We start from the raw sequence: 57,413 nt of genomic DNA, 5'->3' as shown, positions 1-57,413 counted from the left end.
TAGCCAAGTAGGCTCAATGCAGCTTGTGGCAACTGGTTAGACTGAGCCAAGATAGACGTACCTGCTTGTTGCAAGATTTGGTTCTTGGTCAGAATCGCCGTTTCCGAAGCAAAGTCGGTGTCCTGAATACGGCTGCGTGATGCAGATACGTTTTCAGACACGTTCGATAGGTTCGAGATGGTGTGAGCAAAACGGTTTTGTACCGCACCCAGGTCGGCACGTTGTGAGTCGATTTGCGCCAAGGCCGCATCGATGGTGTTGATGGCGGCTTGGGCGTTAGAGCTGTCGTTGCCATCAATTTTAAGGCTTTCTACTGAGGTCAATGTACCTGTGCCACCGGTAGCAGCAAGATTTAAAATATCATCAACATCCGTACCAGAAATACCAATTTTTTCCGGAGATGAAAGTGTTAGCGTAGATGACACACTAATATTGTTATTGGTAGCACCGCCAGCAACCGCCACGCCACCCGTGACATTATTTGCAATCGTCGCTGTACCAGCTGTACCTGTCATCTGGATACCATCAACATTCTCTGCTTTCAAGGTTAAAGCACCATTTTCGACTACCGCATCATAGCCATCGGCTTGTAAGTCTTCAGCCAAGCGATCAATGTCACCGCCATAAGTCGCTAAATTATAGGTATCAACCGCCGCACCGCCTTTGCGTAATGTTATTGCACTATCGTCAGCCGATGTCAGGCCCGCAATGGTGACGTCTAGTTTCGCCGTAGCGGTAACCCCAGTGGCAGCGTCGTTAATTGCATCAGCAATGTCTGCCGCCCCCTTTCCAGTGACTTTACTATCATCAATCGTTACACCGTTTATGTTTAAACCAGCAGTAGCAACATTAGCCAAAGTTGTAGCCAAATCCGTTGTTGCAGTTGCAGCTGCGCCTGTAACTGCACCGGCGGCACTGCCCTTAACTTCATAAGCGCCAATGGCATCGGCTGACATATTACCCAAGGTTACATTAATGGTTTCATTGGCGTTGGCACCTACCTGGAACTGCTTGGTACCGAAAGAGCCGTCAAGTAAGCTGGTTTGACCGAACTTAGTGGTTTCGGCGATACGCGTTAATTCTTGTTGTAGCGAGCCTACTTCTTTTTGCAGCGCGGCACGGTCGTCGGCACTGTTTGAACCGTTCGCAGATTGAAGTGCCAGGTCACGCATACGCTGAAGGATGTTAGCAGATTCCTGCATCGCACCTTCTGCGGTTTGTGCCATTGAGATACCGTCGTTGGCATTACGCTGAGCCACACCCAGACCGTTGATTTGCGAGGTTAGACGGTTAGCGATTTGTAGACCCGCGGCGTCGTCTTTGGCGCTGTTGATACGCAGACCAGAAGACAAACGTTGCATTGACGTTTGTAGATCTGAGCTAGACTTGCCTAGGTTACGCTGGGCGTTTAACGAGGTGGTATTGGTATTTACTGATAAAGCCATGTTCAAACTCCTGATTACTGTCGTAATTCTTTAAGTCGTATTCACCAAGAGCCATCAACACTATTCTTGTTCCAGCTCCGTTCTGATTAGGTTAACGGCCGGCCAAAAAATAACTTTAACAATTTTTTTGAAAAATAATTAAATTCATATTTTTCATATAGATAAAAGCAAAAAACCGCGGATAGCCGCGGTTTTAATACCAAGGAATGGGAAAAAATTAGCCGCCCAAGAGACTGATTGCCGCCTGCGGCAACTGGTTCGCCTGCGACAGAATCGAGGTACCGGCCTGTTGCAGTATCTGGTTTTTAGTCAGATTCGCTGTTTCTACGGCAAAGTCGGTATCCTGGATACGGCTGCGCGAGGCGGACACGTTTTCCGATACATTGGCCAGGTTAGAGATGGTGTGACCAAAACGGTTTTGCACCGCACCCAGGCTGGCACGCTGCGAGTCGATTTGCGCCAGGGCCGCGTCTATGGTCTTGATGGCATCTTGGGCACCTGCAGAGGTCGAGCCGCTGATATCTATGCTCTCTACCGAGGTCAGTGCCGAAGTACCGCCAGCACCAATCACGCCAGAACCAAATAACTGATCGGCCGTGTTACCTGAAATACCGATTTTATCCGCCGAGCCCAGCTCCAAAGTTGAAGCCACGGCCGCAGAGCCGTTAGATGGAGCCGTCACACCGCCTAAATTAAAGGCCACACCAGCTTTGGTATCGGTCGAACTAATACCGTTTACACCGGTCGCCTTAAGGGTAATTTCGCCATTACCGCCGTTACCGTCGGCATCGAAAATAGCATCATAGCCATCGGCCAGCATGTCTTCCGCCAGACGCTCCATATCGCCGCCATAGGTGGCCAGATCATAGGTATCCGGACCAAGAGTCAACACCGCAGTTGCACCGGAAATACCACTGATGGTGGTTTCCAACACGGCTTCGGCATTGACGCCAATGCCTGCCTGGTTAATTGTTTCGGCGATATCCGCCGCACCTTCACCGCTGGTAACTACGATATCGGTGCCGTTAATATTCAAGGTGTCATTTGTGGTGGTGCCCAACAGGGTAGCAAGGTCACTTGTCGCAGTCTCTGTGCCTAAGACGGTACCGGCGCCGGTAATTTCATGGATGCCGATGGCATCGGCCGAGGTATTACCCAGGCTCACATTAATGGTTTCATTGGCGTTGGCACCCACCTGAAACTGTTTAGTCCCAAACGAGCCGTCCAACAGACTGGTGGTACCGAACTTGGTGGTTTCGGCGATACGGGTTAATTCTTGTTGGAGTGCCGCTACTTCTTTTTGCAGGGCCTTGCGGTCATCGGCGCTGTTTGAACCGTTCGCCGACTGCAAAGACAGGTCTCGCATACGCTGCAAAATATTGGCCGATTCCTGCATCGCTCCTTCGGCGGTTTGGGCCATGGAAATACCATCGTTGGCGTTACGCTGGGCCACGGTCAAACCGTTGATCTGCGATGTCAGGCGGTTGGCGATTTGCAGACCGGCGGCATCGTCTTTGGCGCTGTTAATACGTAGGCCTGACGACAGGCGTTGCATCGAGGTTTCCAGCGCTTGACCGGATTTTGATAGGTTACGCTGGCCGTTGAGCGACGCAACGTTCGTATTTACACTTAAAGCCATTTTACCATCTCCTAAGAGGTTTACCGTGGTTCTTACAAGTAAGGCGAACCACTTGGGATATTATTTCTTTAAACTCTATACACACACCGTGCCAAAATTATTTTTGCCTTATTAATCATAAACATAATATTTATTTTAAAAATTAGATAGTCAGCAACCAGCGCCCATTGTCAGCTTCTTGCCGCTTGTTTTGCCGGGTGGCAATAGTCTGACCGACGATAATAAAAAAGGACCCAGGGGGTCCTTTTGAAATCATCACCTGCGGCATAAGCCGACAGGGCGTTAACCGATATAATCAAACAGCGACAGCTTAGCCAGGCGGCCAAAGGTGGCCTGAGAGGCTTGCAAGGCGGTTTCATGTTGCGTCAATTCGCTGATGGCCGCGGCCATATCAACTTCCACCAGGTTAGAGCGCGCCGCCTGATTGTTGATCTCGCGGGCGCTGTTGCTGTCTTGTACTCGCTCCAGGGCGGTCATGCGTGCGCCCAAGGTAGCCTGGGTATAGACCACTTTTTCCGACGCGTTGCGCAAGCCCACATTGGCATCGGCGAGATTATGGTGGTATTGCTCATTGGTCAGCGAGCCATCTTCGAGGGTATTGATCAAATCACCCAGGGTATTTAAGACATTTTGCTTTTGCGGTGCCTCAAGGGTCACGCTGGCCGTGGTTTCCCCCTCATTAAGGGTCATATTAATGCCATTGAAGTCGATGGGTTCACCGCTGTAGTCGCCGCTTTGTAATACGGTGCCTGTGCTGTCGACTATTTCATATTGCTCGCTGGTCGTGCCCGGTGCCGGTGGCAGCACATTGATGGTAAAGCTGTTGTTGGCCGCAGTAACGTCATCATAGTTGGCCTGATGAAAGGCATCAAAGGCCCCCTGATCGGCAATAACCGCGATGCCTGTGCCTAAATCCGTATCGGCGATATTCAATCGTGCCGCAACCTTCTCAAAGGTGGTAAAGCCATTGTCGCTGGAATTGATTTTAACGTTATTGGCTATGGTGATCTGGTGCTGGCCCTGATCGCCCTGATACACATATTCGCCAGCCACGCTGTCGAATTTGTAGGCCTGACTGGCGTCCTGATAGCCAGAAAACAGGAATTTGCCGTCTTCCGTTTGCGTGTTCATCAGCTCGTATAAGGTTTTTTGCAGCTCTTTAAGCTCGCTGGCCAGGGCTTTTTTATCCTGCTCATTGAGGGCGCCGTTACCGGCACGCACCGCCAGCTCCTCGGCGTACTGAATCGTGGTATTGATATTTTGCAGCACGCTTTCCTGGGTGTTTAAGCGGCTGCTGAGCATATTGATGTTTTTCTCATGCTGCTCATTGATCTGTATTTTGTCGCCCAACAGCATGGCCTGAGCATAATCGCTGGGCGCCTGAGACGCGCTGCTGTATTTCTCGCCGGTGGCCACCTGGTTCTGCGCCTGCAACACATCCGATTGCTTACTCAATAACTGGTTCAGGCTGTTTTGATAAAACATATTATTTGATAAACGCATAGCAGTTACCTCGCAGAGCTAAGCAGGGTGTCAAAAACGGTTTGGGCGGTTTGCAAAATACGGGCCGACGCCGAGTAGCTTTGTTGAAAACGCAATAAATTGGCGGCTTCTTCGTCGAGGTTGACCCCGGACAGCGACTCGTACCAGGCATTAGACTGGGCTTCCAAGGCACTGAAGGCGCCAAAGCTGGTTTGTGCCTGCGCCGTCACCATGCCGATATCACTCACTGTCCCGGCATAGGCCTGGTTGAAGGTTTTGCCATTGCTGCCATCGTTTTGGGCATTCACGCTTTGACGCACCAGATTCTGGTTTTGCAAATCCGCCAGGGCCTGGCCGTTGCGGTTATCATCAAAGCCCTGCTCATTAAATTCGACGCTAAAGCTATCGCCCACCTCGGGCGTGCCTTTAATATCAAAATCAAAGCCATAGGCATCAAAAGGCGCACCGGCCTGGGCGAGAATACCGTCTTTTGGGTCGCTCAAGGTAAAGGTCACCGAATTGGCACTGTCGGACAGGGTGTATTGATCCGGATCTGCCACCTTGGTCAGGGTCAGCTCGCCGTTGGCCAGACTTGGTGGCGGTCCGGGTAGGAAGCCGGTGCCAATACTGGTTACCGAGCCGGCGCTAATGCTGGCCTCGGAGTTATTATTAATATTCGTTTCGGTGCGTATGGGCGAGGCCAGGGCCAGGTCTTCTCCCTGGTCGGTGGCCAGGGTCAGCTGGCTGGCGGCGGCACTATTGAGCTTGATATCCACCTTATCGCCAATCGCGCCCAGGGTACTGACATTAATTTGCAGGCCGAAAGAGTCATTGCCACCAAAGTCCACATCGCCATTGGCGGCTATGGTGGCCGCCGATGCGGTGCCTATGGCATTGCCGGAAGCGTCTATGGGTTGCACCAGAACATCGTTGGCACCGGGACCGGTAAACTCAAGGCGAAAATCACTGGCGGGAATATTGGTGCCCTGCCCGGGCGCTAAGGTAGCACTGAGTTCGGCGTTGCTGTTGCCATGGGCCAGACCGGCCACGCTTGGCAGAGTGAAGAGATCGCCCCCAAGCTCACCATTGCCCGCCATACCCAGGGCATTTTGCTGGTTAAAGGCATCGGCAAAGGACAAGGCCATTTGCCCAAGCTGGGTTTGCGCCGGAATCAGGATCTCATCACGATAGGCCAGCACCCCGCCAATTTCACCCTTCAGGGTATTAGGGTCGATATCGATGGCGATGGCTTTGCCATCTTGCACATCGAGCTTGAGCTCCATCTTGCTGGGATCTGGGTCCCCTTGCAAAGAAAACATATTAAAGGTGCCGTTTTCCATCACCAGGGACTCACCCGTGCTCATAAACACCAGCTTCTCGCCATGAGGGCCATCGGTGGTTTCGATATTCACCAGGGCCGAGAGCTCCTTGATCGCCAGATCACGCTCGTTATACAGGTTGCTGGCACTGGCCTGGGTATCACTGCCATGCACGGCGGTGATCTTGCTGTTAAGCTCGCTGATTTTTTCAATCAAGCCATTGGCTTCTTCGCTTAAACCGTACAGCTGCTCATTGACCGCCTGCTGTTGCTCGTTGAGCGCCCCCGACAGAGTATGGAGCTGATCGACAAAGCCCTGGGCATTGCTGAAGAACAAGGACCGGGTAGTGCTGTTCGCCGGCTGGTTCAACGCCTCTTGCAAGTTATTAAAAACATTATTAATTTGCGTTGATAAGCTGGTCGATTCCTCGGAAAACATGGTGTCCACGCGGCCGGCATCGGCGGTAAAACGCTCGAAAAAAGCCCGGTTTGAGGTATCGCGATTAAGCTGCTGCTGGGCAAACTCATTAAGCAGGCGATAGGTTTCACCGCGGCCAATTTGATTGTCTATGGTGCCGCCGTGCTCGGTGCGCTCACGCACATAACCGGCGGTATTCACATTCGCTATATTCTTACTGGCGGTATTGAGCAGCTCGGTGCTGGCACGGATGCCAGAGCTGGCAATATTAAGTAAGTTAAAAGACATACCTTAGTCTCCAATGCCTGGTAGCGAGCCTACCAGGGCCTTTAATTCGGGTTGAGCAAGAACGCGCTTCACTTTAGTGGCATAGTTGGGGTCGGTGGCATAACCGGCCGCACTGATGGCATCGATAAAGGCGGCAGGCTTATCGGCCACCGCCAGCGCCTGTTGATATCTGGGATTGCTTTGTAAAAACGAAACAAAATCGTCAAAGCTTTGTTGCAAGGAGTCATACATGCGAAACGGCTCATTGCGTTTTACAGCCACACCTTGCTCATACTCCACCGTGGTTTTAGCGGTGCTGGCTCCTTGCCAGTCACGGTGGGCCTTGATGTTAAAGAGGTTATTAGAGCTCTCGCCGTTGGCGGATTGAATGATGTGCTTACCCCAGCCGGTTTCCAAAGCCGCCTGCGCTACCATCACCCCGGGATGTACGCCAATTTTTGCCGCCGCCTGACGGGCAAATTGCCACACGCCCTCGATAAAGTCCTGCGCCCCTTGGAAGCTCGGCGTCTCGGTCTTGGTGTCGGCTATGGTCTCGGCTATGGTCTCGGCTATGGTCTCAGCCCTGGTATCAGCCTTTACCTCGGCTGCCACCTGACGATTGACGGATGCAGCCTGCACCTGAGTGTCTGCGCCTTTAACCGAGCGAGCACCTGCCACCTGCGGCATACGCAACACCTCGGCCGGAACATATTTGCCCTGCTCTGGCGAGAGCTGCTGCACTATGATATCCGCCAAGCCTAAGGAACCGTTTTTCGACAGCTCGCTGGATAACTGCTGGTCGTGCATGTCCTGAAAATATTTGACACTGCTGGCGTTAAAAGGGCTGTTTTCATCCTCAAAAGCGGCATTTGCCTGACGCATGCTTTTAAGCAGCATTTGCGTAAAGATTGACTCAAACTGCTGTGCCGCCTGCTTCAGTGCCGCGCGCTCACCCTCACTGCCCTTGGGCTGCTTGAGGGCATCCTGACGCAACCTGTCTAGGCTGGTTAGGTCAAATACACTTTGTTGTTGTAGTTGGTTGGCATCCATTGTGCTGACGAGATTAAAACCATGTGAGCAATTAATGCTGCTAACAATGCAATTTGTATACCAACAGCCAATAAAAAAGCCCGCAATCACGGCGGGCCTTTTTATCAGTAGATCAATTACCTGGGCTTAAATCACCACCAACTGACCATTAATGGCGCCGGCTTCTTTGAGCGCTTCTAGAATTGCCATCAGATCGCCCGGGGCGGCGCCCACCTCGTTTATGGCTCGCACCAGGTCATCCAGGCTCACGCCAGGGTCGAATACGAAGGCGCGCGAGTCGTCTTGCTGAACATCGATAATGCTTTGATTGGTCACCACTGTCTGGCCGCCGGCCAGGGCATTAGGCTGCGACACCTGGGCATTCTCGGCGATGGTCACGGTAAGACCACCATGGGTAATGGCCGCCGGCTGCAATTTGACGTTTTTGCCTATCACTATGGTGCCGGTGCGCGAATTAACTATAATTTTCGCGGCATTGTCGGCGGGCTCAAACTCGAGATTTTCCAAGGTCGATAAATAGGCGACCCGTTGCGCCATGTCCCGCGGCGCCAACACCCGCACCGAGGCGGCATCCATAGCGGTGGCGGTATCGCCGCCGAGCAGATTATTAATGGTATCGGACAGGCGTTTTGCGGTGGTGAAATCCGGGCGATTAAGGTTAAAGGTAATATAGTCGCCTTGGGTAAAGGGGCTGGGAATAGCTCGCTCGACCGTAGCCCCATTGGCAATGCGCCCCACCGTTGGGGTATTGATCACCACCTGACTGCCATCAAGACCCTCGGCGCCGAGACCACCGACGACCAGGCTGCCCTGAGCCAGGGCATACACATTTCCGTCGATACCCTTTAAGAAGGTTTGCAACAGGGTGCCGCCACGCAGGCTTTTGGCGCTACCGATGGAAGACACGGTAACATCCATGGTTTGCCCCGGCTTCATAAAGGCCGGCATATCCGCATGCACGGCAACGGCGGCAACGTTTTTAATCTTGGGCTGCAAATTGGCCGGCAAAGTAATGCCGAAACTATTGAGCATGGCCTTAAAGCTTTGCTGGGTATAGCGGTTTTTCTCACCGGTGCCGGGAAGACCCACCACCAGACCATAACCCACCAATTGGTTGCTTCGTACGCCCTCGACCATGGCCACATCCTTGATGCGCTCGGCCTGAGCCGGCAGGCTTGCCACAGTTACGAGTGTGGCGATGATGACGCTAAACCATTGCATATTGATACTCCTTAAAACGGAAACAACGAGCCCATAAAGAAGCGCGATAGCCAACCGGCACTTTGCGCTTCCTGCATGTCGCCCTTACCCGAATACTGAATGCGGGCATTGGCAATGCGGTGCTTTCCACCGTATTTTGGGCGCTGACATCGGTCGGGCGCACTATGCCCTCTAGGCGAATAAACTCCTGACCGGTGTTTAAGGTGAGCCATTTTTCACCGCGGATCACCAGATTACCGTTAGGCAACACCCGCATCACGTTAACCGAGATATTGCCGGCTAAGCTGTTCGATTGATTCGACTTGGCATCGCCGGTAAAGGCTGCGTTGGATTTTACTCCCAGCTCTATGCTGTCGCCGCCGATATTCACCGGGTTGCCACCAAGACCAATAACCGGGTCCAGACCCACTTCGGTTTCCTTATCGGTTTCGGTTTTTGCCGTTTTTGACGCCTGGGTCGACTCGCGCAGCACCACGGTAATGATGTCACCGGTACGCAACGCCTTTTGATCCGCATACAGATCATTGGCCAACACGGGGTTAAACAAGCCCCCGTTATTGTTGATGTTTTGCGGCGCCTGCTGCGGATACATGGGGGCATAATAGGGATCATCCGCTACCACTGTGGCATTTTGTGTCGTTTCGCAACCGCTTAATGCCAGGGTAGCCGACACACCGGCCGCCAACCATAAAGACCTAGTCATCATAATGCTGCCTTAGAGTTGCTGGTTAATGTAGCTCAACATCTGGTCCACGGATGAAATCACCTTGGAGTTCATCTCATACACGCGCTGGGTTTCAATCAGGTTCACCAACTCCTCGGTGACATTCACGTTGGAGGTTTCCAGTGCCCCTTGAACTATGATGCCAAGGCCATCAACACCCGGGTTACCCTGTACCGGCGCACCACTGACGGCGGTTTCGGTATAGAGGTTTTGACCCATGGGTTCCAAACCGGATGGGTTGATAAAGTCGCTGATCACCAGCTGGCCGATCACTACGTTATCCGCCTGACCGGCGATGCGCACCGAGACCTCCCCGTCTTGCGAGATGGTCAGTGACTGGGCATCGTCGGGTACGTTCATTTCCGGTTGCACCGGGAAGCCGGCACCACTGGTGACGATACGGCCGTCTTCATCCGTGGTGAATTGGCCGTTACGGCTGTAGGCAATATTGCCATCGGGCAGTAATACCTCGAAAAAACCCTGGCCCTGGATCATCCAGTCCATGGAGTTTTCGGTACTCAGCATATTACCCTGAGAAAAGTTCTTTTGGTTTGCTACCACCTTGGCACCAGCGCCAAGCATCAGGCCCGAAGGCATTTCCGTGTCCTGGGACGAACGCCCGCCCGGTTGATTAATATTTTGATAGAGCAGGTCTTCAAAAATGGCGCGGCTCTTTTTGTAGCCCACCGTACTCGCGTTGGCGAGGTTGTTGGAAATCACCGAAATATCGGTTTGTTGGGCATCAAGCCCGGTTTTACTGATCCACAATGCTGGGTTCATATTATTAACTCCTCGCTAAGGCTAAACGATGCGCAGCAATGATTCGGCGCGCTGATCATTTTCTTCGGCGGTTTTCATTAGCTTGACTTGTAATTCGAATTGGCGTTGATGGCTGATCATGTCCACCATTTCATGGACCGGATTGACGTTGGATGTTTCCAACGCTCCGGGGATAATGGAAACCTCGGCGGAAACGTCAATGTTTTGACCTTCGCGGCCACGAAACAGGCCATCATTGCCTTTTTCGACCTGGCGACCGCTGGCCTGCACTATTTTCAGCCTGTCCACTTCCTCTAGAAAGTTGGCCGGCGCGCCCTGGGGGCGAACCTGTATGGTGCCATCCTTACTAAAGCTGACTTTTTCTATGGGCAGGGGCAGAATAATTGGGCCGCCCTCGCCCACCACCTGGCGACCTTCACGATCCACCAGCAGGCCTTCTTGGGTGACACTCAGCGAGCCGGCCTTGGTGTAGGCCTCGCTACCGGCATCATCGAGCACAGTCAACCAGCCCTGCTCGCTCATGGCGATATCGAGATCGCGTCCGGTAGCGGAAATACCGCCGGCACTGGTGTTGGTTCCGGCACGCTCCTGCAAGGCGAAGACCCGGGTCGGCAACCCTTCACCAAAGGCCTGCATCGACCGCGCCTGAGCAATATCGGCTTTAAACCCCGTGGTATTGGCATTGGCCAGGTTATTACTCTTAACCGCCATCCCCAACAGGCTTTGTTTGGCGCCGGAAGTTGCTATATACAGCATTTTATCCATTGGCTTGCTCCCACAATTCTTAACTAGGGTAGGAAAAGCAAGATTAATACCAACAATGACGACAAAATAAGGACACAAAAAAGACCACGTAAACGTGGCCTTAATAATCTCAACTACCCTTAGCGGATCTGCAGGATATTCTGCTGCAATGTTGAGTTCACTTCCAGCGCCCGCGAGTTGGCCTGGAAGTTACGCTGTGCGGTGATCAGGTCCACCAGCTCGTTGGTCAGGTTGGTGTTTGACTGCTCCAGCGCCGAAGAGTTAATGGTGCCCAGGGTACCCGTACCCGGCTCACCGGCGATCGGCTCACCGGATTCAATACTTTCTTTCCAGCCGGTATTACCCACTTGCTGCAAACCTTGTGAGTTCGGGAAGCGCACCATGGCGACCTGGCCCAGGAAGGTGGAATCGCCATTACTGTACGACGCCACAACCTTACCGTCGGTGCCAATATCGATGCCCGCAAGACGACCTACGGTCGAGCCGTCTTGCTCCAGGGCTTTCACTTCAAAGCGGCTGGCATACTGAGTCGGTACCTTGTTGGCTGTATTACCCTCATCGCGCCAGTTCAGCTCCACACCCGAGTCCGGGAAGGTGGCGCCATTGTCTAACAGAGTCGACAAGCCGGTGCCCGGTCCTGCCGGCAGCGTAACCTCATCGAAGGTGCTCGGGGTCACATTCGGGTTGCCATTGGTGGTCGCCGGTAAGCCACTGGAATCAAAGCCAAACTCAACCAAAGGCGTGAACGGCGAAGCTGGTTGCTCGGCGCCCGTGCCCGGATCGATGACCTTGCCATCCATAGTCGCATACACTTCCCACTCGTTAGGCGCCGTGGCCGGGTCTTTTTTAACGAAGAAATACTGCAGAATATGCGGCTCACCCAGCGAGTCATACACAGTGGTCGAGGTCGACGAGTTATAGGTGGCACGGTCGGTCGGCTCAAATACTAGGCCCGGGGCATCGGCGGTGGCATCCAGGTTAAAGGATGAATACACGTTTTGTGTGGCGCGCGGCGAACCGGATGCATCGGGGATCTGGATCGGGTTAGCGGTGCTTAGGCTCACCGATGAGGTATCACCTGAGCTGGGGTCGACCGGGAAGCTTTGCAAGAAGTTACCCTTGGCATCGACCATAAAGTTATCGTCGTTAAGCTTAAAGGCACCGGCACGGGTGTAGGTCATGTCTTGCGACGCCAGGCTGTCGGTCATGGCAAAGTAGCCGTCGCCGGTGATCGCCAAATCCAGGGCATTGTTGGTAAATTTAAGTGAGCCCTGGTGGAACTGCTGCGCCACCATGGTGGTTTGCACACCGTCGCCGCTTTTGGTTTTGCCGGCACTGAATACCGAAGCCGCATACACATCGGCAAATTCGGCACGTGACTCTTTAAAGCCCGTGGTATTGACGTTGGCAATGTTGTTCGCGGTAACGTCCAAGTCTTTCTGGGCTGCAGCAAGCCCGGTTAATGCGATATTGAAACTCATGTTTCACCTCTTCGATTAGTGCCTAACGGCGCAGCTGTTACACAGAAATTTCCGCTACCTCAGATAGTCGCACCGCGCCCTCTTTGGTATTGACGATAATTCCATTTGCGCCATTAATATTGACGCTCTCAATATTCTTAAAGGTTGCCAGGGGCAAGGCGTTAAATTCGCCATTGATGCTGCCCTCGGCGACAATTTGATACTCGCCCGGCGGGAATGGCTGACCATCTGCGTCCAGGCCGTCCCACTCAAAACGAATAGCACCGGCACTTTGCGCACCTAAATCCACGGTATCGATAATTTGTCCGCTGCTATCTTTTATGGTCAGGGTCAGGTTATCCACCGTATCCGGTGCCAATACCGTACCCTTACTTACTTCACCGCTGTTAAGCTCTATGGTGTCCGACTCCAACAGCGCCTTCTTGCCAACCAGAGTTGAAGCCTGTAAGGCGGAGTTAGAAGTCATGGAGGCCGCCAAGGAAGCAAAGTTCTCGTTAAGCTTGGAGATCCCCTCGGCCATGGTGAAGTTGGTCATCTGTGCAATCATCTGGTCGTTATCCGCCGGTTTACTCGGGTCCTGATAAGACAATTGCTGAGTCAGCAAGCTGAAAAAATCTTCTTGCGTTAACTCATCATTTTTTTCCTCTGTCTTGGGCTGGTTATCGTTCCAATATAACGACCCTAATCCCGAGGTTGATTGCACATTATTGCTCATGCTCTATCCTCACTTTACCCGCGACCAAGCTGCAATGTTTTGGTGAGCATTTGCTTGGCTGAATCGGCGATTTGCACATTGGTCTGATAGGAGCGCGAGGCAGAAATCATATTGGCCATCTCTTCCACCACATTAACATTGGGTTTGTAGATATAGCCTTTGGCATCCGCCATGGGGTGATTGGGGTTGTACTCGACCTGCAATGGCTTATCGCTTTGCACCACACCCAATACCTTCACGCCTACAGACTCACCATGCTCTTTACCCAGGGCTTGCTGCAATTGGGCAGCAAACACGGGCTGGCGAGCACGGTAGGTTTGTTCCACAGAGGAGCTCACCGAGTTGGCATTTGCAAGGTTACTGGCGGTGGTGTTGAGACGCACATTCTGTGCACTCATCGCCGAGCCGGCAACATCAAAAACATTAAATAAACTCATGGTTATGCTCCTTGACCGCCTAGCGCTTTCTTAAGACCTAAAATCTTGCCGGTCATAAAACTTAGGCTGGCCTGATACTCTATGGCATTCTGTGTATACAAGTTCCGTTCCACCTGTACATCAACAGAGTTACCATCACCTGTATCTGTTTGATTTGGAACGCGAAATTTAGCAAACCCAGCGTTCATTTGCGTGCCTGCATGCAGGTGATCCGGGTGCGTGGTGGTGAGTCGATTGCCGCTTAGCTGCCCACTTTTTGCCGCTTTTAGGGCGGTGGCAAAATCGATGTCTTTGGCCTTGTATCCCGGGGTATCTGCATTGGCAATATTCGACGCCAGGAGCTCGGCGCGTTGCGAACGTATAAGCATCGCCTGGGGATGAACCCCAAACGCTTTATCAAAGCTAATAGCCATAGCCTCTCCAAATTTTTGACTGTGGAAAGGGCTACAGCAATTCTTATACCATAGATTTTAACTATATGTTTTTATGTGTTTTTTGGTAGATGATACCGGGATTGCAACGCAGCATAGTGAAATCGTTACTGAGCCCAGTCATGGACTCGCTGGCGCCGAGCAGAAGGTAGCCGCCGGGGTTCAGGGCCTGGGCAAACTGGGCAATAATTTTGGCCTTCACTTCGGGGGCGAAGTAAATCAGCACATTGCGGCAAAAGATAATGTCGAACTTGCCCAGTAAGGCATAGGAGTCGAGCAGATTAAGATGGCGAAAGCTGACCATGCGCTTGATATGGTCGTTGACCCGGGCCATGCCGTTATCGCCATCGATAAAGAACTTACGACGACGCTCGGCGCTAAGGCCTCGGGCTAAAGCCAGGGCGTCATACTCACCCTTTTTACACATCTCCAGCATGCTGTTGGAAATATCGGTGCCGACGATTTGCACATTGGGATTCAGCGCACCGGGGCGGCTTTGCTGATATTCGGCCAAGGTCATGGCGATGGAGTAAGGTTCCTGGCCGGAAGAGCTGGCCGCCGACCAGATCTTTAATGGTCGCGCCAGGCCTTTAAACTCGGGTAACAGCCGGTTCTTCAGTAATTCGAACGGATATTGATCGCGAAACCACAAGGTTTCGTTGGTGGTCATGGCATCCACCACGGCGGCACGAAGTTGCCGCTCATGGGGACTCAAGGTTTTGTGCACCAGCTGCGACAGGGTATCGACACCAAAGCGTGCCATCAAGGGAGCCAATCGGCTTTTAACCAGATACTGTTTGCTGTCGCCGAGCACTATGCCGCATTGCTGCTCTAAAAAGGCACGAAACTGATTATATTCGTTAAGCTGTAAGTGCTTATTTTCCAATCTATGACTCACTTAGTGGTGATTAACCAGGATGGGCAACACGGACCTTAGTCGTTGTGCACCCATTTTTTTACCGCACTCGCTAACTCGTCCGGATTAAATTTAGCGATAAAGTCATCGGCGCCGACCTTCTCAATCATGGCGCGGTTGAACACCCCACTTAAGGAGGTATGCAAGATCACATGCATGGGCGCTAGTTTGGGGTCCGCTTTCACCTCGGCGGTTAAGGTATAGCCGTCCATCTCCGGCATTTCCACATCGGAGATCAACAGTGCCACCCGTTCGGTAATGGTCTTTTGGCAATCAAGCTCGGCAATTTCCTTAAGACGCATCAGCGCTTCTTTGCCATTTTTGGCCAGCTCGGTTTGCACCCCAAGCGGCTCCAGTGCCCTTGTTACCTGATTACGTGCCACCGCCGAGTCGTCGGCGATAAAGACGATGCGCTCGCCAATATCCCGCTGCATTTCGCCGTCGTCGGCAATGCCCTGGCTGACTTCGGTATTAACCGGACTTATCTCGGCAAGGATCTTCTCCACATCGAGGATCTCAACGAGTTCCTTGTCTATCTCGGTGACGGCGGTCAAATAGGAATAGCGACCAGCTCCCGAGGGGGGCGGCATGATGTTTTCCCAATTCATGTTGACGATGCGCTCGACGCCACCGACCAAAAAGCCCTGCACCGAGCGGTTGTACTCGGCGATAATGACAAAACAATCCTGAGTATCGGTGATCGCTGGGCCGCCCACGGCCATCGACAGGTCTATAACGGAAATAGTTTGCCCGCGAATATGAGCAACGCCGCGAATATAGGGATTACTCTTGGGCATTTTGGTGAGCGCGGGACACTGCAAAACTTCGCGCACCTTAAACACATTGATGCCAAAGCGCTGACGCCCCTTAAGTTTAAACAGCAAGAGTTCAAGGCGATTTTGACCCACCAGCTGGGTGCGTTGATTGACAGAATCTAAAATGCCAGCCATCGGGGCCCTCCTAGCATTGACTTAAAACTACAGATTTGCGCCAGTATGCGCCAGATAGGAACGCTTTTTGCTTTGAGCTAACCAAGTCAGCATAATTACGTTTGCGCGTCTGCTATTTGACGCCTCGTAGTTATACCCTGTTTTGTGCAATAAGCATAGTCGAAAGGCCCTCAGTATGTTCAAAAAAATAATCTTTATTCATGGCTTCTGGCTGCTGAACGCTCTATTTCTAAGCCCTTTTTCCGAGGCGCAAGCAAACCAAAACAAGGACTACAGCCGCGAGCGCTTACAAGCCTTGGCTGAGCAACATATTATCGCCTTAGCCCAGATAAAACCGCAGCAGGAGCTGCAGGTAAAGGCCATCGACCTGGATGCACGCATCGGTTCGCGCCACTGCGCTCAAGAGCCGGAGCTGTCCACCGCCAGCGAGCCCCCTTTTAACCGCCAGGTGACGGTGCAACTCAAATGCCCAGAGCCGGCCCTGTGGACTCAATACGTGCATGTGCGCATCGATAAGCTCTCACCCATAGTGGTCGCCAACAGCCATATTGCCCGTGGTCAGATTATTGCCGCTACGGATGTCAGCACCGAGTTAAGGCCACAACATTTTGTCCGCGCCCGTTACGTGGAAGCCCCGGATTTAGTAATAGGCAGTCGCAGCAAACGTACGATACGCCAAGGCCTGCCCATCAACCTCAATCAGTTGTGCATGGTATGCAAGGGTGATAGCGTGACTATTGTTGCCAAAATCAATGGCTTAACTATTAAAACCTCGGGCGAGGCACTAGAGGATGGAGGCTTGGGGGAGAACATCCGAGTTCGTAACCGTAAATCGGGACGCTTGCTCAGTGCCCAGGTTACCGCGGTTGAAACCGTTGCAGTGAATATCTAAATTATATGCTAAAGTAATGGCGTAAGTGGCCGATAAAATATCCAAAGGTCAGTTTAGCTCAGGTACGAAGACATGGTTAATCAAGTAAATAAGAGCCAGCAAGGCGCGGTGTATAATAGCCCGCAACAAAAAATCGAGCAGCAAAAATCGGCGCAATCTCAGGCCACTGGCGCTGCCACCAAGGCCGATGTCAAAGCCGCGAGCGATTCTGTGAGTCTCACTCCACAGGCACGACAAATGCGCTCATTGCAAGAAAAGGCAGAACGTTCTTCGGGATTCGATGAACAAAAAGTGGCCGAACTGAAAAAAGCCATTGCCGCCGGCAAATACCAGATCGACAGCGAAAAGCTGGCGAAAAATATCGCCGCATTCGAGTTTGATGTGTATGGCTGATTCGGCACTTACCCTGGCTTTGAAACAACAGCACAACAGCCTCAATGAGCTGTTGGTTTTGCTCAATGACGAGCTCACCGTCATTGCCGGTCGCAGCGGCACCGAGTTAAAAAGCATTACCCCGGCCAAGGCCCAGGCCCTAACCCAGATTCAAAAACAAGATCAACATATTGCCCAACTCCTGGCCCGCCAAAGCGAACGCGATGAGCAAGACCAGCAATTGATCGACAGCGCCCGGGAATTACTTGCCCAGTGCCAACAGCAAAACCAGATCAATGCCCATGCCGCCCACCAGGCACAACTGAGCGTTAAACAGCTAAAAGATATATTGATCGGCGCGCCGAGCTCCATTACCTATGCCGCCGACGGTGCCATTGACCGCAGCGACAATAAACTGGTGCGTAACCTAAAGGCCTAACGGCTGGCTAAAGGCTTGCTAAAAGCTCGTCAGTGCCTCAGTAATAGCTCACTTTTTTTATCTTACGTGGCTTGGTCTCGCTAATGTAGAGATCGTAAACACGCTTCATATCCAGCTCCAGCTCGGTGGCATAACTGTCACCAACCACATAGCTGCTCATTACCTTGGCACCACGGATCACCCCTTGCACTTTGGCCTCTAGCTGATCGTTACTGGCAACGGCTTGCGCCAGCTCGGTATGGGCACTGAGTTGCTGACCATATACCTGCTCTGCCAGTTCACGATAGGCCTCTATCTTAGATGCCTTCATTGCCATCAGGGATTTTTGCTCGGCTGTTTCGCCTGGTTGCGGCGCTATGGGCGCATACCCCACCGCCTTTAAAACAGGGTAGCTATCCGGTTGTTCAATGGCGTACTCAACGTGCTTATCATACATCGAGCTACAGCCTGCAGCGCCGATCACCAACCCTAGAATTATGCCCACTTGACGCAGCATCTCGCTCTCCACTTCCACTATTTAATGTGATTGCCATAGTATGCACAAAAAATGCCAAAAAAGCGTGGGCGAGATTAACCTGGTATGTTCTTTGCTGGTCTTGATGTAAGTGAGATCCTACGACTGATTTTTATGCGATACCCAGCTTTACTTTGCGCCCTGTTATTTTCTGCCTACAGCCACTATGTGGCGGCACAATGGCTACAAACCACAGGGGTCGCACCCCTGGCCGGACAAAGCAGCGCCGATGCGCGCCAGCAGGCTATCAATGATGCCCTTACCCAGGCGTTGCAGTACTCCGGGTTATCGCTGTCGAGTGTGCAAACCCTGAGTCAGGGAGTCTTGACGCAAGATAGCATCAGGATACAGAGTCAAGGCCAGGTACAGCAAATTCATGTGCTTGAAGAGCAACAACAAGATGGCTTGCTGAGTGTGACCTTACAGCTTGATATACGGGCAGGTGCCGATGCTCAGCAGTGCCAGCAAAGCGGTTTACGGAATCATTTTGCCCTAACCCGCGCCGGATTTGCCAACCCGCAGCAAGCCCGCGATGGTCAAATATTTGACATTCCTCAAGCCTTTAGCAAGCAGCTCTTTGCGCTGATGAGCCAGGCCGAATTGAATGTGCGCCCGACTCCCTATTTTAAAGAAGCCCTTGATGTGGCGCCCTTCTTTTCACAGCAGTACGATTATGATGAGCAGCTTATCGATTATGTGGGTAATGCCAGCAATAGCCAGTTTGTGCTGCTCTCGCATATCACCGATGTGTCCTTAGGACAGCAGCTCAACAGCGACTATGCCTTTTGGGCCGACGACAGCTTTGCGCGCTTTTTTAACGTGGAATTTATACTGTTTGATGCCCTGAGCTTTGAAAAGATCTGGCAACAGGCTTATCACACTCAGGCGCCCTGGGATTTTGATAAAACCGCTTTGGTCGATGTGCATAGCGGCATCTTTTGGCAAAGTCAGTATGGCCGCAGCGTCAGTGCTCTTAGCCAGCAGGTAATGTATGACCTTAATCAGGCGCTGCAATGCCTGCCAAGCAAAGGCCAAATTAAGCATATCGAAGATCAACAGGTCATTATCAACCTTGGCAAAGACAATGGCTTGACCCTGGGACAAGAGCTCACCCTAGCTCATAACAGCCAGGCAGTCACTTATGCGGGTAAGCGTTTGCCACGCCAGGTAACTACCTTGTACCGGGTCGAAATTACCCAGCTCTATCAGCACAGTGCCGTGGCCAGCAATGTTTCAAAACGGCCACTGCAGAATATCCAGCTCAATGATCTGGTGCTGGTGAATCCTTAATGAAACATTCGGGCAAGCTGACCTAAACATCCAAAAAAGCGATTACATTAATCAAATTAAACCATTTTAATGATTTAATTCATCTTGGCATACTGGGCTCATTGTTTAGATAAGGATTAAAACTAATGAGCCAATTTAAAAACAGCACAGGTCTACGCGTACCGGATGTCACCTTTGCCATTCGTGACAATGAACAGTGGCAAAAACGCACCAGTGCAGATATTTTTGCAGGTAAAACAGTGATCGTCTTTGCCCTGCCCGGTGCCTTTACACCCACCTGTTCATCCACTCACTTGCCCCGCTATAACGAACTTGCGTCGGTATTTAAACAAAACGGCGTTGATGACATAGTCTGTGTCTCGGTGAATGATACCTTTGTTATGAACGCCTGGGCGCAGCATCAGGAAGCGGGCAACATTACCCTGTTACCCGATGGCAATGGCGAATTTACCGACGGCATGGGCCTGTTGGTGGATAAAAACGAGCTAGGTTTCGGCAAGCGCAGCTGGCGTTATTCCATGCTGGTTAAGGACGGCGTGATTGAGAAAATGTTTATCGAGCCGGATGTGCCCGGTGACCCGTTTGAGGTGTCTGATGCCGATACCATGCTGGAGTACATCAATCCTCAGCAGGTGAAGCCTCAGCCGGTCAGCCTGTTTAGCAAACCCGGTTGCCCGTTTTGCACGAAAGCAAAAAACCTGCTGACCGAGAAAGGCCTGACGTTTGAAGAGATCATCCTGGGCAATAACGTCTCGCTCACCAGCTTAAAGGCCATCACAGGTCGTGAAACCGTGCCTCAGGTATTTATTGGTGGCGAACATATAGGCGGCAGTGACGATTTGGCCGCTTACTTCGCGGCCCAATAAGATGGCGGCCCCTGCAGGAATCGAACCTGCAACTACCCCTTAGGAGGGGGCTGTTATATCCATTTAACTAAGGGGCCAACCCAGGGTCTGCTGACCCTGGGTTGATTATAAAGCTAGGTATTTGATAATCAAGCCCATTCATTGGGATTAAGCGGTTATTCCTCACCTCAAGTGCTCATTGTTGATGCGCTATCTGCACCCCTTACTTACACCCGTTAGGCTAGTTTTTTAATAATACCCCTGTCTCTTCTTCGACTTGTCGCGATTGCAGCGCCATTACTGTGCTGCCTGGCAGTAAGATTTGCCCACTGGCCACCAGGGTTCGACTTTGCACTGCGACGATGCGGGCGTTTACCAGGACCCCGTCACTGCTGTCGGTCAAGGTACCTGTCAGCAGGTACTGAGCCGCCGTGGCACTTTCCAGATCCAGGTAATCGCGGCTTAAGGCAAAGTCACCCTCAGGCGTTACGCGAATATGCCTGGTCAGCTTAAAATCGATAACCGGCACCCGCAGTTGATGAAGCTCGTGCATCAAGGACTCGGCGACATGATTGCCCAGCAAACTGCCCTGATTTAAATCGCTATCGACATAGGTAAAGGTGGTCACCGCCAGCGCCGTCGTTATCGACGCCTGATCCAGGTTGACCGCCAGCTCCTGAGCCAGCTCCTGAATATAGACGTTAATGGTTTTGCTTTGCGCATTAAGCTGCGGGTAGTAAGTGCGCTCACCTTGGAAAAAGGCCTTGTCCACATGCAACCTAGGATTGGCTTCTCCTTCGTTACCCTCAACTTGAGTGCTGGCGGCATCGGCGTTAGCTATGCCATGCTGCTGGGCACAACCGGCCAGTGCAGCCAAGGCTAACGTCAGTGCTAGCTTATTCATTCCTCTCTCCTATTCAAGGGTCTGTTGACCTTTGTTGTTCGTTTCTGCAGCAGTTTGTAGTGTATTTATACAAGGCGGCACATGTATGGTGTAGTTATTCTACATAAACATGTAATAACACAGTAGAAATGCGCTACAAGCGCTGCCCTGCGGGTTCATCTAAACGCATCCTGCTCTGTGTTACTCGCTATGAACATAGAATGACTATGCATCATAACGAGCGTCGTGATCAGAATGCGTTTAAATTGAACATAAAGTAAACCGCAAAGATAAACAGACCCTAGAGTCTAGTATTCTTTTCTGTGGATCTGACCGTGACGCAATATACCCTTTTGCTCGGGCCACATCACGTTGGCGGGGATATAGTCCGTCGCCGCTGCCACCACCTGCTGAGTATCGAGTTTGATAAGCCGCGCATTCACCACATAGCTGTCCTCTTGGCGCAACAAGGTGCCGGTTAGGTAATAATCCAGGTTATGACGCTGCGTTAAACGCATAACATCACGGGCCAGCATCTTATCCTGCTCCGTCTGCATATAAATACCGTCGCTTTGCTTAAAGTCGACCACCTGGAATCCTGCTTGCGTCATCAAGGTAACCAGCCCGTCTTGCAACTGCAGGCCGAGATCATGCTGCTTGGGTTGCTGCGAGTCATGCTCCAGTTGTTTAATGGGCAAAAAGGTGCCCACGGCGATACGCCCGCTTAAGTGCAGTTCGCCCTGGCGCGCTTCATTGCCATGAATACGCGCCAGCAGTTGCTCGGCCAAGCGTTGCGTATGGCCATGTATCGCCTGTGCCGACAATTGCCCGGCTTGCGTCTGTTCATTCATTTGCTGAGTACTTTGCTCCGACTGTGCGCAGGCAGTTAGCACTAACGTTGCAGATAGAATTAGGTATCGCATCATTCACCCGTAGAATTACTCTCTATAAGCTGTTAAGCAAAATCAGCGCCAAGATGTCATCTAGGTCGTCTAAAGAGGTGGATGCTGTGCGCCATGCGAAACCAACAGCTGCTGATGTGAAAAACCGCCCAGGCAGAGGAACTCTTAACGTAATCCTTAGGGTTAGATCCGCCGAGTATGGCCCAGCTTACGCCTTTCGTTGGCTATATAAGACGCCAAGTTATTGGCGAGTGTTTTTGTCTAAGAGACTCGGTAGCGGCGGATGCTTGCCGCCCCTTGAACGGAGCGGCAACAGGATTGGTTAGTTGGGTTACACCGCGAAGGGGTAACGGATAGCGTCATGATGCTGATAGCCGGAGATTTCAAAGTCGTCGGTACTCACCCAGGTTTCCAAATCTTCCAAGGATTTGATCTCAGGGTTGATGTGCAGTTGCGGCGAAGGGAATGGCTCACGCTTTAACTGTACGTCACGCATCAGCTCAAGCTGATTTTCATAAATATGGGCATTAACGATTTTGTGATAGGCCATGCCCGGCTTATGACCCGTGATCTGGGCCACCAAGGCTAACAGGGTAAAGACCTGGATCTGGTTGAAGTTTAAACCCAGGGGCACATCACAAGAGCGCTGATAACTGGTCAGGTGCAAGGTGTCGCCCAACAAGGAGAAGGTATGAGTGTGCATGCAAGGGCGCAAACAACCCAGTTCAAACTCGCCGGGATTATAAAAGGTGATGATTTCACCGCGGTCATCGACACCACGGCTGAGGTTATCAACCACCTTCTTTAACTGGTCCAGATGCGTGCCGTCCGGCTTTTGCCAACTGCGCCCCTGAACGCCGTATACCCGGCCCATATCGTCTTCACCGCGACGATTGGGGTTGTTCAACCAAGCCTGGTTTTCGTTGGCGTTGGCATTCCAGGTGTTACAGCCAATATCGCGAAACTGGGCGGCACTGTCATAGCCACGCAAATAGCCAAGCAGTTCGGCAATGGCCGCCTTAAAAAAGCTTTTACGGGTAGTGATCAGTGGAAATTCGTTGGCGGCAACATTGTACTCCAAGTCCGCATTAATCACGGTCAAACAACGGATCCCGGTACGCTCATTTTCCACCCAGGTGCCGGTGTCGACGATGCGACGGCATAAGTCTAAATACTGTTTCATCTTTGCTCCCTTATTTCTTCGTTGCCGATGCCGCGGCGTTATCCGCTTTGCTGTACGCCCAGTAGATAAGCGCCCCACCGAGAATAATCATAGGCAGGGATAAAATCTGCCCCATGGACATAATGCCGCCCAATAGACCTAAATGGGCATCCGGCTCACGGAAATATTCAATGGCAAAACGGAAGGTGCCATAACCGAGTAGGAACAGCCCGGAGACACTGCCCGCAGGGCGTGGCTTTTTAATAAACCACTGCAAAATTAAGAACAGCACCAGGCCTTCGAAAAATGCTTCGTATAATTGCGATGGGTGACGCGCGTCCGGTCCGCCGGTTGGGAACACCATGGCCCAAGGCACATCCGAGGTACGTCCCCACAACTCGCCATTAATAAAGTTACCGATACGCCCCGCCAGCAGGCCAAGCGGCACCAAGGGCACCACAAAGTCACCCACGGCGAAAAACGATTTACCGCGCGATTTGGCAAACCAGAAGATGGCCGCAATCACCCCGAGCGTGCCGCCATGGAAGGACATGCCGCCCTGATCTATGCGGAATAAATAAAGCGGGTTTTCGAGGAAATAAGCGAATTGATAAAAGAATACATAACCCAAACGACCACCGAGGATCACCCCGAGCATGCCGTAAAATAATAGGTCGCTGACTTCTTCTTTACTCCAGCCCGAACCGGGTTTGGCGGCCTGACGGTTTGCCAGCCACATCGCCAATACAAAGCCAACTAAGTACATTAAGCCATACCAACGTACGGCCAGCGGCCCTACTTCGAAAATCACCGGGTCAATTTGTGGAAATTCTAAAGCCATAATTTTATTTTTGCCTAGCTAAACACCATACGTAAGGCGATGATCACCAGCAGTAAGGCGAAGATTTTTTTAATATGTGAAACGGGTAAATAGTGCGTAGCGCGCGCACCATAGGGCGCCGTAAACCAGGAGGTTGCGACAATACCGGCCAGCGCGGGAACGTAAACAAAGCCAACAAAGCCGTCACTGATATCCTGCACCTGCCACCCGGAGGCAATGTAACCCAAGCAGCCAAACAGCGCAATGGCAATACCACTGACCGCAGCACAGCCGATGGCCTTTTTCATGTCCACGGAAAAGTAGTTCAGCAGGGGGACGAGAAGCGCGCCGCCGCCAATCCCGATCAGCCCGGACAGCGCACCGAGAACCGAGGTTGAACCCAAGATCACCACATCTGAGGGCATGGGTCGGGAGCTGGTCGCCCTATGGCTGGAATAGATCATCCGCAGGGCAATAAACATCACGCACAGGGCAAAAATGGTTTTTAGCCCCTGCTGGGGTATATAGCTGGCCATAAAACCGCTGAACAGCGCACCGCTCGACACCCCAAAGAGAACGGCGGGTGCCACTTCCCAGGGGACATTCTGGTTACGATGATGGGCCAGTGCCGAGGACGTGGAAGTAAATAAAATCGAGGCCAGTGAGGTAGCAATGGCTATCACCAATACATGTTCAACATCGGTGACATTAAAATGCACCAGCAACGCACTGAGCGCGGGCACGATAAGCAGGCCACCACCTATGCCTAACAGACCGGCGAGAAAACCCACCACGCTTCCTAGCACCATGCACAAGATAAAAAGCCAAATAGGATCTGCCATGTATTTTACTTATTCTGTTTTCTTATATCGCTAATATATCAGGTTATAAAGAGGATTTCATTGCTTGCCATCATCGTCTTTTTGTCGATACAACAGTTGCCCCAAGCCCTGTTCAAGCATGAAATCCCGTACCAAACGATGTACCTGTTTGGCATTGGCGGCGCTTAAACATTGCGCCAATAAATGCTTGCAGGCCTTTAAGCCGACACGGCGGATCACCCACTTCACCTTATGCAAGGCGCTAAAGTTCATACTTAAACTGTCAAAGCCCATGGCTATCAACAAGATGGCTCCCTCCGGCTCACCGGCCAGCTCGCCGCAGAGACTAAAGGGAAAGTTTGCTGCCTGGCATTGTTCAGCAATGCTATTGAGAGCCCGCAGCACGGCCGGGTGATAACAATCAAACAGATTGGCGACGCGGGAGTTGGCCCTGTCTACCGCCAGCAGATACTGGGTAAGGTCGTTGGAGCCGACCGAGCAAAAGTCCACCTTGGCGGCAAACTCGTGCAATAAATAGATGCTCGATGGCACCTCGATCATCACTCCAACCAGGGGTTTGTCGATGTAACTGAATTCGTGCGGAAAGTCCTGCTGCAATTCATAGTAGGCGCGCTCTAACAGGGATATGGACTCATCCACCTCCCCGACTTCGCTTATCATGGGCAGGAGAATGCGCAGGTTACCGAGACCGGAATTAGCCTTGATCATGGCTTTAACCTGATCCAGGAATAGCTCGGGATGATCCAGGCTAACGCGAATGCCGCGCCACCCTAAGAAGGGGTTTTCTTCTTGAATATCAAAGTAGTCAAGGGCCTTATCACCGCCTATGTCCAAGGTCCGCATGGTGACCGGTGCCGGGTGATAACTGTTCAGCACCTGACGGTACCACTGCTCCTGCTCATGCTGGGAGGGAAAGGTGCCTTTTTGCATAAACCAGGACTCGGTGCGATACAAACCCACGCCATCACAATAACGGGCGCTGTCGAGCTCGGTTTGTAGATCCAGACCGGCATTAAGCATCAGGTCGATGGCCTTGCCATCCGGGGTGGTCGAAGGCAGGTGGTATTCTGACTCAAACTGGTCGTGTAATTTGGCATCGCGGTGCTGAATTTGCGCGTATTCTTTTTTCAGCGCCTCACTGGGACTAAGGTACACCCGCCCGGCATAGGCGTCGATGATCAGCTCTTTATTGTCGAACTGCAGCAGCGGAATATCGTTGATACCCCAAACCGTGGGGATATTAAGGGCCCGAGTCAAAATAGAGGCATGAGAGTTGGCGGCACCGTGCACACTCACCACCCCTTTTAAGCGCTCTTTGGGTACCTGCGCCAGCATGGCCGGGGTCAGGGTATGAGCCACTAAAATAGTATTCTGCGGATAAGGCTTAGTGGCCTTTTCGGTATTGAGCAGATGGAACAGCACCCGCAGGCCAATGTCTTTGACATCGATGGCGCGCTCGCGAATATAAGGGTCCTGCATGTCATTGAACTGCTGCACCAAGCGTTCAATCACCCGTTTTAAGGCACTTTTAGCACACCAGCCCTCGGCAATTTCCTGCTCCACATCGCGGCCTAGGCTGCGGGCATCGAGCAGTTGTAAATACACTTCAAAAACCGCCACCGCCTCGCTCGGCAGGTGCCCTTGCATGGACACCGCCAAGGTACTAAATTCCTTGCGGGTGGCCGCCACCGCCTGCAAGAACAGCTGCTTTTGTTTGAGCTTATCCTCTTCCTTACGCAGCTCCACGGACGAAAAATCGACCTTGGGCAGCACCACATAGGCATCGCCCTGGGCAATACCGCCGGAGCTGGAGATCCCCTTGAGCATGGTCGAGCGGTGGCTGAGGTCGTCCTGTTGCAACAGGGTTTGTATTTGTGCATCGGCCAGCTGCGGTGCCAACTGTGCCGATAAGGTGATCAAGAAGGACTCTTCGTCTTCGCTAAATACCCGGGCCGCGGTTTGCTGCACCACAATAACCCCAAGCACCCGCTTTTGATGCACCACGGGCACGGATAAAAAGGCGTTGTACTGCTCTTCTTTAACAAGATCTGAGGTTATAAAGTGCGGGTGAGATTTGGCATAGGCAAGGTTTATGGGCTCTTCACGCTGAGCCACAAGACCCACCAGGCCTTCGGTAAAGCCTAGGCGGAAATTACCCACGGCGGCGGGGTTGAGGCCATCGGTGGCCATCAAGACAAAGTTATCCTGGCTGTAATCGGCAAAGTAGATAGAACAACACTCGGTCTTCATCGCCTTTTTGACCTGGCTGACAAACACCACAAGCGCGCTTTCCAAGCTTGGCTGATGAGCAACTTGCTCGACGATGGCGCGCATGGTGGCTAGCATAACGAAAACTCTCCTTAACGGCGGTTACGCCACTGCCCCTGTGGGGATGACTCCTTACGATTAAACGGCATCGCAATAGGGGCAAACTCTTTCATTACCCGGCGGTAGACATCGCGTTTAAAGGCCACGACCTGGCGCACCGGATACCAGTAACTTACCCAACGCCAATCATCAAACTCGGGATGATGGGTTTTCAGTAAGTTTACGTCTTCATCTTTGCATTTTAGTTTAAGCAGGAACCACTTTTGCTTTTGGCCAATACAAACCGGGGTCGAATCACGGCGTATTAACCGTTTCGGTAATTTATAACGCAACCAATGACGCGAGCTGGCTATCACCTCGACATCTTCCGGGCGCAGGCCCACTTCTTCATGCAGTTCGCGGTACATGGTTTGCTCTGGCGTCTCGCCATCGTCCACTCCGCCCTGAGGAAATTGCCATGAATGCTGGCCGTAACGGCGGGCCCAAAATACCTGACCCTGATTATTACAGATTACGATTCCGACGTTGGCACGAAAACCTTCGGCATCAATCACCTTAGTGCCTCTTTTGTAAGTCGATTTTTATCGATTGTTCCACAATCGCCAATTGACAGCAAATAATATTCGCAACTAACACCAAGTTACTCACATGTTGTGCATAACTTTTAATAACTACGGATAAAAATAAAACAAATCCACAATCGACCGGTGCAAAACCGCTTTTCTCCACAGATTCTGTGGATAAATGTGTTTATACATCTGTATTTTGTGGATTAAAACATCATGCCAATTGTATAAAATCTTAACAACTATAAAAATAAACCATTAAAATCAATGCATTACAAATAAAATTAAAGCAAATAGGTGAGCAAAAAAGCACCCGATTTTTTCTGCTCAAAATAACAACACCCAGATTCCCTGTACCTAACGGCACGCCCCTTTGTTACAATCAGACCTCCAGGGCCCTTATCGAGTAGCTATGATTTCTCCACCTTCAAACCTTGCACAACTGCGCCAGCGCGTCGATGCTATTGCCGGCATGACCCTGGGCGACCTTGCCCAGCAATACGGTTTTAAAACCCCCGAACATTTGCAGCGGGAAAAAGGCTGGGTTGGGCAACTGTTGGAATATGTGCTGGGCGCTACCGCGGGCTCTTTGCCAGAGCCGGACTTTCCCGCCCTTGGCGTGGAATTAAAAACCCTGCCTATTTCCTATCAGGGCACGCCGCTGGAAACCACCTTTGTCAGCGTCGCCCCCCTCACCCAGGTGACCGGGCTGAGTTTCGAGCAAAGTACCGTGTATAAAAAACTCTGTCATGTGTTATGGCTGCCGATTCTCGCCGAGCGCGATATCCCCGTGGTGGAGCGGGTTATCGGCACTGGTTTTTTATGGCAGCCCAATGCGCGGCAGTTCGCCCAGCTGAAACGAGATTGGGAAGAGCTCACCGAGATGGTAGCCCTGGGGCAGATTGAGCAGGTAAATGGCCATTTTGGCGAGGTCTTACAACTGCGTCCCAAGGCCGCCAACAGCAAGGCCCTGACCGCTGCCATAGGCAAAAATGGCGAGCGCATTCAAACCCTGCCTCGGGGCTTTTATTTAAAAACCCAGTTTACCCGGCAGATCCTCGCCCAGCAGTTTCAGCCGTAAGGCTAGTCCTCAGGCTTGCCAGTAGGCATACCAAAGCTTCCCTCAAGGGCGGCAATAAACAGGCATAAAAAAACCGCGGTAAGACCGCGGTTTTTTCTTGGCTAAATAAGCTGCGCTTATTGGCCTTTGATTTCAGAACGGCCTTTATAAACCGCTTTGTCACCAAGTTGTTGTTCGATGCGTAGTAGCTGGTTGTACTTAGCTACACGGTCAGAACGACATAGTGAACCAGTTTTGATCTGGCCAGCCGCAGTACCTACCGCAAGGTCGGCGATAGTCGCGTCTTCGGTTTCACCACTGCGGTGTGAAATAACCGCAGTAAAGCCAGCGTCTTTAGCCATCTTGATTGCATCAAGCGTCTCAGACAGTGAACCGATTTGGTTGAACTTGATAAGGATAGAGTTACCAATGTTCTCGTCGATACCACGCTTAAGGATCTTAGTGTTGGTTACGAATAGATCGTCGCCCACTAGCTGTACCTTGTCGCCAATCTTATCGGTTAGAATTTTCCAACCCGCCCAGTCGCTTTCGTCTAGGCCGTCTTCGATTGAAACGATAGGGTAACGTGCCGCTAGGTCGGCAAGGAAGTCGGCAAAACCAGCCGAGTCGAATACCTTGCCTTCGCCTTTAAGGTCGTATTTACCATCGTGGTAGAACTCAGAAGAGGCACAGTCTAGCGCTAGGGTTACGTCTTTGTTTAGCTCGTAACCGGCAGCAGCAACCGCTTCAGCGATCACTTCCAGGGCTTCTTCGTTTGACTTAAGGTCAGGTGCGAAACCACCTTCGTCACCTACCGCCGTGTTTAGGCCGCGTGCGCTTAGTACTTTTTTCAGGCTGTGGAAGATTTCCGCACCCATGCGTAGCGCTTCGGTGAAGCTAGGAGCGCCGACCGGCTGAACCATAAACTCTTGGATATCAACGTTGTTATCCGCGTGCTCACCACCATTGATGATGTTCATCATAGGCACAGGCATTGAATACTGACCAGATGTACCATTGATGTCGGCGATGTGTTCGAATAGCTCAACACCCTTGTCCTGAGCTGCCGCTTTAGCGTTCGCTAGCGATACGGCCAGGATGGCGTTTGCACCCAGTTTTTCTTTGTTCTCGGTGCCATCAAGCTCAAGCATGATGTTATCGATTGCACGCTGCTCAAGGGCATTTTGGCCTTTAAGGGCGGTGGCGATTTCGTTATTTACATAACCCACGGCCTTCAATACACCCTTGCCCAGGTAACGACTCTTGTCGCCATCGCGTAGCTCAAGGGCTTCACGTGTACCGGTTGAAGCACCTGAAGGTGCACAAGCACGACCCCAAGCACCACTGGCTAGGTAAACTTCGGCTTCAACAGTTGGGTTACCGCGTGAGTCCATAACTTCACGGCCAATCACTTTAACAATTTCTGACATCTCGATTGATTCCTCTTGTCCCAGGTTTAGTACTCCCTCCCCCGGGGCCTTTCTCGGCACCTCTGGGCAAGGGGTATAAAAACGAAAAAGCCGTGCATGGGCACGGCTTAATACGATCGATTACGAAGATTGCTTCTGGAAGCTGTGTGCAGCCGCCACGAAACCTTCAAATAGTGGGTGACCATCACGTGGCGTAGAGGTGAATTCCGGGTGGAATTGCGCCGCAATAAACCAAGGGTGATCTTTGTTTTCAATGATTTCCACCAGCTTTTTATCTTCGGAGAGACCGGTGAACTCAAGACCCGCTTGCTCAAGCTGCTCAACATAGTTGTTGTTCACTTCATAGCGGTGGCGGTGACGCTCAACAACTTGATCACTGCCATACACCTCACGTACCTTTGAACCTTCTTTCAGATGACACAGCTGAGCGCCAAGACGCATGGTGCCACCTAAATCCGACGCTTCGTCACGTACTTCAACATTACCGTCTTTATCAAGCCACTCGGTGATCAGACCCACTACAGGGTGCGCCGAGTTAGCATCGAACTCGGTTGAGTTCGCGCCTTCAAGACCGGCTACGTTACGCGCGTATTCAATTAGCGCCACCTGCATACCTAAACAGATACCCAGGTAAGGCACCTTATTTTCACGGGCATACTTGGCCGCCATGATCTTGCCTTCAACACCACGACCACCGAAGCCGCCAGGTACTAAGATGGCATCAAGACCTTTAAGCAGGTCAACGCCCTTGCTTTCAATGTCTTGTGAATCAACGTACTGAATGTTCACGGTAAGACGGTTTTTCAAACCGGCATGCTTCAGGGCTTCGTTAACCGACTTATAGGCATCCGGTAATTCGATGTATTTACCCACCATACCGATAGTCACTTCACCAGTGGGGTTCGACTCTTGGTAAAGTACTTGTTCCCACTCGGATAGATCCGCTTCCGGGCAATCCAGGTAGAAACGACGACAAATGATGTTGTCCAGATCCTGTGACTTAAGTAGCGCCGGGATCTTATAAATGCTGTCTACGTCTTGTAGCGAGATAACCGCTTTTTCTTCAACGTTAGTAAACAGGGCAATCTTGGCACGTTCGTTTGCTGGCAGTTTACAAGCAGAACGACACACCAGGATGTCTGGCTGAATACCGATTGAGCGCAGCTCTTTTACAGAGTGCTGAGTTGGCTTGGTTTTCACTTCACCGGCAGGGCCTAAGAATGGCACCAGCGTTAGGTGCATAAACAAGGCGCGCTCGCGGCCGATTTCGGTGCCAAGCTGACGAATGGCTTCTAGGAAAGGTTGTGACTCGATGTCACCTACGGTACCGCCGATCTCAACGATGGCGATATCATGACCTTCTGCACCTTCAACTACACGACGCTTGATGTCGTTAGTGATGTGCGGGATAACCTGAATGGTTGCACCCAGGTATTCACCACGACGCTCGCGACGAAGAACATCTTCGTATACACGGCCTTGGGTGAAGTTGTTGCGGCTGGTCATCTTGGTGCGAATGAAACGCTCATAGTGACCAAGGTCAAGGTCCGTCTCTGCACCGTCTTCGGTAACGAACACTTCACCGTGTTGAATTGGGCTCATGGTGCCCGGATCAACGTTGATATAAGGATCCAGCTTTAAGATTGTGACTTTCAAGCCACGTGCTTCTAAGATCGCTGCCAATGATGCAGCAGCAATACCTTTACCCAACGAGGAAACCACCCCGCCTGTAACGAAGATAAATTTTGTACTCATGCGAACCCTAAGATATCAGGAAATGGATTAAATTATAGAATCAAGACGGGGCGATAGTATAGCAAACCCCCCTCGGCCAATCCAGTTAAAATTCACCCTAGGAAGCGCCCTTGGAAGCCCCCTTGGGAGCACCTTTACTCCTGCCCTTTTACCGCCTGCCAGGCCGCTTCCATCTGCGCTAAATCGGCGTCTTGCAGGCCCAGGCCTTGAGCCGTTAGCTGCTCCTCGACGCCATTAAAGCGACGACTAAACTTGCGGTTGGCCTGGCGCAGCAGTTGCTCCGGGTCTCGACCAAGATGACGGGCTACATTGACGGTGGCAAACAGCAGGTCGCCAATTTCCTCGGCGCAGTGCTCGCTATTTGGGTCATGGTCTATGGCCTCTCGCACCTCAAGCACTTCCTCGGCGACCTTGTCCAGGGCACCATCAACACTGGGCCAGTCAAAGCCCACCGCGGCAACGCGTTTTTGAATCTTGTTGGCGGCACTGAGCGCCGGCAGATTGGCGGGAATATCATCGAGCAGATGATGCTGGCCCTTGGCCTGACGAGCCTGATGCTTACGGGTTTCCCAGTTATCCTGGACTTGGCCATCAGCAAAAATATGAGGGTGGCGCTGTTTTAGCTTGGTATTGAGCTCGGCGACCACGGCATTAAAGTCAAACAATTGTTGCTCGCTTGCCAGCTGGCTGTAGAAAATAACCTGAAACAGCAGATCCCCAAGTTCCGCCTTGAGCTCATCATAGGCGCCACGCTCTATGGTGTCGGCCACCTCATAGGCTTCTTCCAGGGTATGCGGCACTATGGTTTCAAAGGTTTGCGCCAAGTCCCAGTCACAACCGGAGTCGGGACAGCGCAACTTGGCCATGATGGCCTGTAGCTCGGCAACGGCGTTGTGGCTCATCCGCCCGCTCCCACACGAGAGGCGTCGTAGACACCCTCGATTTGCATCAGCTTGGTCAGTAAGCGGTTAGTGCTGCTTAAATCCGACACCGCAATCTTCATATTGAAAATCGCCAGCTGTTTCTCGTCCACCGTGTTCACATTCATGCTCAGCACATTGACCTTTTCATTGGCCAGCACCGAACTGATATCGCGAATCAACCCCTGACGGTCATTGGCTTCAACCTTGATAGACAAGGCAAAATCACTGCTGGTTTTTGCCGACCAGCTGACCTCGACAATGCGCTCCGGGTGGCGCTCCTGCAAGGTGGCAAATTGCTCACAGTCGCTGCGGTGCACGGCAATGCCGCGGCCCTGGGTAATATAACCACAGATAGCATCGCCGGGCACCGGCTCACAACAGCCGGCCATATGACTCATCAGAGAGCCGACGCCTTCCACCACTATGCCGTTTTTATCCGCCTTGGTATTGCGACTGGGCTGCTTAAACTTAATTTGCGGCTCGGGCTCACCCTTGTTTTGCACAAAGTTCAGCAACTGGTTTAAGCGCACATCGGCGGCGCCTATGGCCACCAGCAGGTCATCCAGATTAGTGAAGTTAAAGCGCTTAATGGCCGGGTCGAGATCCTTGTAGGTAAGGTCCAGCTTCTGCAACTCGTTATCGAGTATGTCCTTACCGGCCTGCAGGTTTTTATCCCTGTCGAGCTGCTTAAACCAATGATGGATCTTCGCCCGCGCTCGTGATGAACGAATATAGCCAAGGGATGGGTTTAACCAGTCGCGGCTTGGGTTCGGCTCTTTCTGGGTGAGAATTTCCACCTGATCGCCGGTCTGCAACTGATAGGTAAAGGGCACAATTTTGCCAAACACCTTGGCGCCGATGCAGCGATGGCCAACGTTGGAATGAATATAGTAGGCAAAGTCCAGCGGCGTGGCGCCATAGGGCAAGTCGAAAATATCGCCGCGCGGGGTAAAGACATAGACCCTGTCTTCCACCACCTGGTTTTTCAGTTCATCGGCCAGGTCTGTGCCGTCGACCACTTCTTCTTGCCATTGCAGAATTTTTTGCAGCCAACTGATCTTTTGCTCATAACCGCTGTCGCGCCCGGACAGTGCCCCTTCTTTATACATCCAGTGCGCGGCCACACCGAGCTCCGCATCCTCGTGCATCTGCGCGGTGCGAATTTGAATCTCCACGGTTTTGCCCTCGGGGCCAAAAACCACGGTGTGGATGGACTGATAGCCGTTAGGTTTTGGCGTGGCGACGTAATCGTCGAATTCTTTAGGCAGATGACGCCAGCTGGTGTGCACCACGCCGAGGGCGCCATAACAATCCTGAATCTTATCTACCACGATGCGCATGGCGCGAATATCGAAGAGCTGGTCGAACTCATAGTTCTTTTTGCTCATCTTTTTATAGATGCTGTAGATATGCTTAGGGCGGCCGTAAACCTCGCCCTTAATGCCCGCTTCATCAAGCTTGGTTTGCACCTGCTTGACCATGTCGCGCATATATTCTTCGCGGTCGAGGCGCTTTTCTTCTAACAGTTTGGCGATGCGTTTATAGGTTTGCGGATGCAAATAACGAAACGCGAGATCTTCGAGCTCCCATTTCAATTGGCCTATACCCAAACGATTGGCCAAGGGGGCGAAAATATTGCTGGTTTCCTTGGCGGCAATGACCCGCTCTTCTTCGTCGGCGTTTTTCACCTCGCGCAAATAACACACCTGCTGCGCCAGCTTAATGACCACGGCACGCACGTCTTCGACCATGGCCAGCAACATGCGGCGGATCTTATCCACCTGCACCTGGCCGTTAGAGGCATGAGCCAAGGTGCTGATGGTGGCCATTTGCTCCACCCCGGTCAGCAACAGGCCAACGTCTTTATTGAAGTCTTCACTGACGTCACTAATCGCGATTTTTTCAGCAAGGAAATACGGTGTCAGGTAGGCGGTGGCCAGGGAGGTCGCATCAAGATTCAGTTGCGCCAGAATTTCCACCATTTCCAGCGCCAAGCGGTCGCTGTCAGCATTGCGAAGCTCGCCGCAATAATCGGTAGCGGCTTTCACCAACTGGTACTTCTCGTCACTTAACCCCAGCTGCTTTAAAGCGCTGTCGAAGTTTTCGATATCGGTGCGATGCGACTGTCTAGTTGCCACCATGGCGGACTCTACCCCCTTGTAAATAATGCCATTGTTTCGATATGACCGGTGTGCGGGAACATGTTCATAATGCCCAGCTTATTAAGAGTAAAACCGGCTGCAAGTATCGTTTTGCTGTCTCTCGCCAGAGTAACGGGATCACAAGACACGTACAAGACGCGTTTGAACTGTTTGAGCGGTAATTGCGCAAGTATGGCCTCGGCGCCCATGCGCGACGGATCAAGCAGCAACACATCGAGGTTTTTATCAAACCAGCTCGCCTGCGCCAAGGGCTCGGTTAAATCGAAACAATGGAATTGGCAATTATCCAGCGCGTTAGCCTGGGCATTTAACTGAGCATAGTCCACAGCCGAGGCAACGCCCTCAACACCGACCACTCTTTTTGCCTGTTGTGCTGCCAATAAGGAGAAGTTACCCACCCCACAAAACAGATCCAGCACCTGCTCATCGGCGCCTAAGTTCAGCCACTGCATGGCCTGCGTCAGCATCTGCTCGTTCACCTCGGCATTCACCTGAATAAAGTTATCCAGGCCAAACTGCAAGGACAAGTCACCCTGCTTAATCTGGTAGCTGGCCGCCGGTAAGCGCTGCTCGGCGCTGTGCTGCCACACCAGGGACCAGTCATGCTCCTTGGCGGCATCAGCCACCAATTGCTGCACCTTATCGGCAATGGCCTTGGTGTAACGTATAACTAGGTAATGCTTTTCATCTGTGGCCACCAGTTGCAAATGGGACAAGGAGCGCAGCGCCGGATGCTGATTTATCTGGGCGCGAAAGAAGGCAAAAACCTCGGCAAAGCCCTGCTCCAACACCGGGCAGTGTTCGATGTTAACTATCTGCTTGGAGCCTTGCTGACGAAAGCCCACCTGCAGACCGCGATTCTTATCATGGAAGATGCTGATACGGGCGCTGCGACGATAATGCCAGGGCTGACTTTCTATCGGCCGCTGCCAGGGTAATTCGCTTTGACCGGTAAATTTGGCAAACAAGGCACCCACCGCCTGCTGTTTGGCATCCAGCTGGGCCTGCAACTCCAAGTGCTGCAAGTTACAGCCGCCACATTGCTGATAATGCTGGCATAGGGGTGTCACTCGCGCCGCACTGGATTCGAGTACCTTAATGCATTGTGCCTCGGCGTAACTCTTCTTATCGGCGCTGATGCGGGCAAGCACACGCTCACCTGTTAAGCTACCGTTAACAAAAACCACCTTGCCGTTACTTTTTGCTACACCACGACCATGGTGATCCATACTCTGGATGCTTAGCTCTTGCGTTTGATTTTTAACTTGTTTTTTACTTGGCTTAAAAAAGTTCGCCATGCCCCGCCCTAATTTACATTGCTAAAGATCGGTGTAAGCTATAACCTAAACTTAACACAGTCTCATTTATTTGTTTGCTTATGAACCGACTAGGCCTTCGGGATTCAGTCCTGATCCTGACCTTGGTGCCTACCGTGGTGATTGGTCTATTGCTCGGCGGTTATTTTACTATAAATCGCTACCTAGAGTTGGATGAATTTCTCATTGAGCAAGGCAGCACCATTATCGAGCCATTAAGTATTGCCATTGAGCAACCCTTAGTTAAAAACGACAAAGCCGCCTTAGAACGTATTGCCCGACACATTCACAATATGCACTCGCCGCTGATCAAGTCGGTGGCCATTTTTGATGCCAGCGATTCTTTGGTGGTGACCAGCAATCTGCATCGAAATTTTGAGCGCCTGACTACTATTCCTCCCGAGGTGCATCAAAGCCTGAACAAGGCCATTCGCGACGATCAGTTTTTAATTTTCTATCGCGGCGTACTCGATCCCAATGCCCCAAGCCATCTGCCATTTCAAACCGCCGGCACTGTGATGGTGCAATTTAACCGCCAGGCCGCGGTGATTGAGCAACAAAAAGCAATTTTGATCAGCGCCGCGGTGATCCTGTTGGCCATCGGCTTTGCCGTGGCGATCTCCATACGCCTCAGCCGCATGATCACCCAGCCTCTGTCGCGCCTGGTGCGTGCCACCGGTGAGGTCGCCCGTGGCGAAGAACCACAAAATATCACCCAGACCATGCAAGGCGAATTGGAGCAATTGCGTTTGGGCTTGGTGAGCATCACCGAATACATGGCCGATGAAAAAGACGAGATGCAGCGCCATATCGACCAGGCCACCGCCGATTACCAGGAAACTCTGGAACAGTATGAAACCCAAAATATTCAGCTGAATATCGCCAAGCGCGAGGCCCTGGCCGCCAACAAGGTGAAGTCGGACTTCCTGGCGAAGATGAGTCACGAGCTGCGTACCCCGCTCAATGGCGTCATCGGCTTTGCCCGCCAGCTTTATAAAACGCCGCTTAATAAGAGCCAAAAAGATTACCTGGATACCATAGAGGCCTCGGCCAACAGCCTGCTTAGCATCATCAGCGATATTCTCGACTTTTCCAAACTTGAAGCCGGCGCCATGGAGCTCGAAAGTATTCAGTTCCAATTGCGCGACGCGGTGAACGAGGTGCTGACCCTGCTCGCCCCCGGCGCCCATGAAAAGAACCTGGAACTGTCGATTCATGTAAACCCCAATGTGCCCGAGCAACTGCTTGGCGATCCGACCCGTTTTCGTCAGATCCTCACGAACCTGGTGAGTAACGCCATTAAGTTTACCGAGCAGGGTGAGATCAATATCGATATCAGCAGTCGTTTGCTGGCCGATGAGCGCACCTCCTTGTTGATCTCGGTAAAAGACACCGGCGTGGGCATCGCCATGGATAAGCAAGACACCTTGTTTACCCCCTTTGGCCAGGCCGACTCCAGCATTACCCGTAAGTTTGGTGGCACCGGCCTGGGGCTTATTATCACCAAGCATCTGGTGGAGGCCATGGGCGGACGCATCACCTTGAACAGCGCGCCGGGTAAGGGCACCTGCTTTACCTTCAACGCGGTATTTAAACTGCCGGATCACCACTTCCAAAGCGAGCTGCCCTGTAGCTCCTTGGCCAATAAACGAGTGCTGTATTTCGAGCAAAACGAGCACAGTTATATGGCCACCACCAGCATTTTACATGCCTGGGGTGTGCATGTGAGCGGCTGCCGCAGCCTGGAAGAGCTCGAGCAGGTACTCACCGGCTCCTTCACATTCGATATCTGTGTGCTTGGGGATGCCGGTGGCGTCGAGTCCATGGCGCTGATGAAACAGCTGATCACCCTGGTGCGCCCACACAGCGACTATATCTATTTGCTGCTCAATACGGTGTCGCACAATATGCGCGAGGCCCTGGTTGGCAGCGGAGCCGACGGCTGTCTCAGCAAACCCATTAATCATCGCAAGTTCTGTGAAATGCTGGCGGCGCCTTATCGCCTCGACCACCCCACCATTCACACCCAGGACCGCAAGGCCAACCGCTTGCCGTTAAAAGCCCTGGTGGTGGACGACAACGACGCCAATCTGAAACTGATCTGCGCCCTGCTTGAAGAGCAGGTAGAAGAGCTGGACACCGCCCACAATGGTGCCCAGGCGGTGGAGGTCTGTAAGAGCCATAAATACGATATGATCTTTATGGACATTCAGATGCCGATCATGGATGGCATTACCGCCTGTAAACTGATCTGTGAGTCTTCCTTGAATGAGGACACCCCGATCATCGCCGTGACCGCCCACGCATTAACTGGCGAGAAGGAGCAGCTTAAGGAAGTCGGCTTTGCCAGCTACCTCACCAAGCCCCTGGACGAGGACATGCTCCACGAAGTGCTTATGGAGCACGGCGCCGATCATAAACGCCTGCGCGAGCGTCACGGCAACAAGAGCACCCCAAGCACTCCCCCCTTTACCAGCAATGGCCTTAACTGGGAACTTGCGCTGCAACGCGCCGGAGGCAAGGAAGACCTGGCTCACGAGATGCTTAACATGCTGTTGCTGAGCATTCCGGAAACCGCCAGCCTGATCGAAGACGCCATCGCCGCCAAGGATCATCAGCGCCTGCTGTCTATTATTCACAAGTTCCACGGCGCCTGTTGTTATACCGGGGTGCCAAAGCTGAAGAAGCTCGCCGAGCTGATTGAAACGGCCATGAAGGAGCAGGCCAGCATCAATGATATCGAGCCCGAGTTGCTGGAGTTGCTCGATGAGCTTAGAAATTTGATGACGGATGCAGGGTTGGAGAAGAACAACTCGTTGTGACCGCTGGTGTGATTACCATCACACCCAAGGGGCGAGTCCCCTTGGAACCCCTGTTTGGCAGAGTTGTGGGTTTCCTACATGACAAAGCCGGTGCTTTAAGCCGACAATGGAGTTGTGGGCGAGGCTTTGCCGCCATGGACGGCGGTACTAGGGTAACGCAGGAGCAGTTACCTAGCAGCTTTGCAACTAGATCTTGTCGCGGTGGCGACGACACCTTAGGGGTGGTTTACGCCAACCACCCCTAAGAACCCCAAGGCGCCCCGACATTGCATGGTTTCCTCATCCCAATACGAGAAATGAACGTAACCAACATGCACAGGCCTTCCCTGCCCTGAGCATGTTTTCGCCAGCGTCCTGCTGGCGATTACTCTTCTCGTATCGCGCTTCGGATGCAATGTAAGGGGATTAAGCTGATACACCTGCGTATCTAATTTAGATTATCGCAACCTGTTAGATGACTAAAAGCGAATAGCTGACGCCCATCCTTCCACCGAAATTACTGTGTATACATCCATAATCGATGAGTTTCTCCCATAGTCAGGAAAACAACCCAATCGGTCGTTTTTGTCGTGTCCAGGTTTATAGCAATTTAGCGCAACTTCAATGCTGGTAAGCACTTGCTAAATTTGCTATCAATGGTCATAGGACAAAAACGAGACAGATTGAAGTAGAAAAACGACCCAATCACTCGATATTAAATTGTTAAGCACCATGAATAAGCAACGAATAGCTTTAGCCCTACTATCATCAATTTTTATACAATTACCATTGGGTTATTTTTTTATATCGCTAGAAAGCCTTGTACTTGGTCATGGATTTATAGGTGCTCCTGATGGTATTGGCTTTTACTTATTAATGAATTTACTCATAGCAACAACAGTAATAATTATTATTGGCTTACCTGTGTATTTAATACTGCAAAGGCTTAATTCAAATACCACCTTTAAAGTGTCTTTGGTCGGCTTTCTTATCCCTGTCATAATTCTTTGCATTATCTATTTAACCAACTCTGACTATAGTGGCTATTCGGCAGGTGAAAATTACTATGGTACATATAGAAAGACATTCATAGATGGTAAGCGCACTTTCTGGGGCTGGGTAAAAGTATTTGAAAGCTTAGTCACCTACGGCGTTCACGGTATAGTTGGCGCAATTGTTTTCCACAAAATTCAAACGAGAGGTAATAATGCTTAACAAGTTGCTGTTATTCGTTAGGGCCATAAAAAGCATGTCCTCCACCGGACGCGCTAACGCGCACCCCATAGCAAGGCGTTAGCTGCCCAGAGAGTTTGAGATTGAAATCATACATTGCTAAAAAGTCGCCAGACGCCCTCTTAAGAGACTATCCGATACAAGGCAAAGTTGACGGTTGGTTTTTCCGATGTCGTGAAGAAAGCCCATGCCAGTTTGTCGCAGTAGGCGAGGATTTATGGGGACGTAAGGTTTGTTCTGACAACATTGATTACGATGCAGCATTAACTGATTGTATAAACCAAGCAAATGAAATACTCAATCGTAAACAGGGCAGCTAACAAGTTGCTGAAATTCGTTCGTAAACTCACTGGGACAAGAGGAAAGAGCTATTAACAAGGAATGGTTTGTATTAGTTCTACCCACATTTTTTTAGGTTTCTTCTGGGTGTACTTTTCGTTATTTCCAGCGCTTTATGCTAATTCGGTACTGCCCAAAAAGTTAAAGCAGCTCATCGATAGTCTTAGGGAGTATGAAGGAACGCCGAGTGCTACGATTATTCCAATGGCATTGTTCTTACCAGTACTGTTCTTAGGTTTTGTTGTTGGCTATTTCCAGAGTAAATCCTCTGACTCAGCAACAAAGTGGATGGGGCATTTTGCAGCCTTTTTAGGCTTGGGGTTTTATTATGGACTGTATCGTCTTTTTGCGTAAGTCTGCTAACAAGGCGCTTTTGGCACTTATCAGCCCATCAGCAAACTCTGAAGTAGCAGGTATCGCCTCTCCCGTTTGGATTCGCGCAGGAGAAATCAGCTTTTGTTGTGGAGTGTGCTTGCAACAACGGAGCATGGAGGCGGAGTTAGGTTTACCGAGGTAGGACACCTCGTTAAACCGTGTTGAAAGCTAAACGGAACGTTTAACAAAACGCTGAGTTCGGAAGCATTGGCGAATCACGGGTGTCCTAGGAGTTCTTAGGGGCGACGAGTGACCGAAGCACCGCTTCGCAGCGCGAGGAGGTGGAGGCCTGGATGCCGACAGGAACCCTCCTTCAGGGACGAATTATTAGCGCTGAACTTAGCATTTCCTCTAAGTCGAGGTCGGCGACCCGACACGATCTCAACAAAAACAAAAAAGCCGGCGATAACCACCGGCTTTCCAAAGAAAGTTCTCAATATCAAAACTGCCGTCAGCAGTCTGACTCCAAGACCCTAAGCGCGAGCCTCGATCATCAAACGTTTCATATCACGTACGGCCTTTTCCATGCCATCGATGGCGGCACGGGCGATGATCGCATGGCCGATGTTAAGCTCGTAAATCTCAGGCATGGCTGCGATAGGCTTTACATTGTGATAGTGCAAGCCGTGACCGGCGTTAACTACCAGGCCTTGGGCGTGGGCGTATTGCACGCCAGCGCGGATGCTCTCAAGCTCTGCCGCTTGCTCGGCGTCGTTTTCGGCATCGGCATAGGCGCCGGTGTGAATTTCGATATAGGGCGCGCCGGCTTTGACGCTGGCATCGATTTGCGCTTCATCGGCATCGATAAAGAGGCTCACCTTAATGCCGGCGTCGCTTAAACGTTTTACTGCATCCGCCACCTTGTCGTACTGCCCGACTACATCCAGGCCGCCTTCTGTGGTCAGCTCTTCACGCTTTTCCGGCACCAGGCAGACAAAGGCCGGTTTTACTTCCAGGGCAATGGCGAGCATTTCTTCGGTGACCGCCATTTCCAGGTTCATGCGTGTTTGAATCGTGTCTTTCATCACATAGACGTCACGGTCTTGGATATGACGTCTGTCTTCACGCAGGTGAATGGTGATCCCGTCGGCACCGGCATGCTCGGCAACCGCAGCGGCATGGGCCGGATCCGGATAAGTGGTGCCTCGGGCCTGACGTAAAGTGGCGATGTGGTCAACGTTAACGCCTAGTAGAATCTCTTTCATGCTGCCTTACCTTGATTTAAATAGTTCTCTGCTTTTTAGTGGTTTGTTGCCAAGCAAGGGTTTGAGTATATAGCGACAAAAATGCTTCGCCGCCCTTTGTACTTGCGGCTCACAAAAATCATAACGGGCAAACGCGAGAATATGCGCACCGCTAAAACCGTAACCCTGCACCGGCTGTGCCTGGCGTACCCAACCCTGCTCGGGATAGTAATCGTATTGTCCTTTGGCATCAATGGCATCGCCCTGATAGTCGCTGTCAAAGTTAACGCCATAACCCAGGCTCTCCAGCAGCTGCAACTCATAACAGCGTAAACTGGCAGCCAGATCTTTAGCTCCTGCAAGTTCCCGCAAGTGCTGTGAATAGAGGGAGAATATCTGCTCCAGAGGCTCATTGATGGGGACGATGCGCGCCGCCAATTCATTCATATAGAAGCCACAATAGAGCTTGTCGCCGCGCAGTGGCTCCAAGGCGGTATCGAGTTCAAAGTGTTGCAGGTATTTGAGCTCGCCATTGCCTTGATAGCGAATAAGGAGCGCTTGGAAGGGTTGTAACTGGGCTTTGTGCTTGATCGCCTGCTTGCCGCTTAGGCGCGCTATCATGCGCATCAGGCCGCGATTTTCGACCACAAAATCGACCAGCCATTGCGAGTCGCTAATGGCCCGTCGATGCAGTAAAAAGGCGCGCTCAAAGCCCGCGTTCATGGGCTTAGTCTTCGCCGTAACCTAGGCTACGCAGGGCACGTTCGTCGTCCGCCCAACCCGATTTAACCTTGACCCACAGCTCAAGGAACACCTTGTTATCGAGCATGTCTTCGAGATCGCGACGGGCTTCACGGCCAATGGTTTTCAGCTTTTCACCCTTGTTACCTATGACCATGCGCTTTTGCGTTTCACGCTCAACCAGGATCAGGGCGTTAATCTGCCATACGCCGTTGTCTTGCCATTTAAACTGTTCGATTTCCACGGTCACAGAATAAGGCAACTCGTCACCCATAAAGCGCATGAGCTTTTCACGCACGATCTCCGCGGCCATAAAGCGCATAGAGCGATCGGTAACATAGTCTTCTGGGAAGTAGAAGTCGCCCTCGGGCAAGCACTTGCGCACCTCTTGTTTGACTAAGTCCAGATTGCGATTGTTCTTGGCAGAAACCGGAATAATGCCGACAAAGTTGCCTTTTTCACTGAGCCAAAGCATATGCTTGGGGATCAGATCCTTGTCTTTCACCTGGTCGGTTTTATTCATCACCAAGAGCACAGGCGTTTTACCGGCACAGACCTTGTTCAACACCATTTCGTCGTCGTTAGTCCAGTGCGTCCCTTCAACCACAAAGATGATCAGCTCAACATCGCCGATGGAGCTTGAGGCGGCACGGTTCATTAAACGGTTAATGGCACGCTTTTCTTCCACATGCAGGCCCGGAGTGTCTACATACACGGTTTGGTAATTGTCTTCGGTATGAATACCCATAATGCGGTGACGCGTGGTTTGCGGCTTGCGCGAGGTGATACTGACCTTTTGCTCGAGAATCTTATTAAGCAGGGTCGATTTACCTACGTTAGGGCGGCCCACAATGGCCACCATGCCACAATGTGGCGGTGTGTGCGTATCAGCTGTCATTCTTTAATATCTTTAAGGCTTTTTCTGCGGCTTTTTGCTCGGCCTTACGGCGCGAACTGCCCACAGAGATAATACTTTCCATTCCTTCAACGATACATTCTACCGTGAAGGTCTGGTTATGCGCCTGACCCTTGGTATCGATGACCGTATAACCCGGCAGGGGTAATTTACGGGCTTGCAAAAACTCCTGTAACAGGGTTTTTGGATCTTTTTGATTCATGCCCGGAGAGATAGAGTCTAGGCGCGAGGCGTACCATTGCAGTACCAACTCACTGCAGGTGTCGATATCCGAGTCGAGGAACACGGCGCCAATAATGGCTTCTACCGCATCGGCCAGGGTCGACTCACGGCGATAGCCGCCACTTTTAAGCTCACCCGGCCCCAGGCGCAGGTATTCGCCGAGGTTAAACTCAAGGCCAAATTCGGCCAGGGTCTGGCCGCGCACTAGGGTTGAGCGCATGCGGCTAAGGTCACCTTCGCGAGCCTTGGGAAACTTGTGATATAAGGCGTTGGCGATGACAAAGCTTAAAATCGAGTCACCAAGAAACTCCAGGCGCTCGTTATGCTGGCCCTTATGGCTACGATGGGTCAGGGCTTGCTCAAGCAAGCCCTGGTCAGTAAAGCTATATCCAATTTTATTATACAGTTCTGTTACGTTTTTCTTCATTGTTACTGAATATTACCTAGGCGTTCAAAACGAACACCGGTTGGAACCCAACTTGGTAAGACGTCGGCGGGTGTGTTTTCAAATTCAAAACTCATCCAAATAAATACCGCTTTACCTACCAGGTTAGGCTCTGGAACGAATCCCCAAGCACGACCATCTTCACTATTGTCGCGGTTGTCGCCCATCATAAAATAATGACCTTCTGGGACAGTCCATTCGTCAATCTTAGTGCCTTGTTGTTGATAGTACTTACTCTTAAACTCGGGCAGTCTTGGGTTTATTAAAATATCGTGCTTCAGGCCGTCGAGGTCTTCTTCAAGACGCACAAGTTGTTGGCCCGATTGCATAAACTCGTCTCTGTTAATTATTTCTAGTGCAATTTTATTGTATTCGCCACAAAGCAAGTCGCCCTGCTCGGTTTGCCCTTGTTCACAATGTGGTTTGATATACAACTGCTTATTGCGATAAACAATGGTATCGCCGGGAAGACCGATAACACGTTTAATAAAATCCAGCTCCGGCTTTGGCGGGAACTTAAATACGGCAATATCGCCACGCTCCGGTTTGCCCGTAGCCACCAGCTCCGAGCGCCATACCGGGTCCTTAATACCGTATGAGTATTTTTGTACCAGGATAAAATCACCCACCAACAAGGTAGGCATCATGGAGCCCGATGGGATCTGAAAGGGTTCGAACAGGAACGAACGAAACACGGTAATGATGGCTATCATAGGGAAAATCGACTTAGCATGCTCGGTGATTACCGGCACCGGGGCGATTTCCTCTTTCACTTCTTCGTCCAGTGGCTTACCCGTCGCCCCTTCGGCAAGAGCAATGCGCTCTTTACGTTTAGGCGCATAAACCAGATGGTCAACTAACCAGATCAGGCCCGAACCCAGGGTTAGCAGCACTAAAAATACGGAAAAATATCCAGCCATCAGCGGTGTCCTTTATTGTTATTATTTGCCGACTTTCAAAATCGCCAGGAAGGCATCTTGCGGTACTTCAACGTTACCCAGTTGCTTCATACGCTTCTTACCTTCTTTCTGCTTTTGCAGCAGCTTTTTCTTACGGCTTACGTCACCACCATAACACTTGGCGATTACGTTTTTACGAAGCTGTTTAACCGTTGAACGGGCGATAACATGGTTACCGATAGCCGCCTGAATAGCGATATCGAACATCTGTCGTGGAATAAGTTCACGCAGGGCTTCTGCCAATTCACGACCACGGCCTTGGGCGTTGTCGCGGTGACAAATAATGGCCAGGGCATCGACACGGTCGCCATTAATAAGAATATCCACACGTACCATATCGGCGGTACGGAATTCCTTAAAGTTGTAATCCAACGAGGCAAAACCACGGCTGGTTGACTTCAGCTTATCGAAGAAGTCCATCACGACTTCACCCATGGGCAGTTCGTAAGTCACCGCTACCTGCTTGCCGTGGTAGGTCATCTTGGTTTGCACGCCACGCTTTTCAATACACAGGGTAATTACGTTACCCAGGAACTCTTGCGGCACCAGAATATTGGCTTCAACGATAGGCTCACGAATTTCAATGATATCATTGACCGGTGGCAACTCTGACGGGTTATCGATTTGAATCGTGCCGTCTTTGGTTTCCACCTCATACACTACGGTCGGTGCCGTGGTGATAAGATCGATGTCGTATTCACGCTCCAGACGCTCCTGGATGATCTCCATGTGCAGCATACCTAAGAAGCCACAGCGGAAACCAAAGCCTAGGGCCGTTGAGTTTTCCGGCTCGAAGAACAATGACGCATCGTTCAGGCTCAGCTTATCAAGAGCATCACGGAATGATTCGTACTCGTCCGATGAAATAGGGAACATACCGGCATAAACCTGCGGTTTAACGCGCTGGAAGCCCGGTAGGCGCTCTTGTGCAGAATTACGTGCTAGGGTGATGGTATCACCCACAGGCGCACCGTGTATTTCTTTAATACCGGCTATAATAAAGCCTACTTCGCCCGTTTTCAGCGCCCCCGTGTTGGTCTGCTTCGGGGTAAAGATACCTACTTTATCGGCTATATGAACCTGCTCGTTCGACATGATCTTAATCTTGTCGCCTGATTTAAGCTCGCCCTGCATAATACGCACAAGGGATACAACGCCCTGATACGGGTCGAACCAGGAGTCGATGATCAATGCCTTAAGCGGGCCATCGGTGTCGCCTTGCGGTGGCGGAATATCACGCACGATGCGCTCTAATACCTCGTCGATACCCACACCGGTTTTAGCGCTACACTGCACCGCGTCGGTGGCATCGATGCCAACAATGTCTTCAATTTCTTCGGCCACGCGCAGCGGATCGGCCTGCGGCAGGTCAATCTTGTTTAAGATTGGCACCACTTCCAGGTCCATTTCGATGGCGGTATAACAGTTAGCCAGGGTTTGCGCTTCTACGCCCTGACCGGCATCAACAACCAAGAGTGCCCCTTCACAGGCTGCCAATGAACGCGATACTTCGTATGAGAAGTCAACGTGTCCCGGGGTGTCGATAAAGTTTAACTGGTAGGTTTCACCGTCTTTGGCGGTGTAGTTTAAGGTTACACTCTGCGCCTTGATGGTGATACCGCGTTCACGCTCAAGCTCCATTGAGTCCAATACTTGCTGCTGCATTTCGCGGTCGGTCAACCCGCCACACACTTGGATCAAACGATCGGACAGGGTCGATTTACCATGGTCAATATGGGCGATAATCGAAAAGTTACGGATATGCTTCATAAATTGGATTCTGACTTCTTAAAACTGAGCTCGGGTAAACAAAGGCCCAATTTTACCTGTTATTGACGCTAATCACCATCTCTTTGCGAAACTGGTAAGCTCAGAGGGTAAATTTTTAACACTTTAACATCATGCGCAACGCGCTTAAGCCTATGTTTTGCAAAAACAAAACCTAAAGCCCCAGCGGCAAACGCGGCGCCTATCTGCAGCCCTTCCCCTACACCTAAAACGGTCTGTGCCAGCACCGCCGTCACCAAGGCGAATAACAGCGGCCAGATATAAACAACAAAGGAACTCATCACTATGTGCGAGTCGTCGAGGGCCAGTTTCACCTTTTGGCCGACGCTGACGGGCTCACAAAACTGATAGGGAAAACGCTTTTTGTCTGTGCCGAACAGCTTGGCGAACACTTGCGAGCCGCACTTGCCATTACAACCAGCACAAGCCGGCTTCGGCTCGGCCTGTAAAAACGCGGTGTCGCCCTTGACGGCGACCACGGTAAGAACTTGTTCAATCATGGGCTTAACTACAGAGGTCGCTGTACCGACTCGGCAATGTTTTTTGCCGTAGCGACGGGGATATTACCTATCACCGACACATCGAAGGCGCCGGCATTATGGATATAAATGGTGGTGGCTCCCGAGGTCAAAGAACCGCTCGGACGCTGACCGGCCAGGGGACGCTGCACAAACACCGAGACCTCAACCAGGCCATCGGAATACAAATAATAATCTGCCAGCTCGTTATTTAAATTGAGTTTATGACGGTCGGACTTAAGCAGTTCAAAGCCCTGAGGCAACCAGCCGATTTGCCAGCTGCCCTGGTTGCTCGGCTCCTCATCACGAGGTAAAGGCGCTGGGAATTCACGACGGCTGATCTCAAGTAACTCCGGCGCTGGGGTTTCCGAAACATTGATATGACTGAGCTGCAATTGCTCTAAGAATTCGCCCTGATTATTTACATAGGCGGATTTGAGCAGTAAGGAGGTTTCGGTATCAAGCCAGACCCAGTAGCTGTATTTGTCCTGGTCTTTGGCTTCGATGCGCAGCAGTTGCGCCGGACGACCGGCTATGCGGCCCTTGTTGCCAAGCACAAAGTTATAGTTTTGTGCCAATTGTTCCACATCGCCAAACAGCACTTCCGGAATAGGCCCGCTGATCGCCGAGGTTTTAACCGAGTAAGGCTGAGCTTGGGGCTCGTAATAGGTAACGCGATCGTCAACGCGCACCATTTCCAGGCCGGCGCCATTGAGCAGGGACAGTAATTCCAGCTCCTGACCCTCATGAATACCGTGACTCCAACGGTAGGGTTCCATGGCGCGGTCTTTCACCACCACAAATGAGGCGACGAAGTTGCGCTGCTTGACCGCAGTGGCCATATTGTCCAGCCACTGCTTGGCGGTCATTTCCGACATCGCCTGCGCCGGTAACAGCCACAGGCTCAATAGCACAACATAAAGGTACTTCATTTAACTATTATTGTTCCTGTTGATCTTGCTCATCTTTATTGTTTACCGTGTTCGCTAGGTGCGCGGCTTCACGAGTTTGACGCTGATGCTCCAACACCAGAGCACCAATGCGCTGCTGTTGCAATTCGCGTAAACCACGCTCGGCGCTTTCCAAAGCCGGCTCCGAAGAATAACTCACCGGAGAGGCAGCGCCAATAAATGGGTTTGACTGCAAAGGCGGTAGTTCATCGGCACCATTGCCCGTAGCACCATATTGTTGCACACCCAGTACCGCAACCACTGCCACACTTGCGGCAATGGCCGTTTGCGTAATGCCTCGCCACCAGGTAGCGCGGATGACGTTATCCTGCTGTGGCACCTCATCGCGAGATATGGACTGCTGATCAAACTGCGCATGAACCGGTTCTTGTTCAAGTTGTTGGGCTACCTGCGCGGCTATATCTAACTGAATGCTAGGTGCTGTTTCGGAGCGCATCACATTGCCAATCAGGCTGTAACGAGCCAATGTATCTGTATCTACATCAGCAACGTCAAGCGTATCGACACTGGCTTCATTATCCACCAAGGCAGAAATAAAGGCTTTGTCCTGCTCACTACACTTTGCTTTAGTCATAATTACGACTCACCTATTAACGGAGTTAACTTATTGTCTATCGCTTCACGGGCACGGAATATACGTGAACGCACCGTGCCAACTGGGCAGTCCATCACCGCGGCGATTTCCTCATAGCTCATCCCTTCAAGTTCTCGTAAAGTGATGGCTGTTTTCAAATCTTCAGGTAGCTTATCAATGGTGGCAAAAATGACGTCTCTGACCTCGTCACTTAACAGCAAATTTTCTGGGCTGGCATTACTACGCAGTGAATCTGCACCTTCATAAAACTCAGCATCCTCAGCATCGACATCATTAGCCGGCGGCCTACGCCCTTGTGCAACTAGGTAATTCTTTGCACAGTTAACGGCAATACGATACAGCCATGTATAGAACGCACTGTCGCCCCTAAAATTAGGCAGCGCCCTATACGCCTTAATAAAGGCCTCTTGAGCTACATCTGCAATGTCACCTTGATTGGCAACATAACGCGATATCAATCCTGCTACTTTGTTCTGATATTTGGCGACCAACAGGTTATAAGCATTTTTATCTCCCTGTTGAACCTTTCTTACCAGCGCTAAATCCAAATCCTGCTCGCTCATTCGAGCCGGTACTCCTCTGCGTTATTTTGCTTTTCGTATTGTATCCAAGCTACCAAATACACTCAGTCTGACTGGGTCGAAATGAAAAAGTTCGCAAATACTGCATTTTTTTTCTGTTCTTAGTTAACTTCAGTCGTGCCCAGGCGGCAAATATGATACATATAGAGGCAACATAATAGGTAATATAAACCTCGGCTCAACACTATAACATGAACCCGAATAAACAACATCACAGCGACGTTGCTATCATCGGCAGCGGTGCCGCTGGTCTGTCTTTGGCGCTCTCCCTCGCCAACCATTGCCAAGTAACCGTAATCAGTAAGGGCGCCCTAAACGAGGGCTCTACCCTGTACGCCCAAGGCGGTATTGCCGCGGTATTCGATAAGAAAAACGACAGCATCGAATCCCATGTTGAAGACACCTTGACCGCCGGCGACGGTCTGTGCTCCCGTGAAGCGGTACACTACACCGCCTCCAATGCCAAAACCTGCATGCGCTGGTTGATTGACCAGGGTGTGCCCTTCGATATGGAAACCGATGACAAGGGTCATGAGCGCTATCACCTTACCCGTGAAGGCGGCCACAGCCATCGCCGCATTTTGCATGCCGCCGATGCCACCGGCCGCGCGGTGCAAACCACGTTGATTGAGCGGGTGTTGGCCCATCCCAATATTACCTTGCTGGAAAACTACAACGCCATCGACCTGATCACCGATGCCAAACTCGGCAACAAGGGCAGGCATTGTCATGGCCTATACGTATTCAACCGCGCCAAGGAGCGGGTGGAAATCATCAGCGCTCGTTTTGTGGCGTTGGCTACCGGCGGCGCCAGCAAGGTCTATTTGTATACCTCCAACCCGGATGTGGCCAGTGGCGATGGCATTGCCATGGCGTGGCGCGCCGGTTGTCGCGTTGCCAATATGGAGTTTAACCAGTTCCATCCCACCAGCCTGTATCATCCCAAGTTGCAGAACTTTTTGATCACCGAAGCGATGCGTGGTGAGGGCGCCTATTTACTGCGCCCGGACGGCACTCGCTTTATGCCGGAGTTTGATGAACGCGCGGAGCTGGCGCCGCGTGACGTGGTGGCCCGGGCCATCGACTTTGAAATGAAACGTCTGGGTGCCAATTGCGTCTATCTGGACATTTCCCATCGGGATAAAGAATTTATTATCGAGCACTTCCCCACCATTTATGCCAAATGCTTAAGTGTGGGTATCGATATTACCAAGGAGCCCATTCCCGTGGTGCCGGCAGCCCATTATACCTGCGGCGGCGTGATGACCGACTTTAATGGCAAAACCGATCTGGATAACCTCTACGCCATCGGCGAAGTAGCCTACACGGGTTTACACGGTGCCAACCGCATGGCCAGCAATTCCCTGCTGGAGTGTATCGTTTTTGCCCACGCTGCGGCCAAGGACATAGTGGCCAAGCTGGATTTACCACATCAGGCCGCCACCTTGCCGGAATGGGATGATAGCCGCGTCACCGACTCGGACGAGGAAGTCGTGATCACCCACAACTGGCATGAGTTGCGCCTCTTTATGTGGGATTACGTCGGCATAGTGCGCTCCACCAAACGTTTGGAGCGGGCTCTGCGCCGAGTAGAATTGCTGCAACAGGAAATTCATGAGTATTATGCCAACTTCCGCATCAGCAATAACTTGCTGGAACTGCGTAATTTGGTGCAGGTAGCCGAGCTAATCATCCGCAGTGCCCTGGCGCGTAAAGAAAGCCGCGGCCTGCATTACACCTTGGATTATCCGGATCATCTACCCGAAGCCCGAATTACCGAGCTCACTCCTGCTGACTAAGCGCCAATTGCACCGCCCGAGCACACTCACAAAAGTGTTCGGGCGCCATCGCCCTAGCGGCGATAAAGAAATGATGGCGCTTGGCGCTCAGATCATCTTGCAGCTGCACATGAATTAAACCGGGGAAAACCCGAGATTGTCTTAACAAGCGACCGCGGACGCTGACATCCGCTTGATGCACTTCGGCGCGTTGCCCCTGGATAACCAAAGTGCCCTGCTGGGGCCAACAGCGACTAAAGCGATGCCAGAAATGGACATAGCCCAAGGCCAGGGTTAGGGCGCTCCAAAAAGCCCAAAGCCATTGTGGGTGCGCCAAGAGCAATAACGCATAGACAAAAACAAACACCGCCATAACCGGGCGGTGCTGTGGATCATTATTAAAGAAGGCGCCGCTATACACGAACGCGGTCAAGGATGATCTTAACCATGCGCGCTAGCTCCGGGTCCTTACATTGCTCATGACCCATAAACCAAGCGAACAGATCTGGATCATCCGCCTCCAGCAAACGTTGAAACACCGCTTTGTCGTCATCATTTAAGGCATCATAGCCCTGCTCGACAAATGGCATAAACAACACATCCAGCTCCAACATGCCGCGACGACATGCCCAACGTAAACGCGCCTTACTATCTAAATTCGCCATTGTTTTCCTCTCAATAGTCTGCTGCCCAGCAGTGTAACAAAATCTCCCCCGGCACACAGCTATTTTACGCTAAGGCGCTGTCATCACAGAAGTGCTTACGTTACACTAAGCACAGTAATTGCTCGTGCACATAAGGAGTCATGCATGTCCACTTTGTCGGTTTATACCACCGATTACACCGTCATTTATGTTCATGGTGACGATGCCAAATCTTACCTGCAAGGCCAGCTGACGCAAGACGTTAACGACATTGACGCCAACACCTGGCGCTGGGCCGGTCAGTGCAATGCCAAAGGCAAGCTGTGGGCCTGCTTCCGCCTTAGCCAGTATCAAAACGGCTATGCGCTTATTTGCTCAAACACCGAGGCCCAAGTTGCCCTGGCCGAGTTAAAGAAATACGCGGTCTTTAGCAAGGTTGATATCGAACAGCTTGATACCCAAGTATTGGGGATAATGGCGCCTAAAGCCGAGCTTGTTAGCCACTTTAATATCGACATCAGCGGCAATGCCCAGCAATGCCAAGACAATCTGGTGCTGCTCTTGGACGACCAACGCGCCCTGTTTATTGGCGATAACGGCGTTCTGCCCGAGCCGCAACAAGGAGACGAGTTTGCCTGCGCACAAATTAAAGCCGGCGAGCCAAGCCTAAATGCCACAGCTATCGATGCCTATGTGCCGCAAATGGTTAACCTGCAGGCCCTCGGTGGTATCAGTTTTAATAAGGGCTGCTACACCGGCCAGGAAACCGTGGCGCGCATGAAGTACCTTGGTAAAAACAAGCGTGCCATGTTTGTGCTGCGGGCTGAGCATGAAGGTGTATTGGCTCCCGAGCTCGATGACGAGCAAAACCCATTCGACTTAGAGCGTCGGGTTGGCGATAACTGGCGCCGTGCCGGTAGCTTAATCGCCCAAGCCAGCGTCAATGGCGAACTTTTTGGCCTCGCCGTGTTGCCAAATGATACTGAGCAAGATGTTCAGCTTCGCGCAAAACACGCTCCACAGGTGCTGTTCACCATTGCACCTCTGCCCTACTCACTGACAGAAGATTAATCTGGGATACATTATGAATATAGCTGACAACAAAGTCGTGACGATGCACTACAGTGTGGTCGACAAAGCGGACAACACCATAGACAACACCTTCGATGGCGAGCCACTGGTATTTATCGTGGGTACTGGCTTTTTGATCCCTGGCCTTGAACAAGCCCTTCAGGGTAAACAGGCCGGTGATACATTTAGTGTCGAAGTTGAGCCAAAAGACGGCTATGGTGAGCGCCATGAGCAACTTATGCAAGCGGTACCAAAGGCCATGTTCGAAGGCATGGATATCGAGGTTGGCATGCAGTTTCGTGCCACCACGGATGACGGCGAGCAAACCGTGATCATCATCGATATCCAAGGCGAAGACGTCATTGTTGACGGCAACCACCCGTTAGCGGGCGTTGCTTTGAAGTTTGACGTTGAAGTGGTTGACGTACGTGATGCTACGGCCGAAGAATTGGCCCATGGTCACGTGCATGGTGAAGGCGGCTGTGGCCACGATCACTAATCAAGCATCTACGCTGACAAAAAAGGACGCCGATGCGTCCTTTTTTGTTGGTGTTAATTAGCCGGGCAGATGCTGACTAATGGCCTCTGCCAATTGCTCGGCGTCATTACTGCCGACTCGGAAGAAGGTGCCATCTTCTAATTCAATGGCCACCGCGGCGAAGCCGTTGGCGCTGTAAACCCAACCATCATGGGTAATACGAATGCCGATCCCATGGCGAAACGAGTTGCTAACCACGGCTACCGATTTTATGTCACTAAACGCCAAGCGCTTTTTGCCAATTCCCGGACCAAAATACCACTCGACTCCTTGCTCATCCACGCGCACCGTCAGGCCATGAAATAAGAAGGCACAAAGCGCTAAGATTGCCGCAAACAACAGCATGGGGCCATCGCTGCCCATCAGGTAAAACGCCATACCGACAAAGGTGCCGATCCACAGAATAATGGCCAAAATAGCCCAGGCATACTGTTTATGCTGATACATAGAAATTAAACTCTTTTAGTTAAAACTGTAAACAAAGGTGGCACTCAATTCCGAGTCATAGGTGCGCTTTTGCGTCTCCGGTTTGGAGTTATAGCGATACAGGTAGGCAAACTTTAACGAAAGCTGGCCCATGATTTGGCTAATTAGTGAGGTTTCCGACTTTAACCGCGAGTTAAGCCCAGACAGTGACTGCTCGGCACTGATAAACTGATTAAAGCGCGTGCGCTTAGACACCTTACGCTCCCATTGCAGGGCCAGGCGCAACAGATAACCGGTGACATCGCCATCGCTTTGCTCGACTTCCTCCTCGCCTTCAACCTCTTCAATATCCGCTTTGGACACGTAGAGTCCGGGACCAATATCGAAGTCCACGGTGTTTTTCACCCCACGATACAGGCGGTTGCCGTATCCGGTTGCCACCGTGGCCTTATAGTCCAGGCCGGAGAATTCATCGTCTTCATAATCCCCGTACAAGAACAAAGAGGCATTTTCGTTGCCTACCTTGTAGTTGGATTGTCCGGAGATAAAAAAGCGCTGGGCGGAGATGGTTTCTTCGCCGGTTTCACTATCGACATCGCGACGATACAGGGAGTCGAATTTAAACTGGTTTCGCCAATGGGTGAAGTCCTGATAGACGTTAGCACGCAGCTTAAAACTGGTCGAGTCGGTGTTACCCCTGGTGACGATAAAGCCAAACTCGGCATCGCCATAGAAGATTTCGCCCTGATGTATTTCATGGATTTCGGCATCCGTTAATTGTCCGTATTCGTGAAAGTCTTCAAACGGATCCACCGCCCAACAACTCAAACTAAAACAACCAAGGAGGGCTACCAAAAACCGCATACTAACTACTTACTCTTTCCAAATAACGTGACAAAAAGGGGCATCCTGATCTCGACTGATCAGCACCCGGGCAAAAACGATATCTTCATTTTCCAGCTCCAGACCTATGGTCACTTCGCTGTAGAATTCGGGCTCAATTTCCATCGCCACTATGCTCTGCCAGTCTTCGCTCGGTTCACTTTCTTCAATAAAACCAAGCTCTTCTCTGTGAGCATTAAAGTCATCAATATCCTGTTCGCTCAAATGCTCTGGGGCGAGCTCTAAAAACACTTCATACGCGTGGTGAGTGATCTCTTCGGCGCTGAATAATCTGGGTCCGGACATGCTGGCTTCTTTGTTACTTTTGTTTGAGCCGATAATAACAAAAGTTATGGGCAATGTGCATAACCATACGACCAATAAAAAGCCGGGAAATTCCCGGCTTTTTGTTATTTTTTATTCTTGGGGATTCGGGTCTACCCCGAGCTTACGTTTCACGCCCTCACGCATGTGTTGCACATAGGTGTAGAACAGGGGTACCAGCAAGGTACCGAGCACGGTGGCAGCTATCATGCCCGACATCACGGTGACACCCAGGGATACCCGGCTGGCGGCACCGGCACCGGTGGCCAGCACCAGAGGCAGCACCCCAAGTACAAACGACAAGGCGGTCATCAATACGGCACGAAAACGCTGTTCGGCGGCAATTTTGGCCGCGTCGAAAATACTCTTTCCTGCCGCCCTTTGCTCCATGGCGAACTCAACAATAAGGATCGCGGTTTTGGTCGACATACCGATCAACAAGACAAAACCAACCTGAGCATAAATATTATTGGTCATGTCGAGCATAAAGAGCGTACTCATGGAACCGAATATCGCCAGTGGCACGGCGGCAATTACCGAAAAGGGGATGGTCCAACTTTCATACTGAGCCACCAGGAACAAGAACACAAACAGGACGGCCAAACCAAACAAGACACCGGCCACATCCCCGGCCATGATCTCCTGTCGAGTTTGCCCCGCCCAGTCAAACACGTACCCATCCGGTAACTCCGCAGAGAGCTCCTTCATCACATTGATGGCGTCGCCGGTAGAATAGCCCGGAGCGGCATTACCGGTCACACTGACACTGCGATAGAGGTTAAAGTGATTCATGCTGGTCGGCCCAAGAATAGGACGCAAGGTGGCCACCGTGGTCAGCGGCACCATGTCTCCCTGATTATTGCGTACATAGTAGTACTGCAAATCCTCGGGCTTGGCACGGTATTCCGCCTCGGCCTGAATATTCACCTGATAGGTACGGCCAAACTGGTTAAAGTCATTGATGTACAAGGAACCCAGCTGGGCCTGCAAGGTAAGGAATATATTGCCGAGGGTGATCCCTTGCGCCTTGGCCTTGTTGCGGTCAACCTCCAGAAAGTATTGCGGCGAATTGGCGCGGAAGGTACTGAATACGCTTTGTAGCTCGGGCCGTGAATTAGCCTCGTAAATCAAGCCATTCATCACCCCGGCCAGCTCGGCAGGGTCACGCCCTTCGGAGTCAAGCAGGCGATATTCAAAACCGGAGCTGGCACCCAGACCCGGGATAGGCGGCACGTTAAAGACCATGGCCTGAGCATCGGGCAGCGCCCACAATTACCCCTGCAAACGGCTAATAACTTGATTGATTGATAATTCTGGCGTGGTGCGCTCTTCCCAGTCTTTGAGCACCACAATGCCCAAGGCGTTATTGGAGCCAGCACCACCCAGCAATGAGGAGCCCGATACGCCAACAAAGTCTTCCGTGGCCGGGTCTTGCGCTATGATATCACCGATTTTCTGCACCACGGCGTCGGTACGCCCCAAGGCCGCCGCATCAGGCAACTGGATATCGACAAACACGAAACCTTGGTCTTCCGGTGGCAC

The 57,413-nt window shown here is 51.6% G+C and carries 55 protein-coding genes, 1 tRNA gene and 4 pseudogenes (2 of these 60 running past the window's edge); 13 read left to right on the top strand and 47 right to left on the bottom strand.

All coding sequences use genetic code 11. From position 1 onward, the window contains the following. The 17 genes and pseudogenes from C2M36_RS17200 to C2M36_RS10870 form a co-directional block, all read right to left on the bottom strand. On the bottom strand, positions 1–515 hold the 5' portion of the coding sequence (locus tag C2M36_RS17200; RefSeq protein ID WP_442792653.1) for a flagellin. The gene continues 1 nt to the left of window position 1, outside the view; 515 of the gene's 516 nt are visible here — the first part of the coding sequence; its start codon is at positions 513–515; the stop codon is cut by the window's left edge — 2 of its three bases fall inside, at positions 1–2. Positions 516–1,034: 519 nt separating this feature from the next. After that, positions 1,035–1,445, bottom strand: a pseudogene (locus C2M36_RS17195) (flagellin N-terminal helical domain-containing protein); the annotation flags it as partial. A 217-nt stretch (positions 1,446–1,662) separates the two neighbouring features. Further along, positions 1,663–2,265, bottom strand: a complete 603-nt coding sequence (locus tag C2M36_RS17190) for a flagellin (protein ID WP_442792652.1) — start codon at positions 2,263–2,265, stop codon at positions 1,663–1,665. Positions 2,266–2,673: 408 nt separating this feature from the next. Then, a pseudogene (locus C2M36_RS17185) lies at positions 2,674–3,084 on the bottom strand (flagellin N-terminal helical domain-containing protein); the annotation flags it as partial. Between the two features lie 282 nt (positions 3,085–3,366). Further along, positions 3,367–4,587: a flagellar hook-associated protein FlgL gene (gene flgL, locus C2M36_RS10930; protein WP_105254930.1), complete on the bottom strand. Its 1,221-nt coding sequence runs from the start codon at positions 4,585–4,587 to the stop codon at positions 3,367–3,369. Between the two features lie 5 nt (positions 4,588–4,592). Beyond that, positions 4,593–6,590 carry a flagellar hook-associated protein FlgK gene (gene flgK, locus C2M36_RS10925; protein WP_105254929.1) on the bottom strand — a complete coding sequence of 666 codons (1,998 nt, stop codon included), beginning with the start codon at positions 6,588–6,590 and terminating at the stop codon, positions 4,593–4,595. A gap of 3 nt (positions 6,591–6,593) precedes the next feature. After that, the gene (flgJ, locus tag C2M36_RS10920) at positions 6,594–7,619 is read right to left on the bottom strand and encodes a flagellar assembly peptidoglycan hydrolase FlgJ (RefSeq protein ID WP_105254928.1); all 1,026 of its coding nucleotides are present in this window, start codon (positions 7,617–7,619) and stop codon (positions 6,594–6,596) included. 126 nt (positions 7,620–7,745) lie between these two features. Beyond that, positions 7,746–8,840, bottom strand: a complete 1,095-nt coding sequence (locus C2M36_RS10915) for a flagellar basal body P-ring protein FlgI (protein ID WP_105254927.1) — start codon at positions 8,838–8,840, stop codon at positions 7,746–7,748. A gap of 11 nt (positions 8,841–8,851) precedes the next feature. Next, positions 8,852–9,543: pseudogene (flgH, locus tag C2M36_RS10910) on the bottom strand (flagellar basal body L-ring protein FlgH). A 12-nt stretch (positions 9,544–9,555) separates the two neighbouring features. Continuing rightward, a complete protein-coding gene (flgG, locus tag C2M36_RS10905; RefSeq protein ID WP_105190542.1) occupies positions 9,556–10,344 on the bottom strand; it encodes a flagellar basal-body rod protein FlgG in 789 nt (262 codons plus the stop codon). A gap of 21 nt (positions 10,345–10,365) precedes the next feature. Beyond that, entirely contained in the window at positions 10,366–11,109 is a 744-nt protein-coding gene (locus C2M36_RS10900) for a flagellar basal body rod protein FlgF (protein WP_105254926.1), read from the bottom strand. Positions 11,110–11,228: 119 nt separating this feature from the next. Continuing rightward, positions 11,229–12,590 (bottom strand): flagellar hook protein FlgE, encoded by a 1,362-nt coding sequence (gene flgE, locus C2M36_RS10895; RefSeq protein ID WP_105190544.1) that lies wholly within the window; start codon positions 12,588–12,590, stop codon positions 11,229–11,231. Between the two features lie 37 nt (positions 12,591–12,627). Next, positions 12,628–13,305, bottom strand: a complete 678-nt coding sequence (locus tag C2M36_RS10890) for a flagellar hook assembly protein FlgD (protein ID WP_105254925.1) — start codon at positions 13,303–13,305, stop codon at positions 12,628–12,630. Between the two features lie 14 nt (positions 13,306–13,319). Further along, complete coding sequence (gene flgC, locus C2M36_RS10885; protein ID WP_105254924.1) at positions 13,320–13,742, bottom strand: flagellar basal body rod protein FlgC; 423 nt, start codon at positions 13,740–13,742, stop codon at positions 13,320–13,322. A gap of 2 nt (positions 13,743–13,744) precedes the next feature. Continuing rightward, on the bottom strand, positions 13,745–14,155 hold the full coding sequence (gene flgB, locus C2M36_RS10880) for a flagellar basal body rod protein FlgB (RefSeq protein ID WP_105254923.1): 411 nt from the start codon (positions 14,153–14,155) through the stop codon (positions 13,745–13,747). Positions 14,156–14,216: 61 nt separating this feature from the next. Next, complete coding sequence (locus C2M36_RS10875; RefSeq protein WP_105254922.1) at positions 14,217–15,059, bottom strand: CheR family methyltransferase; 843 nt, start codon at positions 15,057–15,059, stop codon at positions 14,217–14,219. Between the two features lie 47 nt (positions 15,060–15,106). Next, positions 15,107–16,039 (bottom strand): chemotaxis protein, encoded by a 933-nt coding sequence (locus tag C2M36_RS10870; protein WP_105254921.1) that lies wholly within the window; start codon positions 16,037–16,039, stop codon positions 15,107–15,109. A gap of 175 nt (positions 16,040–16,214) precedes the next feature. On the opposite strand from C2M36_RS10870, the gene flgA reads away from it, so the two are divergent. The 3 genes from flgA (at position 16,215) to flgN (ending at position 17,742) form a co-directional block, all read left to right on the top strand. After that, entirely contained in the window at positions 16,215–16,931 is a 717-nt protein-coding gene (gene flgA, locus C2M36_RS10865) for a flagellar basal body P-ring formation chaperone FlgA (RefSeq protein WP_105254920.1), read from the top strand. A 72-nt stretch (positions 16,932–17,003) separates the two neighbouring features. Then, positions 17,004–17,324, top strand: a complete 321-nt coding sequence (gene flgM / locus C2M36_RS10860; RefSeq protein ID WP_105254919.1) for a flagellar biosynthesis anti-sigma factor FlgM — start codon at positions 17,004–17,006, stop codon at positions 17,322–17,324. Then, a complete protein-coding gene (gene flgN / locus C2M36_RS10855; RefSeq protein WP_105254918.1) occupies positions 17,317–17,742 on the top strand; it encodes a flagellar export chaperone FlgN in 426 nt (141 codons plus the stop codon). Before flgM ends, flgN begins: the two co-directional genes overlap by 8 nt. Before the next feature lie 37 nt (positions 17,743–17,779). Here the strand turns inward: flgN and C2M36_RS10850 are convergent, their stop codons facing one another. Beyond that, positions 17,780–18,238: an LPP20 family lipoprotein gene (locus C2M36_RS10850; RefSeq protein ID WP_105190553.1), complete on the bottom strand. Its 459-nt coding sequence runs from the start codon at positions 18,236–18,238 to the stop codon at positions 17,780–17,782. Positions 18,239–18,370: 132 nt separating this feature from the next. Between C2M36_RS10850 and C2M36_RS10845 the strand changes: the two genes are divergently transcribed. Then, positions 18,371–19,546, top strand: a complete 1,176-nt coding sequence (locus C2M36_RS10845) for a flagellar assembly protein T N-terminal domain-containing protein (RefSeq protein WP_158678930.1) — start codon at positions 18,371–18,373, stop codon at positions 19,544–19,546. Between the two features lie 125 nt (positions 19,547–19,671). Beyond that, the gene (locus C2M36_RS10840; RefSeq protein WP_105190555.1) at positions 19,672–20,412 is read left to right on the top strand and encodes a glutathione peroxidase; all 741 of its coding nucleotides are present in this window, start codon (positions 19,672–19,674) and stop codon (positions 20,410–20,412) included. Positions 20,413–20,414: 2 nt separating this feature from the next. Here the strand turns inward: C2M36_RS10840 and C2M36_RS10835 are convergent. The 8 genes from C2M36_RS10835 to rppH form a co-directional block, all read right to left on the bottom strand. After that, a tRNA-Arg gene (locus tag C2M36_RS10835) sits at positions 20,415–20,489 on the bottom strand. Between the two features lie 143 nt (positions 20,490–20,632). Next, on the bottom strand, positions 20,633–21,295 hold the full coding sequence (locus C2M36_RS10830) for a FlgO family outer membrane protein (protein ID WP_105254916.1): 663 nt from the start codon (positions 21,293–21,295) through the stop codon (positions 20,633–20,635). Positions 21,296–21,582: 287 nt separating this feature from the next. After that, positions 21,583–22,125: a FlgO family outer membrane protein gene (locus C2M36_RS10825; RefSeq protein WP_105254915.1), complete on the bottom strand. Its 543-nt coding sequence runs from the start codon at positions 22,123–22,125 to the stop codon at positions 21,583–21,585. A gap of 382 nt (positions 22,126–22,507) precedes the next feature. Then, positions 22,508–23,359 carry a thymidylate synthase gene (locus C2M36_RS10820; protein WP_105254914.1) on the bottom strand — a complete coding sequence of 284 codons (852 nt, stop codon included), beginning with the start codon at positions 23,357–23,359 and terminating at the stop codon, positions 22,508–22,510. A 10-nt stretch (positions 23,360–23,369) separates the two neighbouring features. Next, entirely contained in the window at positions 23,370–24,179 is an 810-nt protein-coding gene (lgt, locus tag C2M36_RS10815; protein WP_105254913.1) for a prolipoprotein diacylglyceryl transferase, read from the bottom strand. 14 nt (positions 24,180–24,193) lie between these two features. After that, the gene (locus tag C2M36_RS10810) at positions 24,194–25,000 is read right to left on the bottom strand and encodes a sulfite exporter TauE/SafE family protein (RefSeq protein WP_105254912.1); all 807 of its coding nucleotides are present in this window, start codon (positions 24,998–25,000) and stop codon (positions 24,194–24,196) included. A 57-nt stretch (positions 25,001–25,057) separates the two neighbouring features. Beyond that, the gene (gene ptsP / locus C2M36_RS10805) at positions 25,058–27,346 is read right to left on the bottom strand and encodes a phosphoenolpyruvate--protein phosphotransferase (RefSeq protein ID WP_105254911.1); all 2,289 of its coding nucleotides are present in this window, start codon (positions 27,344–27,346) and stop codon (positions 25,058–25,060) included. A 14-nt stretch (positions 27,347–27,360) separates the two neighbouring features. After that, the gene (gene rppH, locus C2M36_RS10800) at positions 27,361–27,882 is read right to left on the bottom strand and encodes an RNA pyrophosphohydrolase (protein WP_105254910.1); all 522 of its coding nucleotides are present in this window, start codon (positions 27,880–27,882) and stop codon (positions 27,361–27,363) included. Between the two features lie 424 nt (positions 27,883–28,306). Here rppH and mutH point away from each other — a divergent pair, with 424 nt between their 5' ends. After that, complete coding sequence (gene mutH / locus C2M36_RS10795) at positions 28,307–28,975, top strand: DNA mismatch repair endonuclease MutH (protein WP_105254909.1); 669 nt, start codon at positions 28,307–28,309, stop codon at positions 28,973–28,975. Between the two features lie 116 nt (positions 28,976–29,091). On the opposite strand, the gene eno is transcribed toward mutH, so the two are convergent. The 5 genes from eno to rlmD form a co-directional block, all read right to left on the bottom strand. Further along, positions 29,092–30,384, bottom strand: a complete 1,293-nt coding sequence (gene eno, locus C2M36_RS10790; RefSeq protein WP_105254908.1) for a phosphopyruvate hydratase — start codon at positions 30,382–30,384, stop codon at positions 29,092–29,094. A 120-nt stretch (positions 30,385–30,504) separates the two neighbouring features. Continuing rightward, on the bottom strand, positions 30,505–32,139 hold the full coding sequence (locus C2M36_RS10785; protein ID WP_105254907.1) for a CTP synthase: 1,635 nt from the start codon (positions 32,137–32,139) through the stop codon (positions 30,505–30,507). 134 nt (positions 32,140–32,273) lie between these two features. After that, positions 32,274–33,041: a nucleoside triphosphate pyrophosphohydrolase gene (gene mazG, locus C2M36_RS10780; protein WP_105254906.1), complete on the bottom strand. Its 768-nt coding sequence runs from the start codon at positions 33,039–33,041 to the stop codon at positions 32,274–32,276. Then, positions 33,038–35,203 carry a GTP diphosphokinase gene (gene relA, locus C2M36_RS10775; protein ID WP_105254905.1) on the bottom strand — a complete coding sequence of 722 codons (2,166 nt, stop codon included), beginning with the start codon at positions 35,201–35,203 and terminating at the stop codon, positions 33,038–33,040. The genes mazG and relA overlap by 4 nt, the downstream gene beginning before the upstream one ends. Before the next feature lie 8 nt (positions 35,204–35,211). After that, complete coding sequence (gene rlmD, locus C2M36_RS10770; RefSeq protein WP_105254904.1) at positions 35,212–36,522, bottom strand: 23S rRNA (uracil(1939)-C(5))-methyltransferase RlmD; 1,311 nt, start codon at positions 36,520–36,522, stop codon at positions 35,212–35,214. 80 nt (positions 36,523–36,602) lie between these two features. Here rlmD and barA point away from each other — a divergent pair, with 80 nt between their 5' ends. The 4 genes from barA (at position 36,603) to C2M36_RS10760 (ending at position 41,267) form a co-directional block, all read left to right on the top strand. Then, complete coding sequence (gene barA, locus C2M36_RS10765; RefSeq protein ID WP_105254903.1) at positions 36,603–39,362, top strand: two-component sensor histidine kinase BarA; 2,760 nt, start codon at positions 36,603–36,605, stop codon at positions 39,360–39,362. Next, the gene (locus tag C2M36_RS16825; RefSeq protein ID WP_234399158.1) at positions 39,359–39,607 is read left to right on the top strand and encodes a hypothetical protein; all 249 of its coding nucleotides are present in this window, start codon (positions 39,359–39,361) and stop codon (positions 39,605–39,607) included. The genes barA and C2M36_RS16825 overlap by 4 nt, the downstream gene beginning before the upstream one ends. Before the next feature lie 466 nt (positions 39,608–40,073). Then, the gene (locus C2M36_RS16820) at positions 40,074–40,556 is read left to right on the top strand and encodes a hypothetical protein (protein WP_158678928.1); all 483 of its coding nucleotides are present in this window, start codon (positions 40,074–40,076) and stop codon (positions 40,554–40,556) included. Positions 40,557–41,000: 444 nt separating this feature from the next. Further along, positions 41,001–41,267 (top strand): hypothetical protein, encoded by a 267-nt coding sequence (locus C2M36_RS10760; protein ID WP_158678927.1) that lies wholly within the window; start codon positions 41,001–41,003, stop codon positions 41,265–41,267. Between the two features lie 494 nt (positions 41,268–41,761). Here C2M36_RS10760 and pdxJ read toward each other — a convergent pair whose 3' ends face one another. From pdxJ to rpoE, 10 genes are all read right to left on the bottom strand, one after another. Then, entirely contained in the window at positions 41,762–42,493 is a 732-nt protein-coding gene (pdxJ, locus tag C2M36_RS10755) for a pyridoxine 5'-phosphate synthase (protein ID WP_105254901.1), read from the bottom strand. Between the two features lie 6 nt (positions 42,494–42,499). Further along, positions 42,500–43,195 (bottom strand): DNA repair protein RecO, encoded by a 696-nt coding sequence (gene recO / locus C2M36_RS10750; RefSeq protein ID WP_105254900.1) that lies wholly within the window; start codon positions 43,193–43,195, stop codon positions 42,500–42,502. Positions 43,196–43,199: 4 nt separating this feature from the next. Further along, complete coding sequence (gene era / locus C2M36_RS10745; protein WP_105254899.1) at positions 43,200–44,111, bottom strand: GTPase Era; 912 nt, start codon at positions 44,109–44,111, stop codon at positions 43,200–43,202. Further along, positions 44,101–44,778, bottom strand: a complete 678-nt coding sequence (gene rnc / locus C2M36_RS10740) for a ribonuclease III (protein ID WP_105190573.1) — start codon at positions 44,776–44,778, stop codon at positions 44,101–44,103. The genes era and rnc overlap by 11 nt, the downstream gene beginning before the upstream one ends. Before the next feature lie 2 nt (positions 44,779–44,780). Beyond that, positions 44,781–45,716: a signal peptidase I gene (gene lepB, locus C2M36_RS10735; protein ID WP_105190574.1), complete on the bottom strand. Its 936-nt coding sequence runs from the start codon at positions 45,714–45,716 to the stop codon at positions 44,781–44,783. A gap of 21 nt (positions 45,717–45,737) precedes the next feature. Next, positions 45,738–47,525 carry a translation elongation factor 4 gene (gene lepA, locus C2M36_RS10730; protein WP_105254898.1) on the bottom strand — a complete coding sequence of 596 codons (1,788 nt, stop codon included), beginning with the start codon at positions 47,523–47,525 and terminating at the stop codon, positions 45,738–45,740. Between the two features lie 68 nt (positions 47,526–47,593). Continuing rightward, positions 47,594–48,043: a SoxR reducing system RseC family protein gene (locus tag C2M36_RS10725; RefSeq protein ID WP_105254897.1), complete on the bottom strand. Its 450-nt coding sequence runs from the start codon at positions 48,041–48,043 to the stop codon at positions 47,594–47,596. Positions 48,044–48,051: 8 nt separating this feature from the next. Then, positions 48,052–48,993, bottom strand: a complete 942-nt coding sequence (locus tag C2M36_RS10720; RefSeq protein WP_105254896.1) for a MucB/RseB C-terminal domain-containing protein — start codon at positions 48,991–48,993, stop codon at positions 48,052–48,054. 7 nt (positions 48,994–49,000) lie between these two features. Further along, positions 49,001–49,606, bottom strand: coding sequence for a sigma-E factor negative regulatory protein (locus C2M36_RS10715; protein ID WP_105254895.1), 606 nt, complete (start codon positions 49,604–49,606; stop codon positions 49,001–49,003). A 2-nt stretch (positions 49,607–49,608) separates the two neighbouring features. Continuing rightward, positions 49,609–50,190 (bottom strand): RNA polymerase sigma factor RpoE, encoded by a 582-nt coding sequence (gene rpoE, locus C2M36_RS10710; RefSeq protein WP_105254894.1) that lies wholly within the window; start codon positions 50,188–50,190, stop codon positions 49,609–49,611. 209 nt (positions 50,191–50,399) lie between these two features. Here rpoE and nadB point away from each other — a divergent pair, with 209 nt between their 5' ends. Beyond that, positions 50,400–52,007, top strand: coding sequence for an L-aspartate oxidase (gene nadB / locus C2M36_RS10705; RefSeq protein ID WP_105254893.1), 1,608 nt, complete (start codon positions 50,400–50,402; stop codon positions 52,005–52,007). Here nadB and C2M36_RS10700 read toward each other — a convergent pair. Beyond that, positions 51,991–52,419 carry a hypothetical protein gene (locus C2M36_RS10700; RefSeq protein ID WP_158678926.1) on the bottom strand — a complete coding sequence of 143 codons (429 nt, stop codon included), beginning with the start codon at positions 52,417–52,419 and terminating at the stop codon, positions 51,991–51,993. The genes nadB and C2M36_RS10700 overlap by 17 nt on opposite strands. Continuing rightward, positions 52,400–52,651 (bottom strand): FAD assembly factor SdhE, encoded by a 252-nt coding sequence (locus C2M36_RS10695; protein ID WP_105190582.1) that lies wholly within the window; start codon positions 52,649–52,651, stop codon positions 52,400–52,402. The genes C2M36_RS10700 and C2M36_RS10695 overlap by 20 nt, the downstream gene beginning before the upstream one ends. Before the next feature lie 144 nt (positions 52,652–52,795). Between C2M36_RS10695 and ygfZ the strand changes: the two genes are divergently transcribed. Together ygfZ and C2M36_RS10685 are read left to right on the top strand one after the other, a co-directional pair. Further along, positions 52,796–53,701, top strand: a complete 906-nt coding sequence (ygfZ, locus tag C2M36_RS10690; protein ID WP_105254891.1) for a CAF17-like 4Fe-4S cluster assembly/insertion protein YgfZ — start codon at positions 52,796–52,798, stop codon at positions 53,699–53,701. Between the two features lie 13 nt (positions 53,702–53,714). Then, positions 53,715–54,200 (top strand): FKBP-type peptidyl-prolyl cis-trans isomerase, encoded by a 486-nt coding sequence (locus C2M36_RS10685; RefSeq protein ID WP_105254890.1) that lies wholly within the window; start codon positions 53,715–53,717, stop codon positions 54,198–54,200. A 57-nt stretch (positions 54,201–54,257) separates the two neighbouring features. Here the strand turns inward: C2M36_RS10685 and C2M36_RS10680 are convergent, their stop codons facing one another. The 4 genes and pseudogenes from C2M36_RS10680 to C2M36_RS10665 form a co-directional block, all read right to left on the bottom strand. Beyond that, complete coding sequence (locus C2M36_RS10680; protein WP_105254889.1) at positions 54,258–54,686, bottom strand: hypothetical protein; 429 nt, start codon at positions 54,684–54,686, stop codon at positions 54,258–54,260. A 15-nt stretch (positions 54,687–54,701) separates the two neighbouring features. Then, positions 54,702–55,529: a DUF481 domain-containing protein gene (locus C2M36_RS10675; RefSeq protein ID WP_105254888.1), complete on the bottom strand. Its 828-nt coding sequence runs from the start codon at positions 55,527–55,529 to the stop codon at positions 54,702–54,704. A 9-nt stretch (positions 55,530–55,538) separates the two neighbouring features. Continuing rightward, entirely contained in the window at positions 55,539–55,853 is a 315-nt protein-coding gene (locus C2M36_RS10670) for an HI1450 family dsDNA-mimic protein (protein ID WP_105255189.1), read from the bottom strand. Positions 55,854–55,964: 111 nt separating this feature from the next. Further along, positions 55,965–57,413 (bottom strand): annotated as a pseudogene (locus C2M36_RS10665) (efflux RND transporter permease subunit) (it continues 1,680 nt past the right edge of the window).

The sequence above is a fragment of the Pseudoalteromonas sp. T1lg75 genome (assembly GCF_002964705.1).
GTDB lineage: Bacteria > Pseudomonadota > Gammaproteobacteria > Enterobacterales > Alteromonadaceae > Pseudoalteromonas.
Note: the sequence above shows the minus strand (reverse complement) of the source record. Positions and strands in the feature narration are given on the sequence as shown.

Bases quoted from the DNA above. Each gene is read 5' to 3' on its own strand.
- C2M36_RS17190 (WP_442792652.1), bottom strand. From the start codon at position 2,265: ATGCTGGCCGATGGCTATGATGCTATTTTCGATGCCGACGGTAACGGC.
- C2M36_RS16820 (WP_158678928.1), top strand. From the start codon at position 40,074: ATGAATAAGCAACGAATAGCTTTAGCCCTACTATCATCAATTTTTATA.
- C2M36_RS10845 (WP_158678930.1), top strand. From the start codon at position 18,371: ATGCGATACCCAGCTTTACTTTGCGCCCTGTTATTTTCTGCCTACAGC.
- C2M36_RS10915 (WP_105254927.1), bottom strand. From the start codon at position 8,840: ATGCAATGGTTTAGCGTCATCATCGCCACACTCGTAACTGTGGCAAGC.
- C2M36_RS10820 (WP_105254914.1), bottom strand. From the start codon at position 23,359: ATGAAACAGTATTTAGACTTATGCCGTCGCATCGTCGACACCGGCACC.
- C2M36_RS10685 (WP_105254890.1), top strand. From the start codon at position 53,715: ATGAATATAGCTGACAACAAAGTCGTGACGATGCACTACAGTGTGGTC.
- flgA (WP_105254920.1), top strand. From the start codon at position 16,215: ATGTTCAAAAAAATAATCTTTATTCATGGCTTCTGGCTGCTGAACGCT.
- flgN (WP_105254918.1), top strand. From the start codon at position 17,317: ATGGCTGATTCGGCACTTACCCTGGCTTTGAAACAACAGCACAACAGC.
- flgK (WP_105254929.1), bottom strand. From the start codon at position 6,590: ATGTCTTTTAACTTACTTAATATTGCCAGCTCTGGCATCCGTGCCAGC.
- flgL (WP_105254930.1), bottom strand. From the start codon at position 4,587: ATGCGTTTATCAAATAATATGTTTTATCAAAACAGCCTGAACCAGTTA.
- lgt (WP_105254913.1), bottom strand. From the start codon at position 24,179: ATGGCTTTAGAATTTCCACAAATTGACCCGGTGATTTTCGAAGTAGGG.
- lepB (WP_105190574.1), bottom strand. From the start codon at position 45,716: ATGGCTGGATATTTTTCCGTATTTTTAGTGCTGCTAACCCTGGGTTCG.
- relA (WP_105254905.1), bottom strand. From the start codon at position 35,203: ATGGTGGCAACTAGACAGTCGCATCGCACCGATATCGAAAACTTCGAC.
- mazG (WP_105254906.1), bottom strand. From the start codon at position 33,041: ATGAGCCACAACGCCGTTGCCGAGCTACAGGCCATCATGGCCAAGTTG.
- C2M36_RS10825 (WP_105254915.1), bottom strand. From the start codon at position 22,125: ATGAATGAACAGACGCAAGCCGGGCAATTGTCGGCACAGGCGATACAT.
- C2M36_RS10680 (WP_105254889.1), bottom strand. From the start codon at position 54,686: ATGTATCAGCATAAACAGTATGCCTGGGCTATTTTGGCCATTATTCTG.
- C2M36_RS10890 (WP_105254925.1), bottom strand. From the start codon at position 13,305: ATGAGCAATAATGTGCAATCAACCTCGGGATTAGGGTCGTTATATTGG.
- pdxJ (WP_105254901.1), bottom strand. From the start codon at position 42,493: ATGAAAGAGATTCTACTAGGCGTTAACGTTGACCACATCGCCACTTTA.
- flgM (WP_105254919.1), top strand. From the start codon at position 17,004: ATGGTTAATCAAGTAAATAAGAGCCAGCAAGGCGCGGTGTATAATAGC.
- rlmD (WP_105254904.1), bottom strand. From the start codon at position 36,522: ATGGCGAACTTTTTTAAGCCAAGTAAAAAACAAGTTAAAAATCAAACG.
- C2M36_RS10670 (WP_105255189.1), bottom strand. From the start codon at position 55,853: ATGTCCGGACCCAGATTATTCAGCGCCGAAGAGATCACTCACCACGCG.
- flgJ (WP_105254928.1), bottom strand. From the start codon at position 7,619: ATGGATGCCAACCAACTACAACAACAAAGTGTATTTGACCTAACCAGC.
- barA (WP_105254903.1), top strand. From the start codon at position 36,603: ATGAACCGACTAGGCCTTCGGGATTCAGTCCTGATCCTGACCTTGGTG.
- flgC (WP_105254924.1), bottom strand. From the start codon at position 13,742: ATGAGTTTATTTAATGTTTTTGATGTTGCCGGCTCGGCGATGAGTGCA.
- C2M36_RS10695 (WP_105190582.1), bottom strand. From the start codon at position 52,651: ATGGCGAATTTAGATAGTAAGGCGCGTTTACGTTGGGCATGTCGTCGC.
- C2M36_RS10900 (WP_105254926.1), bottom strand. From the start codon at position 11,109: ATGGATAAAATGCTGTATATAGCAACTTCCGGCGCCAAACAAAGCCTG.
- recO (WP_105254900.1), bottom strand. From the start codon at position 43,195: ATGAACGCGGGCTTTGAGCGCGCCTTTTTACTGCATCGACGGGCCATT.
- C2M36_RS10725 (WP_105254897.1), bottom strand. From the start codon at position 48,043: ATGATTGAACAAGTTCTTACCGTGGTCGCCGTCAAGGGCGACACCGCG.
- C2M36_RS10715 (WP_105254895.1), bottom strand. From the start codon at position 49,606: ATGACTAAAGCAAAGTGTAGTGAGCAGGACAAAGCCTTTATTTCTGCC.
- nadB (WP_105254893.1), top strand. From the start codon at position 50,400: ATGAACCCGAATAAACAACATCACAGCGACGTTGCTATCATCGGCAGC.
- C2M36_RS10830 (WP_105254916.1), bottom strand. From the start codon at position 21,295: ATGAATAAGCTAGCACTGACGTTAGCCTTGGCTGCACTGGCCGGTTGT.
- flgG (WP_105190542.1), bottom strand. From the start codon at position 10,344: ATGAACCCAGCATTGTGGATCAGTAAAACCGGGCTTGATGCCCAACAA.
- flgE (WP_105190544.1), bottom strand. From the start codon at position 12,590: ATGAGTTTCAATATCGCATTAACCGGGCTTGCTGCAGCCCAGAAAGAC.
- eno (WP_105254908.1), bottom strand. From the start codon at position 30,384: ATGTCAGAAATTGTTAAAGTGATTGGCCGTGAAGTTATGGACTCACGC.
- C2M36_RS10810 (WP_105254912.1), bottom strand. From the start codon at position 25,000: ATGGCAGATCCTATTTGGCTTTTTATCTTGTGCATGGTGCTAGGAAGC.
- ygfZ (WP_105254891.1), top strand. From the start codon at position 52,796: ATGTCCACTTTGTCGGTTTATACCACCGATTACACCGTCATTTATGTT.
- C2M36_RS10840 (WP_105190555.1), top strand. From the start codon at position 19,672: ATGAGCCAATTTAAAAACAGCACAGGTCTACGCGTACCGGATGTCACC.
- mutH (WP_105254909.1), top strand. From the start codon at position 28,307: ATGATTTCTCCACCTTCAAACCTTGCACAACTGCGCCAGCGCGTCGAT.
- ptsP (WP_105254911.1), bottom strand. From the start codon at position 27,346: ATGCTAGCCACCATGCGCGCCATCGTCGAGCAAGTTGCTCATCAGCCA.
- C2M36_RS10850 (WP_105190553.1), bottom strand. From the start codon at position 18,238: ATGCTGCGTCAAGTGGGCATAATTCTAGGGTTGGTGATCGGCGCTGCA.
- rpoE (WP_105254894.1), bottom strand. From the start codon at position 50,190: ATGAGCGAGCAGGATTTGGATTTAGCGCTGGTAAGAAAGGTTCAACAG.
- C2M36_RS10720 (WP_105254896.1), bottom strand. From the start codon at position 48,993: ATGAAGTACCTTTATGTTGTGCTATTGAGCCTGTGGCTGTTACCGGCG.
- flgB (WP_105254923.1), bottom strand. From the start codon at position 14,155: ATGGCTATTAGCTTTGATAAAGCGTTTGGGGTTCATCCCCAGGCGATG.
- C2M36_RS10785 (WP_105254907.1), bottom strand. From the start codon at position 32,139: ATGAGTACAAAATTTATCTTCGTTACAGGCGGGGTGGTTTCCTCGTTG.
- era (WP_105254899.1), bottom strand. From the start codon at position 44,111: ATGACAGCTGATACGCACACACCGCCACATTGTGGCATGGTGGCCATT.
- C2M36_RS10870 (WP_105254921.1), bottom strand. From the start codon at position 16,039: ATGGCTGGCATTTTAGATTCTGTCAATCAACGCACCCAGCTGGTGGGT.
- lepA (WP_105254898.1), bottom strand. From the start codon at position 47,525: ATGAAGCATATCCGTAACTTTTCGATTATCGCCCATATTGACCATGGT.
- rnc (WP_105190573.1), bottom strand. From the start codon at position 44,778: ATGAAGAAAAACGTAACAGAACTGTATAATAAAATTGGATATAGCTTT.
- C2M36_RS10675 (WP_105254888.1), bottom strand. From the start codon at position 55,529: ATGCGGTTTTTGGTAGCCCTCCTTGGTTGTTTTAGTTTGAGTTGTTGG.